The sequence below is a fragment of the Acidovorax sp. FG60 genome, from assembly GCF_057808995.1.
In genome coordinates, this window is the sequence record NZ_JBMDJC010000005.1 from 164581 (window position 1) to 219019 (window position 54439).

Here is a 54439-nt window from a genome sequence, read left to right on the forward strand (position 1 = left end):
GCTGATTGGTGACACGGTGCACGCCACCACGCCGCATCTGGCGTCCGGGGCCTGCATCGGGATCGAGGACGCCTTGGTGCTGGCCGATGAACTGGCGCAGGCGGGCGATGTACCGACCGCGTTGTCGGCCTTTGAAGCCCGGCGCTGGGAGCGCTGCCGCATGGTGGTCGAAAACTCCGCCCGGCTGGGTGAGATCGAGATCGAAGGCGGCGACAAGGAGGAGCACTCGCGCATCATGCGCGAGTCCCTCATGGCGTTGTCCCAACCCATCTGAGGCGAGGTGAGCATGATCACAACCCAATCGCTGCGGGGCCGGGTGGCCCTGATGGTGGGCCATTGCGCAGGCATGGTGGATCTGGTGGCCTTGCCCGTCTGGGTGGGCACGCTGATATCGGTGTACCGGTTCGACCCGCAGCAGGCCGGCTTGCTGGCGACGCTGTTTTTGGCTGGAGCGGTGGCCGCCAGCCTGGTGTTGGCGCCGTTCTTTCAGTTGTTGCGCGGGCGCGCCGTGGCGACCTGCGGCTTTGCCGGCGCGGCCGTGGCGTTTGCCGTAGCGTCCACCACCACCCAGTTTGCGCTGTTGGCGCTGTTGCATGCCGGGGCTGGCATCGCGGCCGGCACCGCCCTCAGCGTTACCCATGGCACCATTGCCCGCAGCCCCAACCCCCACCGCATGTTCGCCTTGGTGGGCATGGCACTGGGGGTATTTGCCATCGCGTTCCTGGGGGGCACGCCTGTGCTGGTGGCCAAGCTGGGTGGACCCGCGTTGTTCCAGGTCTTCGCCGGCGTCATGGCAGTGGGCGCGGTGGTGGCGGCTCTGGCGTTTCCCGAGGCCGACAGCGTAGGCGGCGCGGCCACTTCGCGTGCTCCGGCTGCGCCTCTGCCCGCTGCGGTCTGGTGGGGCGTGCTGGGCATCGCGGCGCTGGGCCTGGTGCAGTCCATGACCTTCAGCTTTCTGGAGCGCGTGGGCAGTGACCGGGGCTACGGACTTCAGGCCGTCACCGGCGTGCTGATTGCCCTGGGCGTCGTCAACCTCTTTCCCGCAGCGTTGGCCGCTGTGCTGGAAAAGCGCTGGGCGGCCCGCAGCGTTCTGCTGTCGGGACCTGCGCTCCAGGCCTTGCTGGTGGTGGTGATCATGAACTCGCCCGTGTTTGCGCCCTATGCCGCAGCCGCCGCCGTGTTTGCGGCCGTGATGATCTTCACGCACACCTTTGCCTTTGGCGTGCTGGCGCGGCTGGACCCCAGCGGCCGTGCCTTGGCCGCCACCCCCGCCATGCTCATGTTCGGCGCGGCCATTGGGCCCATCCTCGGCGGCACCTTGGTCAAGGCATGGGGCTATGGCAGCCTGGGGGCGGCGGCCCTCGTGATTGACGCAGTGGCCGTCTATGCATTTGCGCGCATCCACCGAGCCCCTCACAAAGCGAAGCCTTTGCCCGGGGTGGCGTGACAACGTTTGCCTTCTCTATTCCATGCCCCGCTGAACGCTCCCGTTTCGGTCGCGTTCAGCGCCAACTCCTGTGCCCGTATGACCAAACCCCAACGCCGCTTCGTGGACCTGTCCATTTACCTCGAAAACGACGTGCTCTCCGACCCGCCGCCCCTGGCGCCCAAGATCACCTACCAGAAACACGCCGATACGTTGCCCGAGTTCATGACCATGATCCCCGGCACCCAGCCTGAGGACTACCCCGATGGCGAAGCAGCAGCGGCCGAGTGGGTGACGCTGACCACGCACAACGGTACCCACCTGGATGCGCCGTGGCACTTCCACTCCACGCAGGACGCGAAGAACGGCGGAGCCCGCCCCTCCATCACGATTGACGAAGTGCCGCTGGAATGGTGCTTTCAGCCGGGTGTGAAGCTGGACTTTCGCCACCTGCCCGATGGCTACGTCGCCACCGCCGCCGATGTGCAGGCCGAGCTGGCCCGCATCGGCCACACGCTGCAGCCGCTCGACATCGTGGTGGTCAACACCCGCGCTGGGTCGCGCTACGGGCACAAGGACTACCTGGGCGCGGGGTGTGGCATGGGCTACGAAGCGACGATGTACCTGCTGGAGCGTGGTGTGCGCCTCACGGGCACCGACGCCTGGAGCTGGGATGCGCCGTTTTCGTACACCGCCCAGCGCGTGGCAGAGACGGGCAACAAGGCACTGATCTGGGAGGGCCATAAGGCGGGCCGCGATATCGGTTACTGCCACCTGGAAAAGCTGCACAACCTGGAGGCGCTGCCGCCCACGGGTTTCACGATCAGCTGTTTTCCTCACAAGATCCGCGGTGCCTCGGCAGGCTGGACGCGTGCGGTCGCCATTTTTGAAGACTGACTGAGGAGTTTGCCCATGGGTTTTCCTTCCATCCACCGTGTTGTCACCGGCCACAACGCACAAGGCCAGGCCGTGGTCGCTAGCCAGGGTCCGCTGCCCACCGTGGTCGAGATCGCTGCCATTCCCGGTACGGTGTTCCATGAGGTCTGGAGCACGTTGCAATCGCCCGCCGTCGTGGACAACGGCCCGGACCCTACGCTCGGTCCGCTGGTTCTGCCGCCCCCGCAGGGTGGCACGCGCATCCGGTTCGTGGACATTCCGCCCGATACGCCCGAGTTCCTCGCACGGGGTGCCGAGCGCATGCATGACGCCTTCAGCCAGATTGGCGATGCGGCCGCCTCCACGGTGAAAACCGACTCTCCCCACCCGCTGATGCACCGTACCGAATCGGTGGACTACGGCGTGGTGATTGAAGGCGAACTGATGCTGGTGCTGGACGAAGGCGAAGTGCCACTGCGCCCCGGCAGCGTGGTGGTGCAGCGGGGTACCAACCACGCATGGGCCAACCGTTCGGGCGCGCCGTGCCGCATGCTGTTTGTGCTGGTGGACGGGCGCTTTGATGCGTCAGTGGCCGCACCTGCCAAGGAGCAGCCATGAGCACGCGCCGTCAATGGCTGGGCGCTGCAGCGTCCGCAGCGGTGGTCCCCCGGGCGTGGGCGCAGGCCCCGTATCCCGCGCGCCCTTTGAGCTGGGTGGTACCTTACCCGGCCGGGGGCTTTGGCGACGCGATGTCGCGCCTGCTGGTGCAGAAGCTGGGAGAGCGCATGCAGCAAGCCGTGGTCGTGGAAAACAAGCCCGGCGGTGCCGCGCAACTGGCGGCGCAGTACGTCAAGCAGCAACCCGCCGATGGCCACACCTTGCTGTACGCAGACATCGGCCCGCTGGCCATGTACCCGGCGCTGTATGCCAAACTGAGCTTCAGCCCCCTCAAGGACTTTGCGCCCCTGACGCGGTTGTTCAAGTCGCCACTGGTCGTGGTCGTGCCAGCGGGCAGCCCGTTCCAGTCCCTGGCCGACTTGCTGCGCGCGGCGGCTGCAGGCGATGGCCTCAACTACGGCTCATATGGGCAGGGCAGTCAGCCGCATGTGTGGACCGAACAACTGCGCATCAAGACACGCTCGCGCATGACCCATGTGCCCTATCAGGGCGCAGCGCCCGCGCTGCAGGACCTGATGGCCGGGCGCCTGGACTTCATGTGCGATGTTGTGGCTTCGAGCCTGCCACTGGTGCGCGAAGGCAAGCTGCGCGCGCTGGTCAGCGTGGGCAGCGAGCAGCACCTGCAGGTGCTCCCCCAGGTGCCCACCCTGACCGAGGCCGGGCATGCGGACCTCGATATTCCGGGCTGGAATGGTGTCATGGTGCGGGCTGGTACCCCGGCGTCCGTGGTCGATGTGCTTCACAAGGCGGTGGTGACCGCGCTGGAGTCTCCCGAAGTGCTGGGCCGCTACCGGCCGCTTGGCCTGGAGCCTGCACCACTCACGCCAGCTGCATTCGGCGAGTTCATCCAGGGCGAATCGCAGCGGTGGGGTTTGGCCATTCGCCAAGCTGGGATCAAGGTCGAATGAGCCTCTTTGACCTGCAGGGCCGCACCGCCCTGGTCACGGGGGCCACCCAGGGCTTGGGTCTGGCGATTGCGCGCACCCTGGCCGAGCAGGGCGCCCGGGTGGTGGTCTCCGACCGGGATGCGCTCGCTTGTGAGCAGGTTTCTGCATCGCTGCCGATGGCTGTCGGTATCGCTGCCGACATGGCGGTGCCTGCCACCCTCATTGCGCTGGTGGAGCGCACCGGACCGCTGGACATCCTCGTGTGCAACGCCGGCATTCAGGGGCCGGCCGGCCCGTTGGCCGATGCCAGCGATGCCGACTGGCATCAGATGTTTGACATCAACCTGCGGGCCGCAGCGCGGCTGTGTGCGCTGGTGCTGCCCGGCATGGCGGCACGGGGCGGTGGCAGTGCCGTGCTCATTTCCAGCATTGCAGGCCTGCGCGGCAACCGTTCGATTGGCCTGTACGGTTTGACCAAGGCTGCGCTGGCCCAGCTTGCGCGCAACCTGGCTGTGGAGTGGGGGCCTTCCGGTGTGCGGGTCAATGCTGTGTCGCCCGGCCTCATCCGTACGCCGCTGGCCGAGCGGCTCTTGGCCGAAGACGCGTTCATGGCACGGCGCATCCAGGCCACGCCACTGCGGCGCGCCGGAGAACCCGAGGAAGTGGCTGGCGTGGTCGCCATGCTGGCCAGCCCCGCCGGGGCCTTTGTGACCGGACACAACCTGGTGGTCGATGGCGGCACCACCATCAGCGATGGGGGTTGAAACCATGCACCGCATGTTGAACCGAAGAACCCTGGTGGTGAGTGCCTTGGCGTTCCCGCTGAGCACGTGGGCTGCCACCTGGCCCACACGGCCGTTGCGCATCGTCCTGCCGTTCGCAGCCGGAGGCAGCTCTGACCTGGTGGCACGCCTGCTGGCCGACAAGCTGGGCCAGGCCCTGGGCAGCCCAGTGGTGGTGGAGTCGCGTGCAGGGGCCAACGGCATCATTGCCTCGGAGGCTGTAGCGCGAAGCACAGACGGGCACTCCCTGTTGTGGATCAGCGCAGCCCATGCGATCAACGCCAGCCTTTACCCCCGGCTGCCTTACGACAGCCAGCGCGACTTTGCCCCTGTGGCCCTGGTGGCCAGCCCCGGGCCGATGGTGATTGCCGTGCCTGCGGCCCTGCCGGTGCGCAGCTTGTCGGACCTGATCGCACTGGCCCGGCGGCAGCCCGGGCAGGTCAGCTACGCATCGGCCGGTATCGGCAACGTGCTGCATCTGGCGGGCGAGATGCTGGCGCAGCAGGCCGGAGTGCAGCTGCTGCATGTGCCTTACAAAGGCGCTGCGCCCGCCCTCAACGACCTGGCGGCTGGGCAAGTCAATCTGATGTTCAACAGCGCCCTGGCCGCGGCCCCGATGGTCAAGGACGGGCGCGTCCGCCTGCTGGCGCAGACGGGCGCACAGCGCTCGCCTGCCTTGCCCGCCGATCTGCCCACGGTGGCCGAGACGCTGGGCCTGACGGGCTTTCAGGTGACAGGCTGGTTTGGCTTGTTGGCGCCTGCTGCCATGCCGGCCGACCTTGTGGGCCGGCTCAACGCGGAATGCGTTCGCATCCTGGCCCTGCCAGAGCTGCGCGAAAAACTGGCCTTGCTGGGCAGTGCTGATACACCCACCCAAAGCGCGCGCGAATTTGGCGCATTTCTGGCAGCAGAGACAGACCGCTATGCCCGCGTGATCCGGGCGGCGGGGCTGCGACTGGAAACCCCTTCTTCCTGATTCTTCCTGATGGGACTGGCGATGCGATTTGCAACTTTGAAAGACGACAGCCTGGACGGCCGCCTGGTACTGGTTTCTTCCAACGGCCTGCGGGCCGTCGATGCCGCTCCGATAGCGGCCAGCTTGCTGGCCGCTGTGCAGAACTGGGATGCTGTGGAGCCCGCCCTGCGCGAGCGCGCTGCTGCGCTGGAGGCTGGCACTGCCACCGGCATCTTTGCGTTCGATCCCGCCGCATGCCGCGCTCCCTTGCCGCGCAGCCCGCAGTGGCTCGATGCATCGGCGTTCCTCAACCATGGCCGCTTGATGGAGCGGGCGTTCAACACGCCGCCCATCCCGCACTTTGACACCATCCCCGTGATGTACCAGGGCGCCAGCGACGATTTTCTGGGCCCTTGCGACGATGTGCCCTTGCCCAGTGAGGCCGACGGCATCGATTTCGAAGGCGAGTTCGGCGTCGTCTGTGGCCCCGTGCCCATCGGCGTGACGGCCGAAGCGGCATTGAACTGCGTGCGCTTGGTCGTCCAGATCAACGACTGGAGCCTGCGCGCGCTGGGCCCGCACGAAATGAAGACGGGCTTTGGCTTCCTGCAAGCCAAGCCGTCTACCAGCTTTGCCCCTTTGGCCGTGACGCCGGATGAATTGGGCGACGCTTGGCAGGGTGGGCGGGTGCATCTGCGATTGCATGTGGACTCCAACGGCAAGTGGTTTGGCCACCCCCATGGCGGAGAAATGAATTTCAGTTTCGGCCAGCTCATTGCCCATGCGGCCCGCACACGGCGGCTCACGGCCGGCACCATCATCGGTTCGGGCACGGTGTCCAACCAGGCGCGCGATGCAGGCTCTGCCTGCCTGGCCGAGCGGCGCGTGATCGAGATACTGGACGAAGGTGCGGCCAAAACGCCGTTCATGCGCTACGGTGACCGCGTGCGCATGCAGGCACGCTGGCCCGATGGCCGTGATGGGCCTTTTGGCGTGGTGCATCAGCGCGTGGTGGCTGTGGGCTCGGAGGTGCGCTGATGCATGTGCTTGTCACCGGTGCCGGCGGGTTCATTGGCGCCGCCCTGGCCGAGCGGTTGCAGTCCGTGCCGTTGGTGCCTAGTCTGCCCCTGCGTTTGACGCTGGTGGACCGAGCCGGGCCCGCTGCCCCTTGCGCACCGGCCGTGCACTGGCATATCGGCGGCTTTGCAGACCGCGCACTGTTCGAAGCCTTGGAGGACCATCCGCCCGACTGCGTATTCCACCTGGCCAGTGTCCCGGGATCGCTGGCCGAACGTGAACCTGGGCTGGGCGTGCAGGCCAATCTGCTGGACACCGTGGCCTTGTGCGAGGGGCTTGCGCGCCCGGTGCGCGAAGGCCGGGCGCGTGCCCCACGGCTGGTGTTTGCCAGTTCGGTGGCGGTGTACGGTGCGCTGGGCACCCAAGCGGTGGATGAGCGCCAGGGACCGCAGCCCACCCTCAGCTATGGGGTGCACAAGTGGATGACGGAACTGCTGGTGGCCGACTATGGCCGGCGCGGCGACATTGATGGCTGCAGCCTCCGGCTGCCTGGCATCGTGGCGCGGCCACCCACAGAAACGGGCCATGGCTCCGCGTTCATGAGCCAGATCTTCCATGCCCTGCGGGCGCGGCAGATGTACACCTGCCCCGTGTCGGCGCAGGCCACCGCCTGGTGGATGTCGCTGCAGTGCTGTCTGGACAACCTGGTGCATGCCGCACGCTTGCCCACGCAGGGCATGCCGACCGCGCGGTGCTGGCAGCCGCCGGTATTGCAGTCATCGGTGGGTGATGTGGTGCAAGCCATCGCGCACGCCCAGAGGCTCGATCCCAAGGACTGGATCCGGTACGCACCCGACGCGCGCACCGAAGCACTGTTCGGGCGTTTACCAGCCTTGCGGACGCCTCAGTCAGAGGCTGCCGGTTTCCGGCATGACGGCTCGCTGGAGTCTCTGGTTACGCGGGTGCTGGGGGGGCTGCACAGCCCTGGGATGGTGGAGTAGGGGAGACAGAAAAAGGCGCGTCATGGGGTGTGCTGTGGAGCGGGCGCCGGACTGGTGGGCGGTGTCAGCTCCTCCCTGCACGCCGTGTGACGCGCCCATAGCCTCGGCGCATCTGGCGTGCAGGTGTGTGCAGGGCCCTTCCCGTGGCCTTTCCTGCGGCTTTGTACGTGCCTACCCGCGAAGGCGCTGCACCGCCCGCCCGGGAGCTATATGTTCACACCGTTTCCACCGCAAAGCTCAGGCCCGCATTCGCCTGCAACCGCGCTATCAGCTTGTCACCCAGCGCGGGCGCCGTGGTCCAGATGCCGCCGGCGGTGGTGGTGGCATCCTGCAGCAGGCACACAGCCGCCTCGGAGATCATCTTGGATGTGGAGCCATAGCCTGGGTCGCGGTCGCCCTTCACGCCCACGCGCAAGGTGTTGCCTGCATCGTCAGTACCCAGGAACAGCACGTCGTAGAACCCGTTCTCACGTTCTTCGCGCGAAGGGCCTTCGCCGGGCTTGGGGCCTTTGTCCGAGCCCAGCGACTTGTCGCCCGCCACCGCGTTGGCGATGGCCTCGCCCTTTTCGCCAGGGCCGGTGATGAGCATTTCGTCGTAGACAAAGTCGGTACCGTAGGCGTGCTGCAGCAGGAAGTTGGAGCGGTGCACGTTGCGCGTGTTGATGGCGGCCATTACAAACGGGGCCACCCAGATTCCATCGCCCAGCGCCTCGTCCACCATGGGTTTGTGGTCGGTTGGCTGGCGCGGCCCTTCAAACCCGGGCGTGAGAGAGAACGGGTTCTTCAGCAAATCCAGCACCGCAGGGTTGGTGGCAGCCGCGGCCATGGTGGCCTTGAGGCTCGCGGCCGTGCCCCCAGAGAAGGTGCCCTTCATCTTGCGCACCCGGCCGCGCACGCGCGGGGCGGGGTGGCCGAAGCGCTGGGCAAATTCCTTTTGCAGCAGGAACACGCCCAGGTCAAACGGGATCGAGTCGAACCCACACGAGAACACGATGCGCGCGCCGCCGGCCTTGGCCGCAGCTTCGTGCGCGTCGATCATCTGGCGCATCCAGGCGGGCTCGCCGCACAGGTCCACATAGTCCACACCAGCCTTCGCGCAGGCGGCCACCAGTTCGTTGCCATAGAGTTGGTAGGGGCCCACGGTGGTCAGCACCAGGCGCGTGGAATCCATCAGCGCTTGCAGGCTGGCGGGGTTGCTGGTGTCGGTCACGACCAGCGGAGTGTCGGCCGGTGCGCCCACTTCGTCGCGCACGGCGGCGAGTTTGTCGGCATTGCGGCCCCCCATGGCCCAGCGCAGGCCGCTGCCAGCGGGGTAGCGCTGGAGCAGGTATTCGACCACCAGGCGGCCGGTGAAGCCGGTGGCGCCGTGGACGACGAGGTCAAAGGGTTTGGTCATGGTGTGGGTCTCCGTCCATCAAAAAAGCAAGCATGCGCAGCGATCAGGGGCTGCCACGCCGGGGTGTCTGCCATTGTCTTTGGCGGGGCCTGCAGGCTCTGTCGCGCAGGTGCGTTGCAGGGGCTGCGTAGGGCGAGAACAACGGACTTCGGCTATTTTTTCGAGAAAAAGTACCGCTAAACGATACCGAGTAGCCTGCGGGTAGCCACTGTTACGGTTCAATGCAGACACGCAAGTTACGTCTGGGCACCATTCGCTCCGTGTTCAACCAACGCCCCCCGGGGCAGCACTGCAATGTCTTCTTCTCCCATCGTTGTTCAGCGTGACACCAAGGCCTGGCAGTTGCAGGTGTGGGTCTCGTTCGGCATCGCGGTTTTTCTGTGTGCCGTGGGCCTGGCATGGCTGCCTGGCGAGCAACTGGAGCAGGCCTTCATGGTGATGGGCTACGTGTTCTGCCTCTCGGCCGCGTTTGTGTTGGCCAAGTTTGTGCGGGACAACGAAAGCGCTTCGCGCCGTGGCGGTGGCGACACCCCTATGTGGAAGCTGGTGGTGTGGGGCGGATTTGCGGTGGCCATGGGCCTCACGGGTTGGGGCCTGATGAGCATGGACATCAATGTGACCTACAAGGCGTTTCTGGGCGTGAGCTGGCTGTACCTCATCACCACCGCCTTCACGCTGGCCAAGATGCTGCGCGATCGCCACGAGGCTGATCTGATGGACGCCCGCCTGCAAGGCCGCCGCGAAGCTGCCCAGGCGGCAGCCAACGGCAGCAGCGCGAACTGATCGCATCGAACGTGCGCAGGCGGCAATCCGCCGCCTGTTCGGGTGATTTTTCTTTCTGGTCTATCGACCCGGTTTCTCCGGAACCCCGGGTGCGCGGTGGGGCCGCATTTTGAGGAGTGAATGATGATGAATGCTGTGTTTTCTTCGTGGGGCTCTGCCCGCCTGTCTCGCGCTCTGCTCGCGGCCGGTGTGGTGTGTGCCGTGATGGCCATGGCTCCCGCGCGCGCCCAGAGCGAGGCCTCTGCCGCGCTGTCGCTGTTGCCGGTGGCCTCGGTGGTGGGCACGGCGTCTGTGGCTTCCGCTGCTGCGGGCGCAGTGGTGGCAGTGCCCGCAGCGTTGTCGGTGGGCGGCGCGGTGCTGTCCGTGAAGGCGGTGGAGGCCTCGGCCGTGGGCACGGTGTACCTGCTGGAGCGTGCCTCGGACGGCGCCCAGGTGAGTGTGGAGGTGGTGGGGCGCGGCGTTGTGGGCTCAGCCTACGCGGTGGGCACGGTGGTCACCTGCAGCGTGATCGGCACGGGCGTGATCCTGTCGGCAGCGGGCGAGGCGATTGCCTTTGTGCCCAACGCCATCGGTCGTGCGCTTTTGCACAACGAGCGTCTGTGAATATGAAGTACAACCCCCTGAGCCGCGACGCGGCTTCCCCCTTCTCTCTTCACGCTGCGCGCTCCGGGAAGGGGGACGATGCCCTCGCTGCGGGGCGGCCCTTGCTTGGCATCCCTCGCTTAGGTCACGCCAGTTTCATAGGCCATGGAATCGCGGTACTGACAGCTGTTGTCGCGATTGCGGCAACCACCCCGGCCCAGGCGGGCCGCTCGTGCGAATCGCGCAAGCCCGTGCCGCCGCTGGTGATCGAGCGGGGCATGAAGCTGTCCGAGCAGACCTCGGCCGCGCTCGATGCCGAGCACGCCAGGTCGGGTGCACAGGTGGTGGCGCTGGCCCGTGCAGGGCAGGACCTGAGCAAATACGGCCTGCGCTACTCGCACATGGGCTGGGCCTACAAGACGGCCGAAGGCCCCTGGCGCGTGGCGCACAAGCTCAACGAATGTGGCACGGCCGTGGGGCACCTGTACCGCCAGGGCCTGGGGGAATTCTTCCTGGACGACCTGTGGCGCTACGAAGCCGTCTACGCTGTGCCCACGCCCGAGGTGCAGCAGCGCCTGCTGGCCGTCCTGCAGGACAAAGCCCGCACCAAGACGCTGCAGCACCCACCCTACAGCATGGTCAGCTACGCGTGGGGCCGCAAATACCAGCAGTCCAACCAGTGGGCGCTGGAGACCCTGGCGATGGCCATGGAGCCAGCCACCGTGCACTCGCGCGACCAGGCGCAGGCCTGGCTGCAGTTCAAGGGCTACGAGCCCACCGCGCTCAAGCTCGGGCCGCTCACGCGCATGGGCGGGCGGGTCGGCTCGGCCAATATCGCGTTTGACGACCACCCTAACGAGAAGCGGTTTTCGGACCGCATCGAAACCGTCACCGTCGATTCGGTGCTGGCCTGGCTGCAGCGCGCGCAACTGGCGGCACCGCCGGCGGTGCTGGCGGTAAAAAATTGAATAAAAATGGCCTCTGGCGCATGCTTGGTAGGCGCTAGATGCTATCAAATGGATAGCCCTTCCAAAGGGGAACGATCATGAGCAAATCACTGCGGCTGTCCGAAAAATGGTTTCGCCGTGGCCTGTGGCTGGTGGCGCTGGTGTTTGCCAGCTTCCTCATCGGCCTGGGTGGCACCATCGTGGGTGATCTGCCCAAGGTTGAGACCCCGCTGCGGGTGGACGACTTTCTGGACAAAGCCGCAGCCGACAAGCTGCGCGCCGAGGTCAAAGCCGCGCGCCAGACCGAGCAGGACGCGCAGACCGCGCTGGAGCAGGCCCAGCTGCAGCGCAGCAAGGTGCGCAGCGAGGTGCAGGCCGAGAGGGACAGCTTCAACAACTGGCTGTCCACCCGCAGCGCCACGCAGCGCGCCGATCAGGACCCCGAGGTGCTGGCGCGCACCCAGGCGCTGGACGTGCTCAAGCTCGCTGAACGCAAGACCCAGCAGGCGGTGGAGGCGCAGCAGCAGGCTGCGCTGGATGCCCGTCAGACCGCAGCCGCCCGGCAGGAGCAGTTGAACCGCATGGAGTCCGACGGCTACGTGAAGCTCAATGCCGAGCGCCGCAAGGTCGAGCTGCGGGTGTTCCTCTATCGCCTGGCCCTCACGCTGCCGCTGCTGGCGGTTGCGGGCTGGCTGTTCGTCAAGAAGCGCAAAAGCACCTACTGGCCGTTTGTGTGGGGCTTCATCTTCTTTGCGCTGTTTGCCTTCTTTGTGGAGCTGGTGCCTTACCTGCCCAGCTACGGCGGTTATGTGCGCTACGTGGTGGGCATTGCCTTGACGGCCGTGGTGGGGCGCTACGCCATCCTGGCGCTCAACCGCTACCTGGAGCGCCAGAAGCTGGCCGAAACCCTGCCCGACCAGGAGCGCCGCAAGGAGCTGAGCTACGACGTGGCCCTGGCCCGCCTGGCCAAAAGCGTGTGCCCTGGCTGCGAGCGGCCGGTGGATCTGAAAAACGAGAAGATCGACTTTTGCCCGCATTGCGGCATTGGGCTGTTCGACCATTGCGGCCACTGCAGCACCCGCAAGAGCGCTTTTGCACGCTTTTGCCATGCCTGCGGCACGGGGGCGGGGGTGAAGTTGGCGCAGGAGTGACGGTCTGCCTGCGCGTTGATGGGGCCGTGTGCCCATTGGTTGGGCTCGGCGGATGAAATCGGCGCATGGAAAGCCCGAGCTTTCATGGAGCCAGCCCCTGTCGTACCACCGGCGCCCTCCCCGCAGGGGGGCGCTTTGCGGAGGCGCGGGGGCGCGCTTGGACCTACCCTGTCATCACCCGGTTGCGCCCCTCCGCCTTGGCCCGGTAGAGCGCTGCATCGGCGGCGAGCAGCAGCGTGTCCAGGTCGGCGTCGCCGCCCAGCGAGGCGCTGTGCACCAGGCCGATGCTGACCGTGGCGTGCTGCTCGGGTGCTTGCGCAGTACCAAAGGGCCGCTGTTCGACCACCGTGCGCAGCCGTTCTGCGATCGCGTGGGCCTCGGCGGGCGAGGCATCGGGCAGCACCACCGCAAACTCCTCGCCACCCAGGCGGCCTAGAACATCCTGGGGGCGCAGCGCACTGGTCATGGCCTGGGCGATGCCAATCAGAAGCTGGTCGCCCGCACCGTGTCCCAGCTGGTCGTTGACCTGCTTGAAGTGGTCCACGTCCACCATCAACACGGCCAACCCGGCAGATTCGCGCTGGTAGCGCGCTAGCAAGCGCTCACCTTGCTGCAGGAACGCGCGCCGCGCAAGCACACCGGTCAGGTCGTCGTGGCGCACGGCGTGGTCCAGGCGGCGCAGGGCTTCGGCGCGCGCCGCGCTGGCGCAGGCCACGGCGAGCGGCCCCAGTGCCAGCAGCGTGACGCCCACACGCAGCGAGAACACGTCGCTGGCATGGGCTGGCGTGAAGTTGAGCACGCCGGTGGCCACGCCGGCCATGGTCCACAGGCACACCACCAGCGACAGCAGGCTGGAGACAAACGGGCTGTAGCTGAGCGCGCACCACAGCAGCCCTGGCACCACAAAGGCCAGCATGCCGGGCCCCCCGATCACAGTGCGCACGCCTTCGGCCAGCAGCAGCGAGCTGACGGGTGCCACACGCCAGATCAGGGGCACCTCCTGCGTTGCGGGCGGCGGGTCGTCGGCGCGCGGCGCGGCCAGCACCACCGGCACGATGAGCATGTAGTTCATGAGTTCGGTGCTGAACCACAGGGACAGCAGGTCGGTCCACGGGCTGTTGAAGTAGACCGGCGCGGCGCCGCAGCCTGCCAGTGCCCCCACGGCACTGGCTGCCAGCGCAGCCAGCAGCAGGTAGAGGGCCGAGATGGTGCGCTGCAGGCGCCGGATGCGTTCGTCCAGCCGACGCAGCACCAGCCAGCCCGCCGTGGCGCCCAGCAGGTTGGCGCCGTTGAGCCACAGGGCCATGGACCAGGAGCTGCCCGTCACCAGGTCTGCCGCCACATAGCCCACGGCCGCAGCTACCCAGGCTGGCGGGCGCGCCAGCCTGGGATAACGCACCAGCAGCCCCAGCAGCAGCGCATTGGCGGGCCAGAAGACCGACAGAAAACCGATGGGCCGCGCAAAGATGCCCACCAGGCAGGCGGCGAAGATCAGCACGGACAAACCCAGCCAGGCCAGGGGCGGCGAAAGCGGGCGGTGGAGCAAAAAAGGGCGGTACATAGGGGCAGCAGTTGATGGGCGGGGAGCAGCGCGCGCGTCAGTGCCGATTGTCCCCGGGCCGGGTGCGCGGGAGACTCCGCAGCGTTGGCTGGGGAAACAATTGTTGATGATTCCCTGTGAGATCGTTGCCAGCTCTCAGGTGTTGCCCAGCAGCAGCGCCACCAGCTCCCCCGTGCTGCTGGCCCCCAGCTTGCGCATGAGCCGCGCGCGGTGGGCGTCCACCGTGCGGTGGCTGATGTCCAGGTAGCGCCCGATCTGCTTGCTGGTGGCGCCGGTGACGATGTGCTGGGCGATTTCGCGCTCGCGCAGGGTCAGCGGCGTGCTCACGGGGCGGCGGTGCGAGATGTCCTCGAACATCCACACCGCCCGTGCAAACGGGTCCGACCGGTCCAGTGCCCGGCCCACCACGTGGCACCAGAACAGCGAGCCATCGCGCCGTCGCATGATGCGCTCATCGGCATAACTTCCCGACGCCTTCATCGCCTGCAGGCCCAGGTGGCCCGTGTGGGTGAACTCTTCGAACGAGGGGTACAGCGGCGCCAGCGGCTGGCCCAGCAGCTCGGCCTGCTCGTGGCCGAACATGTGGGCAAAGGCGTCGTTGCAGATCTCGATGCTGCGCTCGCGCGTCACGCACATGCCCACCGGGGCCAGGTTAAAGGCCAGCTCCAGTGCTTCGTTCAGGGTGGCATAGGGCGGTGCGGGCATGGGGTGCGATTCTGCCGCAGGTCGGCGGCGCGGCTCGGGTGAGAAGGACCGGTTTCAGGCAGTGCGCTCGTGCGTTGTCACCACGCGGTTGCGGCCCTCGCGCTTGGCGTCGTACAGCGCCCGGTCGGCCGCAGCCAGCCAGTCGGCCCAGGTTCCGCCGGCGGAGGTCACGCAGGCCAGTCCAATGCTCACGGTGACGGGGATGTCCTCGCCCAGCGCGGACAGCCGGATCTGCTGCACGGCCCCACACAGGCGCTGGGCGATGGCGCTTGCAGCACTGGCGCTGGCGTCCGGCAGGTAGACCAGGAACTCTTCACCGCCCATGCGGGCCAGCAGGTCCGAATCGCGCAGCTGGTGGCGAAGTGCGTCGGCCGTGGCGACCAGCACGCGGTCGCCCGCCGCATGGCCGAAGCGGTCATTGATGTGCTTGAAGTGGTCCAGGTCGAGCTGCGCGATGGCGCTGCCCACGGGCAGCCGCGCAGGCAGCATGGACATGGCCCAGCGCCGGTTGCCTACACCGGTGAGCGTGTCGGTCTGCGCCACTTTTTCCAGGCGCACTTCGGCGCGCTCGTTGGAGAGGGACGAGACCATGAGCGCAACGCCAAAGTGGCAGAACATCTGCACGGAGAATGCCAGCGCAAAACCCTGTGGGCTGGCGGTGTGCGTGGCGATGTACAACAGCTGCAGGGCAAAGGTGCCCGCGCTGGCCAGGAGCAGCCCGGCCAGCAGGGGACGCGATGGCAGGGGTTCGGTGCGGCGGTCGTGCCACACCTCCCAGGCTGCCGCGGTCAGTGACACTGCGGCGGTCAGGTGGAAGGCGCCTGCGCGCAGCAGGTTGTCCAGCGGAAACTGCGTGACCAGGCCCAGCACCAGCCAGCCTCCGGGAACCAGTATCAGCACCGCAGGCAGGACGCGCCTGCGGCCGCTCAGTGCCCGTGCACCTGCCCAGAAGAGGGTGTACCCCAGTGCCCCGAGCAGCAGGCTGGTGTGGGTCCAGAACCAGAGCGGCAGCATGGAATATTCACCCTGGCCTGCCAGTTCGGCACCAACGGCCAGCAGCAGGTAGGCGGCTGCCAGGGGCTTGAGCCCTTGCGGGCGGCACGAATGGCGGCTGACATGAAAGATGCTCAGCGCCCCCGCCACCAGCGCGGTCTTGTAGAGCAGGAGGATGGTCGGGAGGTCAAGCTGCATACCCATGTCGCAATGCGGTGGCGGTGGGGGATGACGTTGGGGAAGGCTTTTGCGGGAGCGCATATCTTGGCAGCAAAACAGCGGCGGGCGCTACCCTGGCGCTACCCAACATTACCTGGCGCGAAGCCTGTGCCAGCGCAGCCGCCATTGCCGCCGCACCACCCGCGCCACGCGCCATGCCCACGAGGCGCGGGCGCGCTCCAGCACCGCGTGCTTGAGGCGCATCCAGTGGGCATAGGTCCAGGCAAACCAGTGCAGCTGCATCAGGGCGGGCTGGGTCAGGCTGAACAGCCGCGCCACCACGGCGGTGCCCACTACCTTGGCCAGCACGATCACCAGCATGCCCAGTACCACGTGCCCCCGGCCCACCGCCCACAGGGCGAGCAGCTTGACGGGCAGCAGCAGTGCCGTGGGCAGCAGAAACACCGCCACCGCCGCCCAGGGGGGCAGGGTGCGCACGCAGCCTTCAATCCAGCGCAGGCCGGGCCAGCGGCCGATGCGCGCCAGCAGGCGCTGCAGCGGCTCCCAACCCCATTCCTCGAACAGGATCAGCAGCGCCAGCAGCCCGCTGCCCAGGCCGGTCAGCATGCGGGCGGGCCAGCGCAGCAGGTGGTGCAGGAGGTTTTGGATGATTTTGGCCTCTGGCGCTTATCTATCAAGCGCTAATAGCTATTATTTTCATAGCTATTGGCTGTGCTTACACGCCCCGTGCGCGCTCGGTCTTGAAGCGTGCACGGAATTCGGCGAACGTGCCTGCGTCCAGCGACTCGCGCACCTCGCGCATCAGGTTCAGGTAGTAGTGCAGGTTGTGCACGGTGGTCAGCATGGGGCCCAGCATCTCGCCGCAGCGGTCCAGGTGGTGCAGGTAGGCGCGGCTGAAGCCCTCGCGCCCGCCATCGTCCCACGACACGCCCGAACTGCCCGCGCAGGCGTAGCAGGTGCAGCTGGTGTCCATCGGCCGGTGGTCGGCCTTGTGGCGTGCGTTGCGGATTTTAAGGTCGCCAAAGCGCGTGAACATCGTGCCGTTGCGCGCGTTGCGCGTGGGCATCACGCAGTCGAACATGTCCACGCCGTCGGCCACGCCCTGCACCAGGTCTTCGGGCGTGCCCACGCCCATCAGGTAACGGGGCTTGTGTGCGGGCAGGCGGTGGGGCGTGTGGGCCATGATGTCCAGCATCTCGTCCTTGGGCTCGCCCACGCTCACACCACCCACGGCGTAGCCGGGGAAGTCCATCTCGACCAGGTGCTCCAGCGACTCCTGGCGCAGGTTCTTGAACATGCCGCCCTGCACGATGCCAAAGAGGGCGTTGGGGTTCTCCAGCCGCTGGAACTCATCGCGCGAGCGCTTGGCCCAGCGCAGGCTCATTTCCATGCTCTTGCGCGCCTCGGCCTCGGTGGTCTTGTGGCCCTTGGTCTCGTACGGCGTGCATTCGTCGAGCTGCATCACGATGTCGGAGTTGAGCGTGGTCTGGATCTGCATGCTCACCTCGGGCGACATGAAGAGCTTGTCGCCGTTGACGGGGCTGGCAAAGGTCACGCCTTCTTCGGTGATCTTGCGCATGGCGCCCAGGCTCCAGACCTGGAAGCCGCCCGAGTCGGTGAGGATGGGCTTGTCCCATTTTTCAAAGCCGTGCAGGCCGCCAAAGCTCTGCATTACATCCAGGCCCGGGCGCATCCACAGGTGGAAGGTGTTGCCCAGGATGATCTGCGCGCCCATGTCGTGCAGGCTGCGCGGCATCACGCCCTTGACGGTGCCATAGGTGCCCACGGGCATGAAGATGGGGGTTTGCACCACGCCATGGTTGAGCGTGAGCGTGCCACGGCGTGCGTGGCTGGTGGGGTCGGTTTTGAGGAGGTCGAACTGCAGCATGATGGGCGGCATTGTCCCAGACAGGCTACCCTGACCTCGCTCAAGGTTATGGACGGGTTTTCGACGAGGCCGTGGCTACACTGGACCAAGGTACTACAAGGAGAACACCATGCTCAAAATCCTCATCGCCGTGGACGGCTCCGAACTCTCCCTGGATGGCGTGCACCACGCACTGGCGCTGGTGGGCCAGGGGCTCCAGGCCACCATGGTGCTGGCCAATGTGCAGGAGCCCGCCACGCTCTACGAACTGGTGACCACGCGCGACCCCGACCTGATCGCCGCCGCCAGCCTGGAGGCGGGTGACCATCTCATGGCGTCGGCGCGCGCACTGCTCGATGCGGCCGGGGTGGCTTATGAAACCGATGTGGGTGTGGGCGATGTGGCGCACACGCTGGTGGACATGATCGAGCGCTCGGGCTGCGACATGGTCATCATCGGCGCCAAGGGCCAGGGCGCCATCACCAGCGCGCTGCTGGGTTCGGTGTCGCAGGAGGTGGCGCATGCCAGCCCGGTGCCGGTGACCATCGTCAAACACGCCGAGGTGCTGGAGAACACAGACAGCGACGTGGCCGAGGACTCGGAGGCCTGAGCGCTCCCAGAAAAGAAAAGGGCCGCTGTGTGCGGCCCTGATCGGGATCTTTGAGGAAGCTCGCCTGGTTTCAGGCTGCCTTGCGAAACGGCTCCGCAGGGCGCTGCAGCTTGCCGTGGGGCAAGGTGGCCAGGCGCGAGAACATGCGGCGCACATAGCCGCGCACCCACAGGCATTTGTTGAGTTCGTCCACCGGCAGTGGGCCCGACACCACCACGATGTCGTTGGCCATGTCCTGCGCCCCAGCAGCGCGCAGGCGGCGGCGCGTGTTGTTGGCCCAAGACTGGATGCGCGTGGGGCTGCCATGCTGGTGCACTTCGCCCGTGTGCGCATCGAACGCAATGGCCACCGTGTCGGTCTTGAGCTTGAACCTGCGCTCACCCGTGACGGCACTGGGCGCCTCGCGCATGTCGTAGAGGTAGTAGCTGCCTGCCTTGAGCTGGTATTGCATGTCCATGGGTGTGTTCCTCTTTGTCGGCATTGTCGAGGGCGCACGGTGTGGGCAATGGCAGGTAAAACGGTGGGAAAGGGGCTCTTTTTGAACGCCTCTCACAGATGGCCACGCCGGTTTCTGTGCGCGTGCCATTGTGGCGGCCTGTCGGCGCCGTCACGCAAAACTTGAGGACGATGTCGTAACGAGTTGTGAACAATCCAGCGCGGAGTTCGCTGCGCTTTGCCTTGTGCGCAGCCTGTGAGACTGGCGCAGCCCCAGGCGCGGGCAGCCGAGCCAGGGCCGCCCTGCAGCGAGGGCTGCGTCCCCCTTCCCGAATGGCGCAGCCATTCGAGAGAAGGGGGAAGGTGCGCAGCGCCTCAGGGGGATGGACTCTAGAAGTCCACCAGACTCAACCCCACGCTGAATACGGTCCGCTTGCGGTTGTAGTCGATCATGCTGTCGCCGTAGCCACTGAACAGCTGCGTGTGCAGGCGCAGGTTGCTCTTGTTGCCAAACAGGCCCGTGCCCACGGTCTGCAGCCATTCCAGGCGGACCGAGCCCCGGTCGCTGCTCGACAACGAGTGGCGCAGCGTGGCGCCCACCGTGTTCTCCTTGTTGACGTTCCAGAATGCCGACAGCTCACCCCGCCCGATGTAGTCACTGATGCCGGGGTTGTCGTCGCTGCCCGAGCTTTCGGGGATGCGCTTCCAGATGCGCGCGTTCACGCTGACGCTGTTGCCCAGCTCCATGCCCGTCATCAGGTAGGCGCGGTTCCAGCTGCGCGACAGGGGCTTGCTCTGGCCGTTGGACTGGTGCACCAGTCCGATGCCGCTGTAGCGCCACTTCCAGCCAAACGGCAGTTGTGCCGTGGTGGGGTAGACATACATGACCTCGGGCTCGTGGTCGGTGGCGCGGAAGGGGCGCGAGATCTCGGGGGTGAACAGCTGCCAGTATGACTGCTGGGAGTAGCCGAACCACACCGAGTCCTTGAGCGTGGGATGTCCCTGGGTCAGCAGCCCTTGCGCAACCTTGGTACGCACCGACAGCTGGATGCGGTTCTCGGTGCGGCGGTAGGGCGTGGACTCGGTGGCCGAATGGTCGGCTGCATCCGACGTGGGCTGGCGGTTCACATTGCTTGACGCCACCACCGACACGGTGATGGGCCGGTAGCCCCGGAAGCTGAAGGTACCGCAGTCGCTGCCCGACTCCAGTTCCCAGAAGCGCGAGAGGTCGCTGTACTGCGGATCGCGGCAGCCCTCGGTGCGGGCCACGTCAATCACACGGGTGGCGGGTAGCGTGGTGTCCACCGGGGGCGGCACGTCTGTCGAGGCCGACGCCGTGGCGCCAGGCGCGTTCCAGCCTTGCTGGTCGGTGGCCCACTGGTCAAAGCAGGCCAGGCGCGCCTGATTGTCACTGGACAGGGCGGCGCAGCGGCGCCAGGCAGCGTCGCCGCTCGGGGTGGCCGAGCCGCCAGCAGGCGGGGTCTGCGCCAGCGCGGCGCCGGCAGGCGTCAGCGCAGCGGCCACCAGCAGGGCCAGCGTGCCACGCCGGTGGCCGCCGCTGCGGCGAGGTGAGGCTGGCGCGGCCGTCATTGCCAGCCCACCTGCTTGCGCAGCACAAAAGGAGCCGAGGGGGCCGAAGGGGTGGGGTTGGCGTTGTTCCATGTTCCGCGTATTTCCTTGCCGCAACTTCCATCGACCACCTGGCCTGTCCAGGTGGCGCTGATGTTCGTGCCATTGATCGATTCTTCCAGCGTCAGGTCGCCGCCATCGACGTCGCCGCTGACCTGCGCCGTGGCGCCATTTCTTTGCACGGTGCCACGCACGCTCTGTGCCAGCTCGGGATGCGGGCCCAGTTGCAGTGTGGCGGTGGCGCCAGGTGCATCCGGGGCTGCGCCCTGCAGTTGGGCCAGCCAGCGCCCTTGCAGGTGCTGGTGGTCCATGTCTGCCGCCGACGGGCATGCTGCCGTGGATTTTGGGTCATTTTGGCTACTGGCGCTTGTAGGATAAGCGCTGATAGCTATCAAAACAAAAGCAACTGCCAACAGCGGCGTGTGTCGGTGGATGTCGGGCGCCATGGGTGGAGTGCGTTATGGTGGGTGCCGTGGCTGCGGTGGGGCGCTCATTCCGGGGTGGCGGCTGCGGCTGCAGTGGCTGCGGTGGTGGCCTGGGCCTTGGCCGCAAATTCGGCGCGCAATGCCTTGAGCTTCTCGCGCGGATCTTCGCGGGCGGTGGTCTTGTCCAGGCCCATTTCGGCAATGAAGCGGCTGGGCTGCGCGGCCACCATCTCGCGGCCCTTCTTGCGCCGCTTGGTCCAGCTCACGGCCAGGGTGCGCTGGGCGCGGGTGATGCCCACGTACATCAGGCGGCGCTCTTCCTGCAGGCGCTGCAGCGTGTCGTCGCTCACCTTCTGCTGGCGGCCTTCGTCGTCGTCGAGCTTGAAGGGCAGCATGCCCTCGGTCACGCCCACCAGCACCACGTGGGGCCACTCCAGCCCCTTGCTGGCGTGCAGTGTGGAGAGCGTGACCATGTCCTGCTCCTGCTCGCGCTCGCTGATGGTGGACAGCAGTGCAATGGTCTGCGACACCTCCAGCAGGCTCTTGGTCTCCTTGGCCACCATGGCACCGGCCGTATCGTCGATCTGCCCGCCCGCGCGCTGGGCCATCCAGTCGCAGAACTCCATCACGTTGCTCCAGCGGGCGGCCGCCACTTTTTCGCTGTCTTCGTTGTCGTACAGGTGCTGCTCGTAACCAATTTCCTTGAGCCATTCGTTCAGAAAGGCGCGGGCCTCTTCGGCGCCATGGGTGCGGCGCGCGCTGTACTCCAGGTAGTTGATGTAGCGGCCAAATTCGTGCAGGCCGTCCATGGCACGCTTGGGCACCGCCGCTGGCAGCATGCCGTTGAACAGCGCGCCGAACATGCTCTGCTTGTGCTGCGTGGCAAACGCGCCCAGAGCCGCCAGCGTGGTGTGGCCGATGCCGCGCTTGGGCGTGGTGATGGCGCGCAGAAACGCCGGGTCGTCGTCGTTGTTGATCCACAGGCGAAACCAGGCGCACAGGTCCTTGATTTCGGCGCGGTCGAAAAAGCTGGTGCCGCCCGACACCTTGTACGGAATATTGGCCTTGCGCAGCGCCTTCTCGAACGGCTTGGCCTGGTGATTGGCGCGGTACAGGATGGCAAAACTCTTCCAGTCCGGTGGCGGGTTGCTGGCCGCACGCAGGCTCTGGATGCGGGCCACGGCGCGCTCGGCTTCGTGTTCTTCGCTGTCGGCGTCCACCACCCGCACGGGCTCGCCTTCGCCCAGTTCGCTGAACAGGGTTTTGGGGAACAGCTTCGGGTTGGGCCCGATTACGTTGTTGGCCGCACGCAGGATGGCGCTGGTGGAGCGGTAGTTCTGCTCCAGCTTGATGACCTTGAGGTGGGGGTAGTCCACCGGCAACTTCTTGAGGTTGTCCAGCGTCGCGCCGCGCCAGCCGTAGATGGACTGGTCGTCGTCGCCCACGGCGGTGAAGTGCCCCTTTTCGCCCACCAGCAGTTTGAGCAGCTCGTACTGCGTGGCGTTGGTGTCCTGGTACTCGTCCACCAGCACATGGCCCAGGGCCGCCTGCCACTTGGCACGCACCTCCGGGAAGTCGCGCAGCAGCCGCAGCGGCATGCCGATCAGGTCGTCAAAGTCCACGCTCTGGTAGGCCGCCAGGCGCTCTTCATACCGGGCCATCAGCGTGGCGATGATGCGTTCGTTGTCGTCCGCCGCCTGGGCCAGCGCCTGCTCGGAAGTCAGGCCCATGTTCTTCCACTTGCTGATGACCCACTGCCATTGGCGCGCGGTGGCCATGTCGGTGGTGCCGCCCGAGGCTTCTTTCAGAATGCCCGTCACGTCATCGGCGTCGAGGATGCTGAACTGGGGTTTGAGGCCCAGCACATGGCCGTCCTCGCGCACCATGCGCACGCCCAGGGCGTGGAAGGTGCACACCAGCACATCCTTGGCGCGCCGGCCGATCAGGCCCTTGGCGCGCTCGCGCATTTCGGCGGCAGCCTTGTTCGTGAAGGTGATGGCCGCAATGCGCTTGGGGTCCATGCCCTTTTCGATCATGTGGGCGATCTTCATGGTGATCACCCGCGTCTTGCCCGAGCCCGCCCCGGCCAGCACGAGGCAAGCCCCGTCGGTGTAGTGGACAGCCTGGAGCTGGGCGAGATTGAGACCGGCAGACATGGGAGGGAGGGCAGCAGAGCAGCGGGGAGCGGGACAGGGAGGGCGGGTGTGGGCGGCGCATGCCCAGGGGCGGGTGGTGGCGCGGCCGGGTCAGGCCGCGCAAGGGCGCAATGATACCGGCGCGGTCCGGCAGCCTGTCTAGCCCGTGCCCAGTCGGGGTGGCCCGCTTGTGCCGGGCGGGCGGCTGACAGGCCCCTGACGGGTGGGCGCCACCAGCACCTGGCGGGCCGGACGCTCCGGGAAACCCCGCTAGGGGCTTTGTTTTCACAATTTGATACTCGCAGGCCAGTGCATCTCTTGCCGGGATGCTGGTGTAGAGAACCGAGCCCCGCCATGAACCCCACTGACCAGCCCTCCACCGCTCAGACCGCCGCACCGGGCATCCCGGACGCACGCCGCCGCTGTGTGCACCTTCGCGCATGGAGCGCTGTGGTGGCATCCGGTGTACTGGCCTGCACGGCCCTGCTGCCGGCACAGGCCCAGATCGGCAGCACCGTGCCTGTGCGCGTGGGGGTCGTGGGGCCGTTCACCGGGCCATCGGCCGATTTTGGCGTGCCCATGCTCAACGGCATCAAGCTGGCGGTGGACGAAATCAATGCCGTGGGCGGCTATCTGGGCCGCCCGCTGGAACTGGTCATCAAGGACGACACGGCCGACCCCGACCAGGGGCGTAAGGTGTCGCAAGAGCTTCTCAATGAAAAAGTGGTCGCCACCATCGGCTTTTGCAACACCGGCGTGGCGCTCAAGGCCATCGACCTGTTCCAGGGCGCCGCCAGCCCCCTCATCGTGCCCTGCGCCACGGGCACTGCCGTGACGGCCAAATACCCCGCGCCCGACAGCTACATCTTCCGCGTGCAGGCGCGCGACGCGATCCAGGCGCCCTTCCTGGTGGACGACATCGTCAAGCGCGGCTGGGACAAGGTCGCCATCTTTGCCGACAAGACCGGCTATGGCGAAGGCGGCTACAACGACGTGGTGGCCGCGCTGGCGGCCAAGAACCTCAAGCCCGTGCATGTGGCGCGTTTTGACCTGGGGGTGAAGGACCTCACGGCCGAGCTGACCGCCGCGCGCAACGCGGGCGCCAACGTGGTCTACAGCTACACCGTGGGGCCGGAAAACGCCACCATCGCCAACGGCAAGAAGGCCCTGGGCTGGAAGGTGCCGCAGGTGGGGCCGTGGCCACTGTCCTTCCCCTTCTTCCTCGAAGGCGCCAAGGACGCGGCCGAGGGCGCGCTCATGGTGCAGACCTTCATCGCCGAGCCCAGCAACGAGCGCCGTGCATCGTTCCTGTCGAGCTATACCCGCAAGTACCACGGCAAGGTGGCTGTGCCCATGGCAGCGGCCAACGCCTACGACGCCACCTACCTGCTGATGTATTCCTTCCTCGGCATCCGCGACGGCAACCTCACCGGCAAGGCCATCAAGGAGTCGCTGGAGGGCAAGATGAAGACCTACTACGGCGTGGTCACCACCTACGACAAGCCCTTCAGCGTGCAGGACAAGGACGCGATCACGCGCAACATGCTGGTCATGGGCATGGTCAAGAACGGCGCCATCACCTTTGCCTACCCCGAAGACGCCAAGCGCAACCTGATCATCCAGCGCAAGCAGTGAAGTGGATGCGCCTTCAACCGCAACGCTGGCTGGAGATCCTTGCCGTGCATTCGCCATGGGTGATGGCCCCCACCTGACTTTGCGCTGACCACACCGGGCGCCGCAGACCCCGGCCGCAGGCGCAGCAAGGACAATGGGACCGTGCTCTCCGTCCTTCTCATCACCTTCCCCTTCTTTGCGCTGGTGCTCTGCGGCTATCTCGCCGCCCGGCGCGGAGTGCTTCCCCAGCCGGCCATCCCGGGGCTCAACGCCTTCGTGCTGTACTTTGCACTGCCCTGCATGCTGTACCGCTTTGGCGCGAGCACACCCATCGCCCAGCTGCTGGACCCGGCCGTGGCGGGCGTGTATGTGCTCTGTGCGCTGGTGATGGTGGGAGCCACGGTGGCGCTCACGCGCAAGGCGCACATCGGCTGGAACGACGCAGCCTTTGGTGCGCTGGTGGCCGCTTTTCCCAACACCGGCTTCATGGGCGTGCCGCTGCTGGTCGCACTGCTGGGGGCGCAAAGCGCGGGCCCTGCCATCGTCACCATCGTGGTGGACATGGTCATCACCAGCTCGCTGTGTATTGCGCTCTCGCGCCTGGATGGTGCGGGCACCCACGGCGTGGGGGTGGCGCTGAAGAACGCCTTCAAGGGCATGGCGACCAATCCCATGCCCTGGTCGATCGCGCTGGGCGCACTGGCCTCGGCCCTGCAGTTCAAGCTGCCCGGCCCGGTGGACAAGACCATCGCCATGCTGGCCGACGCGGCCTCGCCTGTGGCGCTGTTCACCATCGGTGCCGTGCTGGCGCGTTCGCAGATGAACCAGCACGAGCAGGTGCCCGCGCGCGACTATGTGCCGGTGGCGCTGGCCAAGCTCCTGGTGCACCCGCTGCTGGTGTGGGGCGTGGGCACGGCGGGCATGGCGATGGAGGTGCCGCTCACGCCCTTTGCGCTGACGGTGCTGGTGCTGCTGGCCGCGCTGCCCAGCGCCAGCAACGTCTCGCTGCTGGCCGAAAAGTTCGGCGCCAACAATGGGCGTGTGGCGCGGATCATTCTGGTGTCCACGGCGCTGGCGTTTCTGAGCTTTTCAGCAGCGGTGGCGCTGCTGACCTGATTGCTATATTTATGATAGCTATTGGCGCTTTTCCATAAAGCGCTGGCGGCCCAAAATGCTTGAATTTTTGGCGCTGCCTTCTACCCGCGCCGCGTTCCCGGGCCGCGCCGCATCCAGGCGCCGGTCGCCAGCAGCCCCAGGCAAAGCACCACCAGCGCCCAGGGCGAGTTGACGGGGATGTTGCTGGAGGCCACTTCTTCGAGCACCAGGTCGTCGTGGTAGCCCGCCGCGTCGAAGGTGAAGAAGCTGCCGGTTTTGAGTGCGATGGTCACCTGGCTGGAGGTCGCCGTAAAGGTGCCGTCAAAGGGCTCCCACTGGAACTGGAAGACGCCGTTGAGCGCGAGGTTCGACACGTCGCGCCGGGCAATCAGCGTGTCCAGCGGGCCCGGCGCCGCGTCGATGGTGGCTGCGCCCACAGCGCCGTCGTAGGCCACCACCTCCCACCAGGTGGCGTTGCCGCCGGCATTGCCCGTGACGCCCCCCGACCAGGCGCCGCGCAGCCGGTACACCCGCCCGGGCGTGACCGCCACGGTCTGGAACAGGCCCCCGTGTGCATTGCCCGCGCCACTGCCTTTTTTCTGCGCGTGGGACGTTCCGGCGCCTCCGAACGGGCACTGGGTGGGCACCCAGATATCGCAGTCGTTGCTGTGTATCCAGGTGCCGTCCCAGAAGCCCGGCGGCGCCGTCCAGGTACTCCAGCCAGCCAGGCCGGCCTCGAAGTTGCCGTTGGTGAGCAGGTTCTGGGCACGCACGGCGGTTCCCCCCGCCAGGAGGAGCAGCAAGATCAGGGCACGAACAATGGCTGTCATTGGTAGGGCTTTCTGAAAGTCGAGGGGGAGCAGGGGGACGGTGCGCGGGGCGCCATGCCCGCCAATACCGAGCTGCAAAGAGGCGCAGTATCTGGGCCGATCCCCCCGGATGCAAGTTTTATCGGGCAGGCGGGCAGCGCAAGCTGGGCCGACCGGGCGGCCTTGCCAGGCCGGTGTGCCTCACGCCGACGGGTTGCAGGTCACGCCACGTTTTGTGCATTTCGTCGCAAATGTCTCGCGGGGCCTGGGCGGGCTGGCACAGTGCGGGTCGGTCTGGGCGTGTCCCAGCTTGACCCCCCCACAGAAAGCCCCTTCATGAAAAAACTGATTCTCTTCCTGGCCGCGCTGACCACCCTGGCTGCACACGCTGCCGACCTGCGCATTGAAGTCACCGTGCCTGCGCAAAAGCAGGGCGCCGTGCTGGCCGCACTGTTTGACAACAGCGAGGGCTTCCCGCGCGGCAAGCCGCTGCAGGTGGCCACGGCCCAGCCGGGCGATGGGAAGGCTGTGGTGCAGTTTGTGGGCCTGCCCGAAGGTGACTACGCCGTTTCGGTGTTTCTGGACGAGAACGCCAACATGAAACTCGACGCCAATGTGTTTGGCGTGCCGACCGAGTTATACGGCTTCAGCCGCAATGCGCGCAGCGCGCTGGGCCCACCGCAGTTCGCCGACGCGGCCTTCCGCGTGGGTGCCGATGTCAGCCCCCAGGCCATCGAACTCAAGTAAGCCAGCCAGGAGCCCGCGATGACCCACCCCCATCCACCGCGCCGCGCTGTTCTGGCAGCCCTGGGCTCCAGCCTGCTGCCCACGCTGAGCCACAGCGCCGATGCGCCCCATGCCTGGCGCAGCAGTTACACCCCCTACAACGGGCCTTTGAAGGCGCCGCTCGCCAGTGGCCCGCTGCCCGTGAGGGGGCGCTGGCCCGCTGCCCTGCAGGGCACGCTGTACCGCATTGGCCCGGCCCGGCGCGAGCTCGGCGGCGTGGCCATGAACCACTGGTTTGATGGCGACGGAATGCTGCAGGCGTTTCGTTTTGAGGGCGGCAACCTATCAACGGCCACGTCGCCCCGGATTTCGCACCGAGGCGCCCTGCTGGCCACCCCCAAGCTCACAGCCGAAGAGGCCGCCGGTCGGCTGCTGTACTCGGGTTTTGCCACCACGCTGCCCAACTCGCCCCCGCTCAGCGGGCCGGACGACGTCAACCCTGCCAACATCAATCTGCTGGCCCTGCCCGCGCGCAAGGAGCTTTTTGCGCTGTGGGAAGCGGGTTCGGCCCTGGCGGTGGACCCGGTTACGCTGCAGGCCCAGGGGTTCAAGGCCTGGTCGCCCGAGACGCGGGGCGCTCCCTTCTCGGCCCATCCGCGTGTGGCGCCGGATGGCACGGTGTGGAATTTTGGCTATGTCCCGGGCTCGGGGAAGCTGCTGGTGTACGACATTGCACCGACTGGGCAGTTGCGCCGCCAGCATGTCCTGACCACGGAACAAGCAGACATGGTGCACGACTTCGCCATCACTGAGCGGCACTTGGTGTTCCTGCTCATGCCGCTGAAGTTCAACGGACAGCCCGGTGCCGGCAGCCCGCTGCCGCACTACCGCTGGGAAGACAAGGCGCCGCTGGTGGTGTTGCTCGTGGGCAAGGCGGACTTCAAGGTCCAGCGCTTTGAGTTGCCCGCCACCGGCCTGTTCCACCTGGCCAATGCCTGGGAAGAGGGTGGCACGGTGCAGGTGCGGTTTGTGGCGCAACCCGACATCCTGACCGCGTTGCGCCATCTGAACGTCGATGCCCCCCGCAGCACCTCGGTAGCGGCTGCGACGCAGTGGGCGCACATCACGCTCAACCCGTCCACCGGCCAGGCGCGGCTGGAGACACCGGGGCTTGCCCACGTGGAGTACCCGCGCATCCACCCGGCTCGCAACGGGCTGCCCACGCGCTTCACCACCTTGCTGGCGCGCAGCCCGGGCATGGACGCGCAAGTGCAGGGCTTTGACACGGTGCTCACGCTGCAGGGCGACAAAAAACCGCAGCGCCATCGGTACGGCGCGGGCTGGATTGCAGAGGAGCATGTTTACATCCCCGCCAGCACCACCGCGCCCGAGGGCCGGGGCTGGGTGCTGGGCACCGCCTACCACTGGCCGACGGAGCGCACGACGCTGTCCGTGTTCGACGCCCAGGCGGTGAATGCCGGGCCGGTGGCCAGCGTCACGCTGCCCTATGGCCTGCCGCTGGGGCTGCACGGGCAGTTTGTGGCTGCTGGAGCTTGATCAAGGTGCTGGCTCTTGGCCAGCCCGGTGGCTGGCGCCAGTGATCAGGACTGGGCAGGCGGTCACGGTCTGCGCATGGCAATAACTTGCTTGCCGATTCAGTAATCCCTTGTAACACTTTCTGTTTTACGCAAAAAAGGGATTCAAGAATGAAGCAAGTGATGTTGGGTGCGCGGGCTAGTGTCGTCGCGATGGTGGGATTGCTCGTGGCGCAGGGCGCAGCCGCGCAATCCATGGGTAGCGTGTCCTACGCGCCCCTGGCGGCCTCGAACGTGCCCACGGTGTCTGAATGGGGGCTGATCGGAATGGCGGTTTTGGTGGCCCTGGCGGCCTATCACGCGATGCGCGCCCAGGGCGGCCGTGCGCTGAAGGCCTGGACAACGGGTCTCCTGGTTTGCGGAGTGCTCTCAGCGAGCCTTTGGAATCACCCCGCCATTGCGACCCCCGCGCCGGTGGAGATCGCCTTTGACCAGGCCACAGGCGGCGTGGCCAACATTCCCCACAGCACCGAACTCTTCTTCGGGGATTTCTTTCATATCTATACCGCCCAGAACCTGACGGACCGCGCGCAGCGGGTGACCGGCGTCAGCGTCATGTCCGGACTGGTTGTGCTTCCTCCCACGGGCTTCACGCCGGAATGCACCGTGGGCTTGGTGCTGCAGCCCAACGAAGTCTGTTACATCAAGGTCTACAACGACAATCTGCCCGGTTGACCGGCGTCATATCGCGAGCGGGTCCACATCCACCAGCCACCGTATCAGCCCCTTGTGCTCGGGCTGACTGCGGGTGGTTTGCAGCACTGGCTGCCACGCGGCCAGAAAGCGCTGCAGGGTGGCGCGGCTGCTGCTTTCCATGAGCATCTGGGCGCGTTCCACATTGGCCACACGCTGGATGGTCAGCGGCACGGGCGGGAACAGGATGACCGTCCCATCGGGCAGCCCTGGCAGCTGCGCGGCGTGGGCGGCGGCGGTGGCTGCTGACAGAAAACCCTGCGCCACCTCCTGCGTGCGGGCATCGGCCCGCACCAGCGCCTGGTACGAGAACGGCGGCATGGCGGCCTCCTCGCGCTCCTTGAGCTGCTGGGCGGCAAAAGCCTCGTAGTCGTGCGTGCGCAGCGCTTCGAACACGGCATGTTTGGGGTGAAAACTCTGCACCCACATCTCGGGCTGCGTGCCATGCACCGCTTGCGCGGCCATGTAGGCTGCATCGCGCCCAGCCCGGCCTGCGGCCTGCATGAGCAGCGCAAACAGCCGCTCGGCCGCGCGGAAGTCGCTGCTGAACAGCGCGCCATCGGGCTGCACCGCGGCCACCAGCGTGATGCGCCGGAAGTCGTGCCCCTTGGCGATCATCTGCGTGCCCACCAGCACATCCACCTCACCAGAATGCACCTGCGCCAGCTGCGCCTCCAGCGCACCCTTGGCCTTGGTGGTGTCGGCGTCGATGCGGGCGATGCGGGCCGGCGTGCGGTCGGGCCGCAGCACTTCGGACAGCAGGGCGCCCAGTTGCTCTTCGAGCTGCTCGGTGCCCCGGCCCATGGGGTGGATGTCGGGGCTGCCACAGGTGGGGCAGTGGTAGGGCACGCGCACGGTGTAGCCGCAGTGGTGGCAGCGCAGGGTGCGGTCGGTCTTGTGGAAGACCTGGTGCGCGCTGCAGTGCGGGCAGTCGCTTTTCCAGCCGCAGTCCACGCAGTGCAGCACGGGAGCGTAGCCCCGGCGGTTCAGCAGCACCATGCTTTGTTCGCCGCGCGCCACGCGTTCGGTGATGGCCTGCAGCAGCGGCGCGCTGAACACCGTGCGCCGAGGCTGCTGGTTCATGTCCACCCGGCGCACACGCGCCAGGGCGCCGGCACCAATGCGGCTGGGCATGTGCAGCCGCACATAGCGGCCGCCTTCGGGGTCGTCGGCCGTAGGGGGGCGGCTGGCGTACCAGCTCTCCAGCGACGGTGTGGCCGAGCCCAGAATGACCTTGGCGCCCTGCTCGCGCCCACGCCAGATGGCCAGATCACGGGCCGAGTAGCGCGCGCCCTCTTGTTGCTTGTAGCTGGGGTCGTGTTCTTCATCGACCACGATGAGTTTCAGCCCCGGCAGGCTGGCAAACACCGCCATGCGCGTGCCCAGCACGATGCGTGCGCTGCCGCTGTGGGCGGCCAGCCAGCTCTTGAGGCGCTGTGGGTTCGTCATCCCGCTGTGCAGCGACACCACGGCACCGGGGCCGAAGCGCGGGGCAAAGCGGCCCACAAAGCGCTCTTCGAGCTGGGGGGTCAGGTTGATCTCGGGCACCATCACCAGGGCTTGCGCGGTGGGGTCGGCCTCCAGCATCTCCTGTACACAGCGCAAATACACCTCGGTCTTGCCGCTGCCCGTGCTGCCAAACAGCAGGAAAGGGCCTTTTTCAGCAGAAATTCGGGCCTTAGAGCTCTCCTGTTCTGGGGTAAGTGCTATGTTTTCAATAGCATTTGAAGCGTCGCCCCCTGCCTTGGCCGGGCGGCGCAGGCGGCGGGCGAGTTGTTCGGGGCGCAGGTCGCGCAGCTGGGGCGGCAAGGCGGCCGTAGCGACTTCGCCCAGGGCGCGCTGGTAGTAGCGCGCGGCGAATGCCACAAGGCGGCGCCAAGGCAGGTCCAGCGGCGCCACACCGTCGAGCACACCGGCAATCGGCCGCAGCGTGGCGCCGTCAGGCAACTCGCCGGTGGCCTCGTCGGTATCCCACACCACACCCAGTACCTCGCGGGTGCCCAGTGGCACGCGCACCAGCGTGCCGGGCGCGAGCGGGTGCTCACTGGCGTAACTCAGCAGATCGCCCACGCCGCTGTGTGACGGGGTGTGCAGGGCAACCTGGACGATGGTGGAGGGAGTAGGCACAGCAGAGGGCGGGTTACAGCAGCTTGTGGAGGTCGCGTGGAGGTTTAGGTGCTAAGTGCTTGATTTGATGAGGGGGCCCAAGTAATCCCGACTTTCTGTGGATAACTTTGTTGACATCCTGTCCGGACACCCTGCCAGCCCGCATGAATGCTGGCTGCGAACAGATTGCCCGGAAATGCGGCACACCAAAAAAATCGTTATGAATCAAGCATCTGAAGAAATTTCCCACGAATTTTTGTGCTAAGCCGTTGTGACGGAGGTATGTTGCGCCGCATCACGGTTGGTGTGCATAAGTCGGACACGAGGGCTTCGTCAAGAGGACAGATGGCCCCCTTTTCGTGCTAGCGGTGGGGTGTCATGTTCACGCATTTCTTCGATATGGCCTGCAAGTGCTTGATTTCACAGGGTATTTGTAAGAAATCCAAAATTTCTGTGGATAACTTTGTTGATATCCCTTGGGTTTGGCCTGCAAGCCCTTGAAAATCCGTGCTTTGGCTGGATTGCCTGTCAAAAAAGCAGGGGATTTAAATCCATATAAATCAATGACTTAGCGGTTGTGCAAAGTTTTTTTACAAGTTGCCACCTGCAGTGGCTCGGGGCCGGTGGATGCTCCAATTTTGTGCATAAGTTCGCCTTGGAAGCGGGCTCGCCGGCACCTGAAGATCTTGAACAGGTTCTAAGGATTGTCGCAGGGCCTGCCGGGGCACTGTGCGGTGGGGCTGGTGTCGTCACAGGTACCCGGTGATGGCGGCCGATGTCGCTTTGCTTCAAGACGGCGTGGGCCCGCGTGGCGACGATGCGGCCATGGCTAACAACTCTTCTCCTTCCCTTGCAATAGCTCCCTCCATGGAGCGCGATGGTTTTGTGCTTGCCCGGCTGGACGATGTGGTGCAGGCCGCACGCGCCGACAGCCTGTGGTTCATGACCTTTGGCCTGGCCTGCTGTGCCGTCGAGATGATGCACGCCGCCATGGCGCGCTACGACCTGGACCAGTTCGGCATCATTCCGCGCTCCAGCCCACGCCATAGCGACCTGATGATCGTGGCCGGCACGCTGACGAACAAGATGGCGCCCGCCATCCGCAAGGTGTATGACCAGATGCCCGAGCCGCGCTATGTGGTCTCGATGGGGTCGTGCGCCAACGGCGGCGGGTACTACCACTACAGCTATTCGGTGGTGCGCGGCTGCGACCGCATCGTGCCGGTGGATGTCTATGTGCCCGGTTGCCCGCCCACGGCCGAGGCGCTGCTCTACGGCATCCTGCAGTTGCAGGCCAAGGTCAAGCGCCCCCGTGTGATCCAGCGGTAAAGCGGTCGCAAAGCGCGGCGGCCCCTTCAACTGCGCCGCAGCAGCCAGTCGGCATCGTCACCCGGCTGCTGGGTGTGGGCCTTGAGTGCAGCAGGAGGGCGTTCGAAAAGGCTGCGTGCCTCGCGGCTGAAGTGTGCCTGGTCGGCGTAGCCATGGCGCAGCGCTGCATCCAGCGCACCCGCATCGCCGTCGCGCATGGTCAGCAGGGCGTGTTCGGCCCGCAGCATGCGCTCGATCTCGCCAGGCCGCAGGCCTACCAGTTGCCGTGTGCGGCGCTGCAGATGCCGGGGCGTCCAGCCGAGCGTGGTGGCCAGGGCCTGGCGTGCGCCGCGCTGCCAGTCCTGCTGCAACACCTGCAGCCAGGCGGCGTGCCGGTCTGCCACGGCGCCCCAGCGCGGGGTGAGGAAGGCCACACACAGCGCCTTGCGCGCACCATGGTCGGGCGCCGCGTGGACGGCTGCCAGGAATGGGTGCCACTCCTCGGGCAACCAGGTCACCGCGTCCGTGATGCGGTCGGTCAGCGGCGCCAGGTCCTGCCCGGTCAGCAGCCCCAGCGCGCCGGGCTGGAACGCCAGGCAGAACGAATCGCCATCGCGGGAAGAGACCGAGTGGTAAGGATGGCGGTGGGCGCCCGAGAGCGTGATGGCCGGCAGGGCCGCTGCCGTGGCCGTACCCGCACACTCCACAAGCTGGGCCGTGCCCCGCGTGAGCCAGATGATGCCGGGGTAGGGGCTGGGCGGCACGCGCGTGTCCGCCAGGGTGTGGGGCGGCTGGCGGCCCAGGTCGCGCCAGAAAAAGGCGCGCACGCAGTCCGCGAGCGCGCCGGGTGGGGCTTGCAGGGCCGAGGCGGGCAGCGCCTGCGGGCCGGTGGGTGGCTCCGCTGGCGGCGGTACGGGCTGTTCCATTGCCATCACCTGGTCCCTGCCGGGTGCGCCGCGCGGTCTGGAGCCCTCGCCCGGGGGATCAGCCCTGGCGCTGCGCGCGCGAGTGGCTGTGCACCGCCTCTACCAGCGCCGCCACATGCTCGGGTGGGGTGAACTGGCTGATGCCGTGGCCCAGGTTGAAGATGTGGGTGGGGCCGGTGGTGTTGCGGTCGGTGTGGGGTTTGCCGAAGCTGTCGAGCACTTTGTGCACCTGTTGCACGATCTGCGCGGGCGGCGCAAACAGCACGTTGGGGTCGATGTTGCCCTGCAGCGCCTTGCCCGGGCCTCCTGGCTGGCCGCCCACGATGGCGCGGGCCTTGCCCAGGTTGGCCGTCCAGTCCAGGCCCAGCACCTCGCAGTCGATGTCCTTCATGTCTTCCAGCCAGATGCCGCCGCCCTTGGTGAAGACGATGCGCGGCACGTCGGTGCCGTCCACGCCGGTGCGCTTCAATTGCGCCAGCACGCGCGTGGTGTAGGCCAGGCTGAACTCCTGGAACGCGCCGTCGGCCAGCACGCCGCCCCAGCTGTCAAAAATCATCACGGCCTGGGCTCCGGCGTCGATCTGGGCGTTCAGGTACGCGGCCACGCTGTCGGCGTTGATGGCCAGGATGCGGTGCATCAGGTCGGAGCGGCTGTACATCAGGCTCTTGACGAGGCGGTAGTCATCGCTGCCCTTGCCTTCGACCATGTAACAGGCTAGTGTCCAGGGGCTGCCCGAAAAACCGATCAACGGCACGCGGCCGTTCAGGGCCTTGCGGATGCTGGTGACCGCGTCGAACACGTAGCGCAGCTTGTCCATGTCGGGCACGGCCAGCTCGGCCACGGCGGCTTCGTCGCGCACCACTTTGGCAAAGCGCGGGCCTTCGCCCTCGGCAAACGACAGGCCCAGGCCCATGGCGTCAGGCACGGTGAGGATGTCGCTGAACAGGATGGCCGCATCGAGCGGAAAACGCTCCAGCGGCTGCAGGGTCACTTCAGTGGCGTAGTCCACATTGGTGGCCAGGCCCATGAAGCTGCCGGCCTGGGCGCGCGTGGCCTTGTACTCCGGCAGATAGCGCCCCGCCTGGCGCATGAGCCACAGGGGCGTGTAGTCGGTGGCCTGGCGGCGGCAGGCACGCAGGAAGGTGTCGTTGGCAAGGGGGGCGAAGGTCATCCTGCGATTGTCGCAGGCCGACCGCCGGCCTCGGCACCCGGCCTGGCGGCAGAAATTGATGCGCATCAAGCCAGGGCGCACGCGGAACCGGCTTCGCCGGTCCAGGCGTGGCGTCCCCCTCCCGTGGGAACCGGCGCAGCCACTCAGGGGGGGGCTTCACCGTTCTGCGATGTAGTGCGACATGCGGACGGTTTCGCCGGGCGCCAAAAACGCCCGCACTTCGGTTTCCAGCGCCTGGTCGGCCATGGTGGCGCGTGCGCGCTGGTGCAGGTAGTCCGCCCAGGATTCAACGATGAAGCGTTCCACGTACCGCGAGGGTTCACCCAGGTCCTTGTACACCCGCCAGAATGTGGCGCCGTCGCGCCTGCGCGGGGCCTTCATGCGGCTGATGGTGTCCAGGAAGGCGGCGTCGGTGCCGGGGGCGATGCGGTAGCCCACCTCCACGGCCACGGGGCCGGCCTCGGGCAGGGGCTCGGCCTCGATGAAGAGTTCATCCCACGGTGTGGCCTGCGTCACTTCGTGCAGCCCACCCATGCGCAGCGGCATGGGGCGTGCCAGCAGCAGCCCCACACCCATGAGCGCAGCGGCCACGTACAGCGTGGGAGCCAGGCCCACGATGTCGGATGCGGCGCCCCAGAATGCCGAGCCCATGGCAAACGCGCCCAGCGCGGCCACCATGTGCATGGCCACGGCGCGGGATCGCACCCACTGTGGGGCACTGGCCTGCGTGGCGGTGTTGAAGGTGGACATCGCCGACATCCACGCCGCGCCCGCAAACAGCATGGCGATGTAAACCACCCACGCCACCTTGGTCAGCGCTGCCACCAGCATGGCGGCAGCAAAAACCACGCCGCCCACGCCCACGATGACCTCCATGCCAAAGCGCGCGCGCAGCCGCCCCAGCACCAGGCCCACGGCCACGGCACCCGTACCCAGGCAACCCATCAGCAGCCCGAAGCCCTGCGCACCGGTGCCCAGCTGGCGCTGCGCAATCACCGGCAGCAGCGCCCAAAGGGCCGAGCCTGCCGCGCTGAACGCCATCACGCGCACCAGCTGCGCCAGGATGATGCGTGAGTGCCAGGCAAAACGCAGGCCACTGAGCGTGCCGCCCCACAGGCGCTCGGCGGGCAGCTTGGACGGCGGGTGTGCCTTGGGCGGCCAGCGGCGGATGGACTCCCACATCACCAGCGTTGTGGTCACCGTGACGGCAAACACCCAGCCCGCACCCAGCTGCGCAAACACCAGCCCGGCCAGCGTGGGCCCCACGGCGCGTGCGGCGTTGTAGGCGATGCTCACGGCGGTGATGGCCTGGGGCCACTCGTCGCGCGGAACCGGGTCGATGACGGATGAGTTCCACGCAGGCGTCAGCACCGCCGTGCAGCAGCCACACACAAACACCAGAAACAGCACCGACGCAGGCCCGCCCCAGCCGCCCAGCACCAGCAGCGTGAGCAGTGCACAGGCGCCCACCTGTGCCATCAGCGCGCCCGATATCAGCCTGCGCCGGTCGGTGGTGTCGGCAAGTACACCGGCAGGCAGGGCCAGCAAAAACATGGGCAAAAACACGGCCGTCTGTACCAGCGCCGCCAGGAACGACGAGCCCGTCAGCTCCACCATGAGCCACGCAGCGGCCATGGTCTGCATGCCGCTGCCCACAAAAAAGATGCCACCGCAGATCCACAGGCCTCGGAAAGCGGGTTGGCGCAGGGGGCTCCACAAAGAGGTCGGGGGTGATGACATGGCGTGTGGGCAAAGAAAAAGGCGGACCAGAAGGAATGCACTGGAGCAGCCACGCCCACCGCTGCGACCTTTGCCAACGCGTCCCGCCGTTGGGTGCGGCCCTGTGCAGTCAATCCCCAAAACGGGGGATGACGCTGAGGCGGGGCGTTTGTTAGTATTTGTGCGTGTTGTAGCTATTTGTATAGAGCCGTGGCAAGCCTAGGTCAATTCACCGACGGAGGAGAGGGTATGTTGAAAAAAAGCATTATTTCTTTGGGGTTTATTTGTGCGGCTGGATTTGCACATGCAGATCTCAAAAATATCAGCGCGGGCGGAGTTCATTCCGCAACCAATCTGGAGGCCATCGCTTGCACTATAGCCGGGTACGATGGGGCGTCGTACCGTGGTACCAAGGTGCTGTATATCTTTGCCGAATCGATGGGTACTGGGCGTGATCCCATGCTCAAAGTCAGCTCGCTGAAATACAACTATGTGATGCAGAACGACGACTGGGAGGAGGAATACTATGTCAATGGTTCAGCACGAACCCCTGTACCGGCGTCTTTGTATTCCAGCTTTTTGCGAATTCCTAAGCGGGCTACCGACGCGGCAGTCATCTACTTTGCAGACCCAGGGGAGGCTGTTTGTGCTTTCACCAAAGAGTATGCAAATGATGGAAACCTTTATCAGGTTCAAATTTCTATTACCGATGTCACGGCGGCCATTACGGCGGCAGGAATCCGATCTTCAGCAAACGATGCCGCTGTGGATCCAAATGGAATGCTGCGAGCTGATTTGAACCAGCTCATGGAAATTCAGGCAAATACTGAAAAATAGGAAACTGCGATTCCAGGGGTTTGGAAAGGACCGTTGGTGGCGATGCCGTCACCAGTCTTGGTCTGTTCGCGAGGTGTTCCGGCCCCCGCGCAACCGGTAAGTGCGCGGCACATCGGTGCGGCTTGCCACCAGGGCTTCCGCCCGTTTTTGCATATCGGCCAGCGCGTGGTCCAGGGCCTGAACCGTGCCCGTGTTCAGGCCCGCCAGCAGTTCCTGGTTAAGCGCCTTCACCTGGGGGAACAGCTGATCGTGCAGCGCCTGCCCGGCCGGGGTGAGCGATAGCACCGCCTGGCGCCGGTCGCCCGGCATCGCATCGCGGGTGAGCAGCTTTTTGGCCAGTAGCGACGTGATGGCGCGTGACGTGCGCGACCGGTCCAGCCCCAGCCGCTGGGCCAGCTCGGCCGGGGGCATGCCCGGGTGCTGCGCCAGCATCATCAGCAGCCCCCACTCGCGCCGCGTGATGCCGTAGCCCCCTTCGCACAGCCGCACCACCAGGCTGCCCGCGACGGCCAGCAGTCGGTTCAGGCGGTACATCAACAGGTCGTTGGCCGCTTCCGGATGGGTCAGGCGGTGGCCCGGCTCGGCGGGGCCTGGGGGTGCCGGGGTGGGCGCGGACATCAGGGTATTTCCGTGCAATAGTTGATTAGATCAATCGATTGTGTGGCCAATACAGTGCGCCCATCAACCTGCGCGATGGTGCAGGGCCCTGCAATTGTCCATGGAGACTTTTCGACGATGCGCAAACCCCTTTCTTCTGTACTGGCCATAGCGCTGGCCCTGGCCGCCTCCATCACGCAAGCGCAGGAAGCCCCGTTGCGCATCGTGGTGGGCTACGCCCCCGGCGGTTCCACCGACCGCGTGGCCCGCATCGTGGCGGACAAGCTGGGCAGCAAACTGGGCACGCCCGTGATCGTGGAGAACAAGACCGGCGCGGGCGGCCGGCTCTCAGCCCAGGCCGTCAAAGCCGCGCCCGCCAACCAGCCCACGCTGCTGCTGGCCAACCCCGCCGTCATGCTGGTGGCGCCTCTGGTGTTCCCCGATGCGGGCTACGACCCCGAGCGCGACTTCCGCCCCGTGAGCCATGTCAACAGCTACGAATTCGGCGTGGCCGTGGGCAGCGCCGTGCCCGTCAAGGAACTGCCACACCTCATGGCCTGGCTGCGCGCCAACCCCGACAAGGCCAACTTCGGCGTGCCCGCCACGGGCAGCCTGCCGCACTTTTTCGGCCTGATGGTGGGCGATGCCGCCAAGGTGCGCGCTGAGGTGGTGGGCTACCGGGGCTCCGCGCCGCTGCTCAACGACCTGCTGGGCGGCCAGGTGCCCGTGGCGTTCGACACGTTTGACACCCTGCTGCCCCAGCACGAGGCGGGCAAGATCCGCATCCTGGCGGTGTCGGGTGCCAAGCGCAGCGCGCTGGATGGAAAGATCCCCACCTTCAAGGAAAGCGGCCTGGACCTGGCTGCGACCGGATGGAACACCTTCTTCGCGCCCATGGGCATGCCCAAAGCGCAAGCCGAACGCCTGGCCGCGCTGATCCACGAAGTGATGAAGGACCCCGACACCCAGCGCAAGTTTGAGGCGGCCAAGATGGAGCCCGTGGTGGCGACCATGGCGCAGACCGAAGCCATGCTCAAGGCCTACCGCGCGCAATGGGCGCCGGTGGTGCAGCGCTCGGGCTTCAAACCATGACCACCCGCCCGAACATCATCTTCATCGTTGCCGACGACCTCGGCTATGCCGATCTGGGCTGCTACGGCGGGCGCGACGCGGCGTTTGGCCCGGTGTCGCCGGTGCTCGATCAGCTGGCGGCCAACGGCCTCAAGCTCACGCAGGGCTACTCCAATTCCCCCGTCTGCTCGCCCACGCGTTTTGCGCTGATGACGGCGCGCTACCAGTACCGCCTGCGCGGCGCGGCCGAGGAGCCCATCAACAGCAAGAGCCGGGGCAGCACCACGCTGGGCCTGCCGTCCGAGCACCCCACGCTGCCGTCGCTGCTGCGCGCAGCGGGCTACCGCACGGCGCTGATGGGCAAGTGGCACCTGGGCTACCCTCCCGCGTTCGGGCCGCTGCGCTCGGGCTACGAAGAGTTCTTCGGGCCCATGTCGGGCGGGGTGGACTACTTCACGCACTGCAGCTCCAACGGCACGCACGACCTGTACCTGGGCGAGGAGGAAAAGCAGCAGGACGGCTACCTCACCGACCTCATCACCGACCACGCGCTCGACTATGTGCAGCGCATGGCGCCGGGCGCGCAGGCTGGAACACCATTCTTCTTGAGCCTGCACTACACCGCGCCCCACTGGCCGTGGGAGACGCGCGAAGACGAGGCGCTGGCGCAGGAGGTCAAGGGCAACCTGTTCCATCTGCACGGCGGCAACATCGAGACCTACCGCCGCATGATCCACCACATGGACGAGGGCATCGGCCGCATCATGGCGTTGCTGGAAAAGCAGGGCCTGGCGCACAACACGCTGGTCGTGTTCACCAGCGACAACGGCGGCGAGCGCTTCTCGGACAGCTGGCCCCTGGTGGGCGGCAAGATGGACCTGACCGAAGGCGGCATCCGCGTGCCCTGGATTGCCCACTGGCCTGCTGTGATTGCGCCGGGCGGCGTGAGCGCGCAGACCTGCATGACCATGGACTGGTCGGCCACCATGCTCGACGCCGCAGGGGCCGGCGCACATGTGGACTACCCACTGGACGGCCGCTCGCTGATGCCGCTGCTGCGCGATGCGGCGGCGCTGGACGCGCCCCCGTTGTTCTGGCGCATGAACCACCGGGGCCAGCGCGCCATGCGCCAGGGCGTGTGGAAGTACCTGCGCGTGGACGGCAACGACTACCTGTTCAACCTGGCCAACGATGAACGCGAGCGCGCCAACCGTGCGCCCGTGGAGCCCGAACGCCTGCAGGCCATGCGCGCCGCGTGGGAGGCGTGGAATGCGTCCATGCCCGCCATTCCTGACGATGCGACGGTGAGCCTGGGGTATTCGGTGAAGGACATGCCGCAGCGCTGAGCCTGGCGGGACGGCAGGGCTTGCCCTGTTGCCCGCCCGGCCCCCTTGCCGGTAGATTGGGCGGCATGCCCGCCGCCACCCTTGTGCCCTCGTCCCCCGCTGCTCTGCGCCAGTGGACCACCGACGTGGTGGCGCCGCCCGCGCGCCTGGACTACTGGGTGGGCGCGATCTGCGAGGCGTTTCTGGAAATGGATTGCAGCTCCCGCGAGGCGCCGCTGTTTGGCGGGGAGCTGCAAAGCCTGCCGGTGGAGACGCTGTCCATCAACCGCGTGCGGGCCTCCACCCAGGATGTCTTTCGCACGCCCGCCGGTATTGCGCGCAGCCGCCAGCTGCCTTTCTACCTGATCGGCCAGGCCGAGACCGCGTGGCATGTGCGCCAGGACGGCCATGCGGCCCACCTGCGCCCGGGCGATGTGGTGCTGCTGGATTCGGCCCGGCCCTATGAACTGCACTTTCCTGAAGGCGTGCACTGTGTGTCGCTGCAGCTGCCGCGCGCCTGGGTGGGGCAGTGGCTGGAGCAGGCCGAGGCGCCCGGCCCGCGCGTGGCCTGGCGGGACCAGGGCTGGGGCCAGAGCCTGGGGGCGCTGGCCGTGCAGCTGGCGCGTGACCCGTCCTCGGCGCAGGCCTTGCCGCCAGCATTGCTGTCCGACCACCTGGGGGCGCTGTTGTGCGCTGCGCTGGAGCCGCCCCAGCCACCGGCACCCACTGCGGCGCGCAGCCTGCATGCCCATCTGTGTGCGCTGATCCGGGCGCGCATCGACCAGCCGGGCCTCTCGGCCCCGGCGCTGGCGCAGGAGGCGGGCGTGTCGCTGCGCACCCTGCACCGGGCGTTTGCGGCGCAAGGCCACACCTTTGCGGGCGCGTTGCGCGAACTGCGCCTGGCGCGTGCAGGCGAGCTGCTGCGCCGCCCCCAGCTGGCCCATGTGGCCGTGGGCGAGATTGGGCGGCGCTGCGGCTTTGCGGACCCTTCGCATTTCGCACGCGCCTTCCAGCGCGCCATGGGCGTGTCGCCCGCGCAGTGGCGGCGCGGCGGCTGATTCCGTTTCCAAATCATCCGTGTCGTTGTTGCTTCGCCTTGCCGTGCTACAGCACTGTCTGCGGCTTCGCGCCTAGACACGAATGATTTGGAAACGGAATGAGGCCAAGCGTTGAAACGGCCGCGCTGGCCTGTGGGTGAGCGCTCTGGCACATCCAGCACAGCAGGCTGGCACGCGCGGGCCATTCCGTGCCACCGGGTGTTTCTAAGGTAGCGGCAGGGCGGATTGCCCAGTCCTGCAACACAACCCCAAGGAGACACACATGCCGGATACCTATGTCCTGGTCCATGGCGCCTGGCACACCGGTGCCGAAATGGAAGCCACCGCCACCCACCTGCGCGCGCGCGGCCACACCGTGCATTGCCCCACGCTGGCAGGCAACCGCCCCGGCGACGACCGCGCGGCCACGGGTCTCGCCGACGCGGTGGATTCGCTGGCTGCCTTCATCGAAGGCCAGGGCCTGATCGACGTGCGCCTGGTGGGCCACAGCTACGGCGGCATGGTCATCAGCCACATGCCTGCGCGTCTGCCTGGGCGCATCCGCCGTCTGGTGTACTGGAACGCCTTCGTGCCGCAGCCAGGCGAATGCCTGAACGACCTGGTGCCGCCGCATTACCGCGCGCTGTTCGACCAGGTGGCGGCCAGCAGTGGCAATGCCGTGATGCTGCCGTACCCCATCTGGCGCGAGGCCTTCATCAACGATGCCGACGAGGCCCTGGCGCAAAGCACCTACGCGCTGCTCAACCCTCATCCCTACCGCACCTTCACCGAACCCGCGCAGCTGCCCGTGCCGCTGGCCGCGCTGGAGGTGGGCAAGAGTTACCTCAACGCGCAGCAGGACACTGCGCTGCCGCACAGCCTGCCCTGGCACCCGCGCCTGTCGGAGCGGCTGGGCCTGTTCCGCCTGGTGGAGTGCCCGGGCAGCCACGAGCTGTGTTTTTCCGACCCGGCATCGGCTGCCTTGCACATCGAGCGGGCAGGGCGCGACTGAAGGGAACCTTCTAGGTTGGATTGATTTTTGGTGTTATTGGCTCCTAGCGTTTGATGGGTAAGCGCTGGTAGCTATAAATTCAGAAGCGTTTCGCTTTTCCCTGCCTCCAGCAGCCGCACGAGCAGCGGGTGCATCACCTTGCGGGCGCTGTAGATCAGGTGGAACTGCTCCTGCACATCGGGTGCGGTGCCCACCTGCACCAGCCCGTGGGTCTGTGCCAGGTGCTCGCCCAGCGACACCGGCGCGGGCATCACACCCATGCCGGTGGCGGCAAAGGTGCTCAGCAGCGCGCTGTCTTCAAACTCCCCAGCGATGCGCGGACGGATGCGTTCGCGTTCCAGCCAGTGGTCGATGCGGGCGCGCATCGCGGCGTGGTCGGTGGGCAGCAGCACGGGCACCACGGCCAGGCTGTGGGGGAAGTTGTTGGCCGCCGCCTCGGCCCACAGCGGCGGCGCGTACCAGGCGATGGCGCTCGTGCCCAGCAGCTGGCTGGTGGTGCGCAGGGCCGGGTTGGGCGGCGCGGCGCGGTCGGCCAGCACCGCGTCGAGCTTGTGCAGCGCCAGCTCGCCCAAGAGGGGCTGGAACTCGCCCTCGTGGCACAGCAGGCGCAGGTGGGGTTCGTCCAGCACGGGGGTCAGCAGCCGGTGCACGGCCAGCTTGGCGATTCCGTCGGAGATGCCCAGGTTCAGCCGCAGCGTCTGGCCGCTGGCGGCCTCGCGCACGCGCACGGGCAGCAGCTCGCCCAGCGCAAAGATGTGGTCGGCCTCGTGCAGCGCGGCCACGCCCGCGTCGGTGAGCACCAGGTTGCGGCCCTCGGTGCGCAGCAGGCTCACGCCCAGCGACTTTTCAAGCTCCCGCACCTGGGCGCTGATGGTCTGCATGGCCATGTCCAGCCGCTCGGCGGCGCGGGCGATACCGCCCTCCTTGGCCACCACCCAGAAGTAGAAAAGATGGCGGTAGTTGAAGCTCTGGCTCATGGGTTCTTCCGAGGGAAAAGGGTTTGGTTCGTAAAAAACGAACCAATACTACTGTGATAACAGGTTTTAAAGAAGTACATCAGCCCCTACAGTCCGGGGCTTGGGCGTCCGGCGTGCCTGGGCGTGTGAGGGCATCTTTGGAGAAACTCGATGGAAACAATCGGAACGTGGTGGATGTGGGCGGGATTTGCCGTCTTCGTGGTCATCGCCATTGGCGTTGACCTGCTGGTCATGGAGCGCCAGGGCGCGCACAAGGTCACCATGGGCGAGGCCGCGCGCTGGAGCCTTTTGTGGTTCTCGCTGGCGTTTGTGTTTGTGGCCATTCTGTGGTGGTACCTGGACGGAAGCCAGGGCCGTGAGATTGCCAACACCGTCTCTATGCAGTTCATCACCGGCTATCTGGTCGAAAAGAGCCTATCGGTGGACAACATCTTTGTCTTCCTGATGCTGTTCAGCTACTTTGCCGTGCCGCCGCAGTACCAAAAGCGCGCGCTCATCATCGGCATCATCGGTGCCATCGTGCTGCGCACGCTGCTCATCCTGGCAGGTGCCTGGCTGCTGGCCACCTTCCACTGGCTGCTGTATGTGTTCGGTGCGTTCCTGGTCGTCACCGGCGTGAAGATGTGGTTTGCCGCTGGGCAGGAGCCTGACATCGCCACCAACCCGGTGCTCAAGTTCCTGAAGAAGCGCATTCGCATCACCGACCAGTTCGATGGCGAGAAGCTCTCCACCATGATCAACGGCGTCAAGCACTTCACGCCCCTGTTTGTGGTGCTGGTGCTCATCGGCACCACCGACATCATCTTTGCGGTGGACAGCATCCCGGCCATCTTCGCGATCACCAGCGACCCGTTCATCGTGCTCACGGCCAACATCTTTGCCATCCTGGGCCTGCGTGCGCTGTACTTCCTGCTGGCTGACCTGGCCAACCGCTTCCACCTGCTGGCCTATGGCCTGGCGCTGGTGCTGGTGTTCATCGGCGGCAAGATGCTGCTCATCGACTTTGTGAAGATCCCGATCGGCTATGCGCTGCTGGTGACGGCGTCGCTGATTGCTGGCTCGATCTTCCTGTCGCTGCGCAGCTCGGGTGAAAGCGCCCATGGCGCTCCGGCCCTGCCGCGCAAGGACTGAGTGCAGTGGTAAGCCAGATGCTTTGTTCATTGCGCCGCTGGCTGCGCGCCCTGGAGCCACGCGCCCGCGCACACCTGGATCGGGACTGGCTCATCCGTCTGCGCCCCTGGCTGGAGCGGCGCGAGCTGTTTCGCTTTCAGCGCCAGCCCCTGGCGCGCGGGGTGGCGGCGGGCCTGTTCTGTGGGCTGATCCCCGGGCCGCTGCAGATTCCGGGCACGCTGCTGGTCTGCGCCTGGCTGCGCGGCAACATCGTGGCGGGCGGGGTGGCCACGTTCTATACCAATCCGCTCACCACCGTGCCGCTGTATGCGCTGGCCTTCTATCTGGGCGCGTTGGTGATGCCGGGCACCCAGACTTTGCCCGCGTGGAGCAGCGTGGTGCCGGGCGGAGACTTCTCGGTGCAGGCGCTGGGCGCCTGGATGCAGGCCCTGGGCACACCGCTGCTGGTGGGCCTGCCCACGCTGGGCCTGGTGATGGCGGCGCTGGGTTATGCCACCGTGCAATTGCTGTGGCTGGCGCCCGCCCTGCAGCGCAAGCGGCGGCTGGCACGCAGCCGCTGAGTGCCCTGCGACAGGAGCGTGGCATTTGCCTGCGCCACCGTGGAACTGGCGCTGCCAGGCCACGGGTGGCGTCCCCTCCGGGGGAAACCGGCGCAGCCGTTCAGGGAGTTAATCGAGTTTCACGTCCACCTTCGTAATGACTCGGCCCCACTTTTCCCGCTCGGCACGCGCAAAGCTGCCCATCTGGGCGGCCGTACCGGGCATAGGCTCCACGCCCAGGGCCTGCAGGCGGGCCTTGGTGCGCGTGTCGGCCAGGGCTGTCTGCAATGCCTTGCTGAAGTTGGCCACCACATCGGCCGATGAGCCCGTGGGTACCACCAGGCCCTGCCATGCAAAACCTTCAAACCCTTGCAGGCCCTGTTCGGACATCGTGGGCACATCGGGCATGGTCGTCACGCGCTGCGGGCTGGCCACACCAATGGCCTTGACCTTGCCGCCGTTGAGAAACGGGTACACCGTGGCGCTGTCGATCCACATCGCGGGTACCTGACCACCAATCACATCCTGGATGGCCGGCGCTGCGCCGCGATAAGGCACATGCGTGAGCTTGAGACCGCTTTGCTCGCGGAACAGTTCGCCCACCAGATGGTGCGGGCTGCCCGGCCCGGCGGATGCCCAGTTCACGCCATCGGCCTGCCCCTTGGCCCAGGCCATGAATTCCTTGAGGTTCTTGGCGGGCACGTTGTTGGACACCACCAGGAACATCGGAAAGCGCACCAGCAGGCCCACGGGTTGGAAGTCCTTCTCGGCGTTGTAGGCGAGCTTGCTGAACAAGAACGGGTTGGCCGCCAGCGTGGCGAAGTCGGCCGAGAACATGAGGTTGCCGTAGTCCTTGTTGCGGGCGCTGTACTCGGCGGCAATGTTGGTGCCCGCGCCGGGCTTGTTGTTGATGACGATGGGGCGGCCCAGCGTGGCCGACATGGATTCGGCAATCGTGCGCGCCACGATGTCCGAGCCTCCGCCCGCCGCGTAGCCCACCACCCATTCGAGTGGCTTGGTGTCCTGGGCATGGGCCAGGGGGAGGGTGGTGGTCAGGGCCAACCCGGCAAGGGTGGCGAGGAAGTGTTTGCGCTGCATGTGTTGTCTCCGTGGTGTTGTCAAAAAATCAAGGCAAAGCCCGGGCCTTGCACCATCTGCGCGGTGCTGAAGCCGTGGGGTGGCTGGGAATCGGGGGTGCCGGACCGCAGGTAAGCGGCTAGGCAGCCACCGCGTGGGTGGGCACCACGGGCGTGATGGCCGGGGTGCTGCGCCGGTCGGCCATGGGCACGGCGCTGCCGCGCGCCAGTTGCAGTGCGTGCTGCAGCGTGGCCTGGTCACCGATATGGTTGGCCAGCAGCAGCACCAGGCGTGCGTTCATGGCGTGGCTCTCGGGCGTGGACAGGCCCTGGTGCGCCGCAATCAGCGCTTCATAAAAGTCGTCGCAGGCCTGCAGGTTCGGTTGGGTGTTCAGCATGGGCATGTTCCTTGTCGTCTTCCTGGTCAGACGGCTGCGGCCGTGGCACGGGCCAGTGCGCTGCGCACAGCCGCTTCGGTGGGCGTGCGCCAGCGTGCGCACACATGCTGGTCGGGCCGCACCAGGTACACGGTGCGCGGCAACGCATCCAGCCGCTGGGCGGCCAGCGCCTGGTGGTCGATCACATCAATGCCGATCTGCAGCACCTTCACACCGGGCAGGTCACGCGCCCACGCGGGGGCTGGGCCGAACACCAGCAGCGTGAAGTCCGGCCCCAGCTCGCGCAGCAGCCAGGTAGGCTGGTTTTGCCGGGTCAACGGTGCGTCCAGCAGCACGGCACCGGGCACCTGGGTGCCTGCGAAGTGATCGGTATCCGGCGTGTTCAGTGGCGACTGGTGCAGCGTGGCCGGCACCGACAGGCGCCCGCTGTTGACGATGCGCCGTGCAAACGCATGCTCTCGCGCCAGATGCAGCGCCGCGTCGCGGAACAGGCGGCTCACCTCGCTCTTGGGCGTGATGAAGTCGGTGGCGCGCGTGGAGTTGCACAGGTTCTCGTCGGCCGCGTATTCGCGCTCGGGGCCATAGGTGGCCAGCAGGGCAGCGTCTGCGCGGCCCTTGAGCACCCAGTCGAGCTTCCAGGCCAGGTTCTCGGCATCCTGCACGCCGCTGTTGGCGCCACGTGCGCCAAAGGGCGAGACGCCGTGTGCGCTGTCCCCCGCAAAGATGACGCGGCCGTGCACGAACTGGTCCATGCGCAGGCAGGCAAAGGTGTAGACACTCGCCCAGTCCAGCTCAAACTGTGCATCCGCGCCCAGCAGCGCCTTCACGCGCGGGATGATGTTCTCGGGCTTTTTTTCCTCTTCGGGGTCGGCATCCCAGCCCAGCTGGAAGTCGATGCGCCACACGTTGTCGGGCTGGCGGTGCAGCAGCACGCTCTGGTTGGGGTGAAAGGGCGGGTCAAACCAGAACCAGCGCTCGGTCGGAAAGTTCGCCTCCTCGGCCAGCTTCACGTCGGCGATCAGAAAGCGGTCCTGAAAAATGCGCCCCTTGCTCTCCAGCCCCAGCATCTGCCGCGTGGGCGAGCGTGCGCCGTCGCAAGCCACCAGCCATTGCGCATCCATCTGGTAGGCGCCCTCGGGTGTGTCGATGGTGAGCAGCGCGCCGTCTGCGCGGCTCTCCACAGCAGTGACCTTGTTGTGCCAGCGGATGTCGATGCCCGGCAACTGCAGCGCGCGCTCCACCAGGTAAGCCTCGGCGTAGTACTGCTGCAGGTTGATGAAGGCGGGGCGCTCGTGGCCTTCTTCGGGCAGCAGATTGAATTCATACAGCTGCTCGTCCTTCAAAAACACCTTGCCCAGGTTCCACGAAATGCCCTTGTCCACCATGCGCTGGCCCACGCCCAGGCGGTCCCAGATCTCCAGCGTGCGCTTGGCAAAGCAGATGGCGCGCGAGCCGATGGAGAGCTTGTGGTCGTTGTCCAGCACCACCACGCGCTGCCCGCGCTGGGCCAGGTCGATGGCGAGCGACAGGCCCACAGGGCCCGCGCCGATGACCACGATGGGGTGCTGTGCGGGCGTGGCGCGGTCCTGGTCGGGCGAGCGCACGTAGCCGAAGTCGATGGCCTGCACCTCGGCGCCACTGGCGTGAAAAGCCTCGCGGGGAATGTCTCTGGGGTTCATGTTCTACGACCTTCGTGTTTTGATCGATTGCCTGATGTAGAGCGCTGACCTTTGCAACTGGCGCGCCCCAAGCGAGGGACGCCGAGCAAGGGCCGCCCCGCAGCGAGGGCGTCGTCCCCCTTCCCGAATCGCGCAGCGGTTCGAGAGAAGGGGGAAGGCGCGCAGCGCCTGAGGGGGTTGTTCTCTGCCTAGCCTTCCAGCGATTTCCACATCTGAATGTCGCGTTCAGCGGTCCAGATGCGTGGGTCGGGGTATTGCGTGGCCTCGTCGTACGCCCGGGTCACGTCAAACGGCATGCAGTGGTTGAAGATGACCCAGTGGCCGTACTTGGGCTGCAGCTTGGCGAACGTGGCTTCGTAGACCTTGCGCAGGTCTTCGCCCTGGGCGGCGCTGGCCTTCACGCTCTCGTACAGATCGCTGATGAAGGCGCGCGTGCCCGCCAGGCCCGCCTGCACCTGCTCGGGCGTCTGCAGCGCGGCGCCCCGGCCGGGCACCAGCTTCTCGGGCTTCAGCGCCGCGATGTTGTCCAGGGTCTGCGGCCAGTCCTGGAAATACGCATCGCCCGCATACGGCGTGGCGTCGAACTCCACCAGGTCGCCGCTGAACAGGATCTTTTCCTGCGGCAGCCAGGCCACCGTGTCGCCCTTGGTGTGGCCCCGGCCCAGTTGCAGGATCTGCACCTCCAGCTTGCCCAGCCACAGGGTCATCTTCCTGTTGAAGGTCATGGTCGGCCAGGTCAGGCCGTCCGGCACGCTCTCCACATTCTGGAACAGGCGCGGAAAGCGGCCGATCTCGCTGTCCTTGTCGAACTGGCCACGCTCCACGATCAGGTCGCGCGTGTCCTCGCTGGCAATGATGTGCTCGGCACCGTAAGCGCTGGCCCCCAGCACGCGCACCGCGTGGTAGTGGGAGAGCAGCACGTACTTGATGGGCTTGTCCGTCACCTCGCGGATGCGGCGGATCACGTCCTGCGCCATCACGGGCGTGGCCTGGGTGTCGATGACCATCACCGCGTCGTCGCCAATGATGATGCCGGTGTTGGGGTCGCCCTCGGCCGTGTAGGCATAGGCGTGGTCGGAGAGCTTGTCGAAGCTCACCTTCTTCACTTCGAGGTCGGCGGCGGAGGCAAAGGTTTTGACGGTGCTCATGGTGATGATTTGTTAATGGTGAATGCGTTTATCTAAACGGAATGTGTTGATGTTAGGCAAGAAATTCGTTCATGTCTAACGCATTTGTTTAGGTGTAAACCCGAGGGGCAGATGGATGCTGCGCTGCGTGGACAATCGCCCCATGCCCACCACGATCCCCGACCTGCCCTCCGCCGACGACGAAGACACGCCCCGCAGCCCGCGCGGCATTCAGAGCGTGGAGGTGGGCGGCCAGCTGCTAAAGGTGCTGGCACGCACCGGCCGGCGCATGGCACTCAAGGACCTGGCCCGTGCGGCCGACATGACGGCCGCCAAGGCCCACCCCTACCTGGTGAGCTTTGGCAAGCTGGGCCTCATCGAGCAGGACGCCGTGAGCGGCCACTACGGCCTGGGCCCCTTGGCCATGCAGCTCGGCCTCATCAGCCTGCAGCAGGTGGACCCGGTGCGCCTGGCCATTGCCGAGCTGCCCGCGCTGGCCCAGCGCATTGGCTACACCGTGTCGGCCTCAGTCTGGGGCGACAACGGCCCCACCATCATTCGTGTGGAAGAAGGCCCCACGGCCGTGTACGTGGCCATGCGCCATGGCACCACCGCGTCGGTGCGGCACACGGCCACGGGCAAGGTGTTTGCAGCCTTCGGCCCGCGAGAGCGGGCAGCGGCTGCGCTGGCGGCCGAAGGGTTTGCGGGGGCCCTGGATGAACCCGCGTTTGCGGCCGAACTGGAGGCGGTGCGCCAGCACCAGATCAGCGAGGTGACCGACCAGCTCCTGCCCGGCATCAGCGCGCTGGCAACGCCGGTGTTTGACGGGTTTGGGCAGCTGGTGTTGTGCCTGGCGGTGATAGGGCCCAGCGCCACGCTGCAGACGGGGCCGGGCAGTGCTGTCGCAGGCCATCTGCGCGACACCGCGCGCAGCCTGTCGCAGCGCCTGGGCGCCGCGCAGGGCACCAAACCCTGAGCCGCCGTCAGCCGCCGCGCAATATGCGCGCCTTGATGCGGCTGAGCGCCACCGGCGTCACGCGCACATAGCTGGCAATGTCGCGCTGGCGCACCTGGGCGGCGATCTGCGGGTGCTGCTGCAGAAAGCGCCGGTAGCGCTCTTCGGGCGACAGGGTGAGCAACTCCATCTCGCGCTGCTCCTTGCGCTGGCCGTACATGCGGTAGGCATTGCTCAGCGCGCGTTGCCACCCCATGTGGCGCGCGGCCAGCGCTTCCAGCGCGGCATGGTCGATCTGCTCCACCGTGCAGGGCCCGCCTTCCGCCAGGGCGGTGTAGCTGGTAACGCCGCCCGGCTGCAGTGCCGTGAGGCTGGCAAAACACATGCCGGCCGGCACAAACCCCTTGACCCAGGCGTCACCTACGGCCGTCTCGTACACCATCTTGATGAGTCCTTGGTTCACCACAAACACCCGGGGCTGCGCCTCGCCCGCGTGGAACAGCACCTCGCCCGGCCGCAGCTGCCGCACCGTGGTGGCGCGGTCCAGAGCCTCCCACTCGGGCAGCGGGGCCTGTGCCAGTTGCTCCAGCACCGTGTGGGTGGAATGAGAAAAGGTCGGCAAAAGAGGACTCCGTTAACCCAGGTTATCGCCAGCACAGCACGCCATCGGCAGACTGCGGGCCATGTCTTGATTGTGCAAGGAGAAGTTGGAATGCAACGTTTGCTGCTGCCCCCTGTGGTCTGGTTTGCGTCGGTCGGTGCGATGGTGATTTTGCAGCGCACCTGGCCCGTGGCCGTGCTGCCCGCCGATGGGCGCGTGCTGGCCTGGTGGGCGGGGGGTGTGCTGGTGCTGGCGGGCCTGGCCATGGCCCAGTGGCATGCTCGCCTGTTCAAGCGCATCGGCACCAACATCAACACCTTTGGCGAGCCCGGCACGCTCACCACAGCAGGCCTGTTTGCACACACGCGCAACCCCATGTACCTGGGCATGCTGCTGGCCCTGGCGGGTGTGGCGCTGGCGCTGGGCACTTTGTCGCCGTGGTTGCTGGTGTTGCAGTTTTTTGTGCTCGCGCAGTGCTGGTACATCCCGCTCGAAGAGCGCAAGCTGGCGGCCCGTTTTGGACGCCAGTACGCGGACTACTGTCGGGATGTGCGGCGCTGGATCTAGGCTCCTTGAGAGCGCGCCAGTGCCTGGTCAACGTCCCACAGGATGTCGTCCAGGTCTTCAATCCCCACCGACAGCCGAACCATGTCCGCGCTTACGCCAGCGCGGGCCAGCTCTTCTTCGCTCAGTTGGCGGTGGGTGGTCGATGCGGGGTGGATCACCAGCGTCTTGGCGTCGCCGATGTTGGCCAGGTGGCTCAGGAACTCGCAGGCGTCGATGAACTTCTCGCCCGCCGCAGCGCCCCCCTTCACGCCGAACGTGAGGATGCCCGAGGCGCCCGGCGCCCCGTCCACAGCACGAAACTGCTTTTGCGCCAGATCGTAGTACGGCGAATCCGCCAGACCCGGGTAGTTGACCCACGCCACCTGCGGGTGGCTCTGCAGAAACTTCGCCACGGCCAGCGCATTGCGGCAGTGCTCGCGCATGCGCAGGTGCAGCGTCTCGGCGCCCTGCAACAGTTGCCACGCGTTCATGGGCGAAAGCACGCCGCCAAAGGTGCGGTTGACCTCCATGCGCGCCTTCATGGTGTAGCCGAAGTCGCCAAAGGTCTCGTAGAACTTCACGCCGTGGTAGGCCCGGCTGGGCTCCACCATCTCGGGGAAGTTACCGTTGTCCCACGGGAACTTGCCCCCCTCCACCACCACGCCGCCCATGGTGGTGCCGTGGCCGCCGATGTACTTGGTGGCGCTGTGCACCACGATGTCGGCGCCCAGCGCCAGCGGGTTGCACAGGTAGGGGCTGGCCACCGTGTTGTCGATGATGAGCGGCACGCCGTGGGCATGCGCCACCTCGGCCACGGCGGCGATGTCAAGCACGTTGACCAGCGGGTTGCCGATGGTTTCGCCATACAAGGCGCGGGTGTTGGGGCGCATGGCACGGGCAAAGTTCTCGGGGTCGGCCGGGTCCGCAAAGGTGGTCTCTATCCCTAAGCGCGCGAAGCCCACGCCCAGCTGCCCCACCGTGCCGCCATACAGCGTACTGGCCGCCACGATGTGGTCCCCGGTCTTCAGGATGGCCAGCAGCGCCGCCATCTGCGCGGCCATGCCGCTGGCACAGGCCAGTGCGGCACGGCCGTTTTCGAGGCTCGCAATGCGCTCCTCGAACACCGCCACCGTGGGGTTGCTGATGCGGCTGTAGACGTTGCCAAAGGTCTGCAGGTTGAACAGGCTGCTGGCGTGCTCGGCGTTGTCGAACACAAAGCTCGTCGTCTGGTGGATGGGCGTGGCGCGTGCGCCGGTCACGGGGTCGGGCTGGGCGCCGGCGTGGATGGCGCGGGTGCCAAAGCCGAACTCGCGGTCGGCGCCGGAGGGATGGTTGGAGGACATGGTTTTGAATGAAATAGGCTGCTAACGCTTGATGGATAAGCGCTAATAGCTATGAATTTGATAGCTTTGAGCTTGACTGCGAATTGGCTAGTAAGGCAGCTGCCGCAGGCGCTTGGCGCTGATGACCCGTGTGTTCACGCCCATCCAGCCCAGGCCGCCAAACAGCCGCGCGTGCTCGATCTTCACGCAGCGGTTTTCGATCACCTGCAATCCGGCGGCCTCGGCGCGTTGCCTGGCCGCTTCGTTGAACACGCCCAGTTGCAGCCACAGGCACTTTGCGCCGATGGCGATGGCTTCATCGGCCAGCGGCGGGATGTCCTCACTTTTGCGAAAGCAGTCCACCATGTCGATCTTCTGCCTCTGCGCCGCCAGCGCGGCAGCGGCTTCGGTCACGCTGGCGTAGGCGGTTTCGCCCAGGATCTGCCCGCCATCCCGTGCGACGAGCGGATTCACCGGCACGATGCGGTAGCCATGTGCCTGCATGTACTTGGCCGCGAAATAGCTGGGTCTGTGCCATTGGGGCGACAGTCCCACCACCGCAAGGGTGCGGCAGTGCGTCAGAATATCGCGCAGGGTGCTGATGGTGTCGGGCGTGTGTTTCATACATGGCAGTGTATGGGGGCGAACCGCTGCGGCGCCAGACCCCCGCGTTGTCCACCCACACTGCCATCAACACGGTGGCACCGACCCAGAATCCGAGGAGATCCCGTGCAGAACCCACCACGCGCCCGCCGCACCACTGGCCTTGTCGCCACGGCTGTTGTCTTGTCCACCTTTGCCCTGAGCGCCTGCACACCGCCCCGTGCCCCCGATGTGCCCAAGGTCCAGCGCGTCACGACCTACGCCTGTGACCGTGGCCCCATGATGGTGGTGCACTGGCCCGCCCAGCCCGATGGCCCTGCGTTGCTGGAAATGAATGGCCGCACCGTGCCGCTGCAGCCTGAGCGCGTGGCATCGGGTTTTGGATACGGTGATGGCGGCACCTACATCCGTGGCAAGGGCAACACCATGTACTTCCACACTCCGCGCGCTCTGCGGGTGAACTGCGTGGCGCGCTGAAGTTCTTTTTCAGCTGGCCGATTTGTACTTGATGCTGCAGCCGTAAGGCTGCGTCGTGGCCGCCGAAATCGGCTTGCCAGCCAGCGTTTCTGCCAGCCCCACCTTCACATAGTTGGTGGCCTTCTCGATGTCAGCCGGGCGCGCCGAAGGGATGCTGTCGATACCGCCTGCATACACCAGCACGCCCTGCGGGTTGACGATGTACAGGTGTGGCGTGGTGCGGGCGCCGTAGCTCTTGCCCACGGTGCCTTCCTCGTCCATCAGCACGGCGGTGGGGGTGGCCTTGCGCTCCTGCTTCCAGGCCATCAGCTTGGCGGGCTCCAGGTAGTCGCTGCTGGCTCTTTCG

General features: G+C 66.5%; 55 protein-coding genes (2 of these 55 running past the window's edge). 30 read left to right on the forward strand and 25 right to left on the reverse strand.

Annotated elements, in window-relative coordinates; genetic code table 11:
• From ACODS0_RS09790 to ACODS0_RS09830, 9 genes are all read left to right on the forward strand, one after another.
• Positions 1-274: the 3' end of an FAD-dependent oxidoreductase gene (locus ACODS0_RS09790; RefSeq protein ID WP_488834754.1), read on the forward strand. Its footprint begins 920 nt before the window's first position; the window shows 274 of its 1194 coding nt (coding positions 921-1194); its start codon lies off the left edge, out of view; the stop codon is at positions 272-274.
• A 12-nt stretch (positions 275-286) separates the two neighbouring features.
• A complete protein-coding gene (locus ACODS0_RS09795; protein WP_488834590.1) occupies positions 287-1447 on the forward strand; it encodes an MFS transporter in 1161 nt (386 codons plus the stop codon).
• Positions 1448-1525: 78 nt separating this feature from the next.
• The gene (locus tag ACODS0_RS09800; protein ID WP_488834591.1) at positions 1526-2323 is read left to right on the forward strand and encodes a cyclase family protein; all 798 of its coding nucleotides are present in this window, start codon (positions 1526-1528) and stop codon (positions 2321-2323) included.
• A 15-nt stretch (positions 2324-2338) separates the two neighbouring features.
• The gene (locus ACODS0_RS09805; protein WP_488834592.1) at positions 2339-2920 is read left to right on the forward strand and encodes a cupin domain-containing protein; all 582 of its coding nucleotides are present in this window, start codon (positions 2339-2341) and stop codon (positions 2918-2920) included.
• A complete protein-coding gene (locus tag ACODS0_RS09810) occupies positions 2917-3888 on the forward strand; it encodes a Bug family tripartite tricarboxylate transporter substrate binding protein (RefSeq protein WP_488834595.1) in 972 nt (323 codons plus the stop codon). Before ACODS0_RS09805 ends, ACODS0_RS09810 begins: the two co-directional genes overlap by 4 nt.
• Positions 3885-4631, forward strand: a complete 747-nt coding sequence (locus ACODS0_RS09815; RefSeq protein WP_488834597.1) for an SDR family NAD(P)-dependent oxidoreductase — start codon at positions 3885-3887, stop codon at positions 4629-4631. Before ACODS0_RS09810 ends, ACODS0_RS09815 begins: the two co-directional genes overlap by 4 nt.
• Before the next feature lie 13 nt (positions 4632-4644).
• Positions 4645-5625 carry a tripartite tricarboxylate transporter substrate binding protein gene (locus tag ACODS0_RS09820; RefSeq protein WP_488834599.1) on the forward strand — a complete coding sequence of 327 codons (981 nt, stop codon included), beginning with the start codon at positions 4645-4647 and terminating at the stop codon, positions 5623-5625.
• Positions 5626-5646: 21 nt separating this feature from the next.
• The gene (locus tag ACODS0_RS09825; protein ID WP_488834601.1) at positions 5647-6642 is read left to right on the forward strand and encodes a fumarylacetoacetate hydrolase family protein; all 996 of its coding nucleotides are present in this window, start codon (positions 5647-5649) and stop codon (positions 6640-6642) included.
• Entirely contained in the window at positions 6642-7622 is a 981-nt protein-coding gene (locus tag ACODS0_RS09830) for an NAD-dependent epimerase/dehydratase family protein (RefSeq protein ID WP_488834603.1), read from the forward strand. Before ACODS0_RS09825 ends, ACODS0_RS09830 begins: the two co-directional genes overlap by 1 nt.
• Before the next feature lie 214 nt (positions 7623-7836).
• Here ACODS0_RS09830 and ACODS0_RS09835 read toward each other — a convergent pair whose 3' ends face one another.
• Positions 7837-9018, reverse strand: a complete 1182-nt coding sequence (locus ACODS0_RS09835; protein WP_488834605.1) for a saccharopine dehydrogenase family protein — start codon at positions 9016-9018, stop codon at positions 7837-7839.
• A 294-nt stretch (positions 9019-9312) separates the two neighbouring features.
• Between ACODS0_RS09835 and ACODS0_RS09840 the strand changes: the two genes are divergently transcribed.
• The 4 genes from ACODS0_RS09840 to ACODS0_RS09855 all read left to right on the forward strand — a co-directional run bounded on the left by ACODS0_RS09840 (position 9313) and on the right by ACODS0_RS09855 (position 12481).
• Positions 9313-9801, forward strand: coding sequence for a YiaA/YiaB family inner membrane protein (locus ACODS0_RS09840; protein WP_055401956.1), 489 nt, complete (start codon positions 9313-9315; stop codon positions 9799-9801).
• A 120-nt stretch (positions 9802-9921) separates the two neighbouring features.
• Positions 9922-10404 (forward strand): hypothetical protein, encoded by a 483-nt coding sequence (locus ACODS0_RS09845; protein ID WP_218301519.1) that lies wholly within the window; start codon positions 9922-9924, stop codon positions 10402-10404.
• Positions 10405-10406: 2 nt separating this feature from the next.
• Complete coding sequence (locus tag ACODS0_RS09850; RefSeq protein ID WP_488834610.1) at positions 10407-11351, forward strand: DUF2145 domain-containing protein; 945 nt, start codon at positions 10407-10409, stop codon at positions 11349-11351.
• 77 nt (positions 11352-11428) lie between these two features.
• On the forward strand, positions 11429-12481 hold the full coding sequence (locus tag ACODS0_RS09855; protein WP_488834612.1) for a serine endopeptidase: 1053 nt from the start codon (positions 11429-11431) through the stop codon (positions 12479-12481).
• A gap of 163 nt (positions 12482-12644) precedes the next feature.
• Here ACODS0_RS09855 and ACODS0_RS09860 read toward each other — a convergent pair whose 3' ends face one another.
• From ACODS0_RS09860 to tgt, 5 genes are all read right to left on the reverse strand, one after another.
• A complete protein-coding gene (locus ACODS0_RS09860) occupies positions 12645-14042 on the reverse strand; it encodes a sensor domain-containing diguanylate cyclase (RefSeq protein ID WP_121421356.1) in 1398 nt (465 codons plus the stop codon).
• A gap of 135 nt (positions 14043-14177) precedes the next feature.
• Complete coding sequence (locus ACODS0_RS09865; protein WP_488834615.1) at positions 14178-14747, reverse strand: LuxR C-terminal-related transcriptional regulator; 570 nt, start codon at positions 14745-14747, stop codon at positions 14178-14180.
• A gap of 54 nt (positions 14748-14801) precedes the next feature.
• Positions 14802-15938 carry a GGDEF domain-containing protein gene (locus tag ACODS0_RS09870; RefSeq protein WP_488834616.1) on the reverse strand — a complete coding sequence of 379 codons (1137 nt, stop codon included), beginning with the start codon at positions 15936-15938 and terminating at the stop codon, positions 14802-14804.
• Between the two features lie 111 nt (positions 15939-16049).
• Entirely contained in the window at positions 16050-16526 is a 477-nt protein-coding gene (locus tag ACODS0_RS09875; protein WP_233573486.1) for a hypothetical protein, read from the reverse strand.
• Between the two features lie 109 nt (positions 16527-16635).
• Positions 16636-17808 (reverse strand): tRNA guanosine(34) transglycosylase Tgt, encoded by a 1173-nt coding sequence (tgt, locus tag ACODS0_RS09880; protein ID WP_121508943.1) that lies wholly within the window; start codon positions 17806-17808, stop codon positions 16636-16638.
• Positions 17809-17917: 109 nt separating this feature from the next.
• Between tgt and ACODS0_RS09885 the strand changes: the two genes are divergently transcribed.
• Complete coding sequence (locus ACODS0_RS09885) at positions 17918-18397, forward strand: universal stress protein (protein ID WP_488834621.1); 480 nt, start codon at positions 17918-17920, stop codon at positions 18395-18397.
• 70 nt (positions 18398-18467) lie between these two features.
• On the opposite strand, the gene ACODS0_RS09890 is transcribed toward ACODS0_RS09885, so the two are convergent.
• The 4 genes from ACODS0_RS09890 to ACODS0_RS09905 all read right to left on the reverse strand — a co-directional run bounded on the left by ACODS0_RS09890 (position 18468) and on the right by ACODS0_RS09905 (position 23042).
• The gene (locus tag ACODS0_RS09890) at positions 18468-18854 is read right to left on the reverse strand and encodes a hypothetical protein (RefSeq protein WP_055392926.1); all 387 of its coding nucleotides are present in this window, start codon (positions 18852-18854) and stop codon (positions 18468-18470) included.
• A 368-nt stretch (positions 18855-19222) separates the two neighbouring features.
• Positions 19223-20422 carry a phospholipase A gene (locus ACODS0_RS09895; protein WP_202907095.1) on the reverse strand — a complete coding sequence of 400 codons (1200 nt, stop codon included), beginning with the start codon at positions 20420-20422 and terminating at the stop codon, positions 19223-19225.
• Entirely contained in the window at positions 20419-20772 is a 354-nt protein-coding gene (locus ACODS0_RS09900; protein WP_228899049.1) for a hypothetical protein, read from the reverse strand. Before ACODS0_RS09900 ends, ACODS0_RS09895 begins: the two co-directional genes overlap by 4 nt.
• A 179-nt stretch (positions 20773-20951) precedes the next feature.
• The gene (locus ACODS0_RS09905) at positions 20952-23042 is read right to left on the reverse strand and encodes an ATP-dependent helicase (protein WP_488834624.1); all 2091 of its coding nucleotides are present in this window, start codon (positions 23040-23042) and stop codon (positions 20952-20954) included.
• 333 nt (positions 23043-23375) lie between these two features.
• Here ACODS0_RS09905 and ACODS0_RS09910 point away from each other — a divergent pair, with 333 nt between their 5' ends.
• Both ACODS0_RS09910 and ACODS0_RS09915 read left to right on the forward strand, forming a co-directional pair.
• Entirely contained in the window at positions 23376-24656 is a 1281-nt protein-coding gene (locus ACODS0_RS09910; RefSeq protein ID WP_156358549.1) for an ABC transporter substrate-binding protein, read from the forward strand.
• A gap of 141 nt (positions 24657-24797) precedes the next feature.
• A complete protein-coding gene (locus tag ACODS0_RS09915; protein ID WP_488834626.1) occupies positions 24798-25751 on the forward strand; it encodes an AEC family transporter in 954 nt (317 codons plus the stop codon).
• Positions 25752-25831: 80 nt separating this feature from the next.
• Here ACODS0_RS09915 and ACODS0_RS09920 read toward each other — a convergent pair whose 3' ends face one another.
• Positions 25832-26560, reverse strand: coding sequence for a hypothetical protein (locus ACODS0_RS09920; protein ID WP_218301530.1), 729 nt, complete (start codon positions 26558-26560; stop codon positions 25832-25834).
• A 315-nt stretch (positions 26561-26875) separates the two neighbouring features.
• Between ACODS0_RS09920 and ACODS0_RS09925 the strand changes: the two genes are divergently transcribed.
• The 3 genes from ACODS0_RS09925 to ACODS0_RS09935 all read left to right on the forward strand — a co-directional run bounded on the left by ACODS0_RS09925 (position 26876) and on the right by ACODS0_RS09935 (position 29535).
• Positions 26876-27286 carry a DUF2141 domain-containing protein gene (locus ACODS0_RS09925; RefSeq protein ID WP_055398954.1) on the forward strand — a complete coding sequence of 137 codons (411 nt, stop codon included), beginning with the start codon at positions 26876-26878 and terminating at the stop codon, positions 27284-27286.
• Between the two features lie 18 nt (positions 27287-27304).
• The gene (locus ACODS0_RS09930; RefSeq protein ID WP_488834629.1) at positions 27305-28822 is read left to right on the forward strand and encodes a carotenoid oxygenase family protein; all 1518 of its coding nucleotides are present in this window, start codon (positions 27305-27307) and stop codon (positions 28820-28822) included.
• Positions 28823-28971: 149 nt separating this feature from the next.
• Entirely contained in the window at positions 28972-29535 is a 564-nt protein-coding gene (locus ACODS0_RS09935) for a midcut-by-XrtH protein (RefSeq protein WP_488834630.1), read from the forward strand.
• Between the two features lie 6 nt (positions 29536-29541).
• Here ACODS0_RS09935 and priA read toward each other — a convergent pair whose 3' ends face one another.
• Positions 29542-31680: a replication restart helicase PriA gene (priA, locus tag ACODS0_RS09940; protein WP_488834632.1), complete on the reverse strand. Its 2139-nt coding sequence runs from the start codon at positions 31678-31680 to the stop codon at positions 29542-29544.
• A gap of 846 nt (positions 31681-32526) precedes the next feature.
• On the opposite strand from priA, the gene ACODS0_RS09945 reads away from it, so the two are divergent.
• On the forward strand, positions 32527-32988 hold the full coding sequence (locus ACODS0_RS09945) for a NuoB/complex I 20 kDa subunit family protein (RefSeq protein WP_488834756.1): 462 nt from the start codon (positions 32527-32529) through the stop codon (positions 32986-32988).
• Between the two features lie 26 nt (positions 32989-33014).
• Here the strand turns inward: ACODS0_RS09945 and ACODS0_RS09950 are convergent, their stop codons facing one another.
• The 3 genes from ACODS0_RS09950 to ACODS0_RS09960 all read right to left on the reverse strand — a co-directional run bounded on the left by ACODS0_RS09950 (position 33015) and on the right by ACODS0_RS09960 (position 36804).
• The gene (locus ACODS0_RS09950; protein ID WP_488834634.1) at positions 33015-33893 is read right to left on the reverse strand and encodes a helix-turn-helix domain-containing protein; all 879 of its coding nucleotides are present in this window, start codon (positions 33891-33893) and stop codon (positions 33015-33017) included.
• A 58-nt stretch (positions 33894-33951) separates the two neighbouring features.
• A complete protein-coding gene (gene hemE, locus ACODS0_RS09955; protein ID WP_488834636.1) occupies positions 33952-35064 on the reverse strand; it encodes a uroporphyrinogen decarboxylase in 1113 nt (370 codons plus the stop codon).
• A gap of 156 nt (positions 35065-35220) precedes the next feature.
• Entirely contained in the window at positions 35221-36804 is a 1584-nt protein-coding gene (locus ACODS0_RS09960) for an MFS transporter (RefSeq protein ID WP_055398942.1), read from the reverse strand.
• A gap of 228 nt (positions 36805-37032) precedes the next feature.
• Between ACODS0_RS09960 and ACODS0_RS09965 the strand changes: the two genes are divergently transcribed.
• Positions 37033-37620 (forward strand): hypothetical protein, encoded by a 588-nt coding sequence (locus tag ACODS0_RS09965; protein WP_147433267.1) that lies wholly within the window; start codon positions 37033-37035, stop codon positions 37618-37620.
• A 48-nt stretch (positions 37621-37668) separates the two neighbouring features.
• On the opposite strand, the gene ACODS0_RS09970 is transcribed toward ACODS0_RS09965, so the two are convergent.
• Positions 37669-38238: a MarR family winged helix-turn-helix transcriptional regulator gene (locus tag ACODS0_RS09970; protein ID WP_218301538.1), complete on the reverse strand. Its 570-nt coding sequence runs from the start codon at positions 38236-38238 to the stop codon at positions 37669-37671.
• A gap of 117 nt (positions 38239-38355) precedes the next feature.
• On the opposite strand from ACODS0_RS09970, the gene ACODS0_RS09975 reads away from it, so the two are divergent.
• The 4 genes from ACODS0_RS09975 to ACODS0_RS09990 all read left to right on the forward strand — a co-directional run bounded on the left by ACODS0_RS09975 (position 38356) and on the right by ACODS0_RS09990 (position 42662).
• Positions 38356-39309 carry a Bug family tripartite tricarboxylate transporter substrate binding protein gene (locus ACODS0_RS09975; protein WP_488834640.1) on the forward strand — a complete coding sequence of 318 codons (954 nt, stop codon included), beginning with the start codon at positions 38356-38358 and terminating at the stop codon, positions 39307-39309.
• Positions 39306-40634, forward strand: a complete 1329-nt coding sequence (locus ACODS0_RS09980; RefSeq protein ID WP_488834642.1) for a sulfatase family protein — start codon at positions 39306-39308, stop codon at positions 40632-40634. Before ACODS0_RS09975 ends, ACODS0_RS09980 begins: the two co-directional genes overlap by 4 nt.
• Before the next feature lie 65 nt (positions 40635-40699).
• Positions 40700-41671 carry a helix-turn-helix domain-containing protein gene (locus tag ACODS0_RS09985; RefSeq protein ID WP_488834644.1) on the forward strand — a complete coding sequence of 324 codons (972 nt, stop codon included), beginning with the start codon at positions 40700-40702 and terminating at the stop codon, positions 41669-41671.
• 262 nt (positions 41672-41933) lie between these two features.
• Positions 41934-42662 (forward strand): alpha/beta hydrolase, encoded by a 729-nt coding sequence (locus tag ACODS0_RS09990; protein WP_488834647.1) that lies wholly within the window; start codon positions 41934-41936, stop codon positions 42660-42662.
• A gap of 71 nt (positions 42663-42733) precedes the next feature.
• Here ACODS0_RS09990 and ACODS0_RS09995 read toward each other — a convergent pair whose 3' ends face one another.
• Entirely contained in the window at positions 42734-43639 is a 906-nt protein-coding gene (locus ACODS0_RS09995; protein WP_431150889.1) for a LysR family transcriptional regulator, read from the reverse strand.
• A 150-nt stretch (positions 43640-43789) separates the two neighbouring features.
• Here ACODS0_RS09995 and ACODS0_RS10000 point away from each other — a divergent pair, with 150 nt between their 5' ends.
• Positions 43790-44770 carry a TerC family protein gene (locus ACODS0_RS10000; protein ID WP_121421335.1) on the forward strand — a complete coding sequence of 327 codons (981 nt, stop codon included), beginning with the start codon at positions 43790-43792 and terminating at the stop codon, positions 44768-44770.
• Positions 44771-44787: 17 nt separating this feature from the next.
• Positions 44788-45330, forward strand: a complete 543-nt coding sequence (locus ACODS0_RS10005) for a DUF2062 domain-containing protein (protein ID WP_121421334.1) — start codon at positions 44788-44790, stop codon at positions 45328-45330.
• A gap of 108 nt (positions 45331-45438) precedes the next feature.
• Here ACODS0_RS10005 and ACODS0_RS10010 read toward each other — a convergent pair whose 3' ends face one another.
• The 4 genes from ACODS0_RS10010 to ACODS0_RS10025 all read right to left on the reverse strand — a co-directional run bounded on the left by ACODS0_RS10010 (position 45439) and on the right by ACODS0_RS10025 (position 49610).
• Positions 45439-46407 (reverse strand): Bug family tripartite tricarboxylate transporter substrate binding protein, encoded by a 969-nt coding sequence (locus tag ACODS0_RS10010; RefSeq protein ID WP_488834650.1) that lies wholly within the window; start codon positions 46405-46407, stop codon positions 45439-45441.
• Between the two features lie 118 nt (positions 46408-46525).
• Positions 46526-46783 carry a DUF2783 domain-containing protein gene (locus tag ACODS0_RS10015; RefSeq protein ID WP_488834652.1) on the reverse strand — a complete coding sequence of 86 codons (258 nt, stop codon included), beginning with the start codon at positions 46781-46783 and terminating at the stop codon, positions 46526-46528.
• 26 nt (positions 46784-46809) lie between these two features.
• The gene (locus tag ACODS0_RS10020) at positions 46810-48462 is read right to left on the reverse strand and encodes an FAD-dependent oxidoreductase (RefSeq protein ID WP_488834654.1); all 1653 of its coding nucleotides are present in this window, start codon (positions 48460-48462) and stop codon (positions 46810-46812) included.
• 188 nt (positions 48463-48650) lie between these two features.
• A complete protein-coding gene (locus ACODS0_RS10025) occupies positions 48651-49610 on the reverse strand; it encodes an MBL fold metallo-hydrolase (protein ID WP_488834657.1) in 960 nt (319 codons plus the stop codon).
• Positions 49611-49752: 142 nt separating this feature from the next.
• Between ACODS0_RS10025 and ACODS0_RS10030 the strand changes: the two genes are divergently transcribed.
• Positions 49753-50565, forward strand: a complete 813-nt coding sequence (locus ACODS0_RS10030) for an IclR family transcriptional regulator (RefSeq protein ID WP_488834659.1) — start codon at positions 49753-49755, stop codon at positions 50563-50565.
• 7 nt (positions 50566-50572) lie between these two features.
• Here the strand turns inward: ACODS0_RS10030 and ACODS0_RS10035 are convergent, their stop codons facing one another.
• The gene (locus ACODS0_RS10035; protein ID WP_218301551.1) at positions 50573-51166 is read right to left on the reverse strand and encodes a Crp/Fnr family transcriptional regulator; all 594 of its coding nucleotides are present in this window, start codon (positions 51164-51166) and stop codon (positions 50573-50575) included.
• 90 nt (positions 51167-51256) lie between these two features.
• On the opposite strand from ACODS0_RS10035, the gene ACODS0_RS10040 reads away from it, so the two are divergent.
• Positions 51257-51712, forward strand: coding sequence for a methyltransferase family protein (locus ACODS0_RS10040; protein ID WP_487257196.1), 456 nt, complete (start codon positions 51257-51259; stop codon positions 51710-51712).
• Here ACODS0_RS10040 and ACODS0_RS10045 read toward each other — a convergent pair.
• Entirely contained in the window at positions 51709-53034 is a 1326-nt protein-coding gene (locus tag ACODS0_RS10045; protein WP_488834663.1) for an O-acetylhomoserine aminocarboxypropyltransferase/cysteine synthase family protein, read from the reverse strand. The genes ACODS0_RS10040 and ACODS0_RS10045 overlap by 4 nt on opposite strands.
• 87 nt (positions 53035-53121) lie before the next feature.
• The gene (locus ACODS0_RS10050) at positions 53122-53637 is read right to left on the reverse strand and encodes a CoA-binding protein (protein ID WP_488834665.1); all 516 of its coding nucleotides are present in this window, start codon (positions 53635-53637) and stop codon (positions 53122-53124) included.
• A 105-nt stretch (positions 53638-53742) separates the two neighbouring features.
• On the opposite strand from ACODS0_RS10050, the gene ACODS0_RS10055 reads away from it, so the two are divergent.
• Complete coding sequence (locus ACODS0_RS10055; RefSeq protein ID WP_487261146.1) at positions 53743-54093, forward strand: MliC family protein; 351 nt, start codon at positions 53743-53745, stop codon at positions 54091-54093.
• A gap of 9 nt (positions 54094-54102) precedes the next feature.
• On the opposite strand, the gene ACODS0_RS10060 is transcribed toward ACODS0_RS10055, so the two are convergent.
• Positions 54103-54439 carry the 3' portion of a thioredoxin family protein gene (locus ACODS0_RS10060; RefSeq protein WP_488834666.1) on the reverse strand. The gene runs 278 nt beyond the window's last position, so only the last 337 of its 615 coding nucleotides appear in the window; its start codon lies beyond the right edge, outside the window — the gene reads right to left on this strand; it ends in the stop codon at positions 54103-54105.

Bases quoted from the DNA above. Each gene is read 5' to 3' on its own strand.
- ACODS0_RS09890 (WP_055392926.1), bottom strand. From the start codon at position 18,854: ATGGACATGCAATACCAGCTCAAGGCAGGCAGCTACTACCTCTACGAC.
- ACODS0_RS10050 (WP_488834665.1), bottom strand. From the start codon at position 53,637: ATGAAACACACGCCCGACACCATCAGCACCCTGCGCGATATTCTGACG.
- hemE (WP_488834636.1), bottom strand. From the start codon at position 35,064: ATGACCTTCGCCCCCCTTGCCAACGACACCTTCCTGCGTGCCTGCCGC.
- ACODS0_RS09800 (WP_488834591.1), top strand. From the start codon at position 1,526: ATGACCAAACCCCAACGCCGCTTCGTGGACCTGTCCATTTACCTCGAA.
- ACODS0_RS09925 (WP_055398954.1), top strand. From the start codon at position 26,876: ATGAAAAAACTGATTCTCTTCCTGGCCGCGCTGACCACCCTGGCTGCA.
- ACODS0_RS09950 (WP_488834634.1), bottom strand. From the start codon at position 33,893: ATGGAACAGCCCGTACCGCCGCCAGCGGAGCCACCCACCGGCCCGCAG.
- ACODS0_RS09920 (WP_218301530.1), bottom strand. From the start codon at position 26,560: ATGACAGCCATTGTTCGTGCCCTGATCTTGCTGCTCCTCCTGGCGGGG.
- ACODS0_RS09935 (WP_488834630.1), top strand. From the start codon at position 28,972: ATGAAGCAAGTGATGTTGGGTGCGCGGGCTAGTGTCGTCGCGATGGTG.
- ACODS0_RS10010 (WP_488834650.1), bottom strand. From the start codon at position 46,407: ATGCAGCGCAAACACTTCCTCGCCACCCTTGCCGGGTTGGCCCTGACC.
- ACODS0_RS09960 (WP_055398942.1), bottom strand. From the start codon at position 36,804: ATGTCATCACCCCCGACCTCTTTGTGGAGCCCCCTGCGCCAACCCGCT.
- ACODS0_RS09930 (WP_488834629.1), top strand. From the start codon at position 27,305: ATGACCCACCCCCATCCACCGCGCCGCGCTGTTCTGGCAGCCCTGGGC.
- ACODS0_RS09995 (WP_431150889.1), bottom strand. From the start codon at position 43,639: ATGAGCCAGAGCTTCAACTACCGCCATCTTTTCTACTTCTGGGTGGTG.
- ACODS0_RS09945 (WP_488834756.1), top strand. From the start codon at position 32,527: ATGGAGCGCGATGGTTTTGTGCTTGCCCGGCTGGACGATGTGGTGCAG.
- ACODS0_RS10045 (WP_488834663.1), bottom strand. From the start codon at position 53,034: ATGTCCTCCAACCATCCCTCCGGCGCCGACCGCGAGTTCGGCTTTGGC.
- ACODS0_RS09795 (WP_488834590.1), top strand. From the start codon at position 287: ATGATCACAACCCAATCGCTGCGGGGCCGGGTGGCCCTGATGGTGGGC.
- ACODS0_RS09910 (WP_156358549.1), top strand. From the start codon at position 23,376: ATGAACCCCACTGACCAGCCCTCCACCGCTCAGACCGCCGCACCGGGC.
- ACODS0_RS10015 (WP_488834652.1), bottom strand. From the start codon at position 46,783: ATGCTGAACACCCAACCGAACCTGCAGGCCTGCGACGACTTTTATGAA.
- ACODS0_RS09825 (WP_488834601.1), top strand. From the start codon at position 5,647: ATGCGATTTGCAACTTTGAAAGACGACAGCCTGGACGGCCGCCTGGTA.
- ACODS0_RS09965 (WP_147433267.1), top strand. From the start codon at position 37,033: ATGTTGAAAAAAAGCATTATTTCTTTGGGGTTTATTTGTGCGGCTGGA.
- ACODS0_RS09860 (WP_121421356.1), bottom strand. From the start codon at position 14,042: ATGTACCGCCCTTTTTTGCTCCACCGCCCGCTTTCGCCGCCCCTGGCC.
- ACODS0_RS09835 (WP_488834605.1), bottom strand. From the start codon at position 9,018: ATGACCAAACCCTTTGACCTCGTCGTCCACGGCGCCACCGGCTTCACC.
- ACODS0_RS09895 (WP_202907095.1), bottom strand. From the start codon at position 20,422: ATGACGGCCGCGCCAGCCTCACCTCGCCGCAGCGGCGGCCACCGGCGT.
- ACODS0_RS09820 (WP_488834599.1), top strand. From the start codon at position 4,645: ATGTTGAACCGAAGAACCCTGGTGGTGAGTGCCTTGGCGTTCCCGCTG.
- ACODS0_RS09815 (WP_488834597.1), top strand. From the start codon at position 3,885: ATGAGCCTCTTTGACCTGCAGGGCCGCACCGCCCTGGTCACGGGGGCC.
- ACODS0_RS09865 (WP_488834615.1), bottom strand. From the start codon at position 14,747: ATGCCCGCACCGCCCTATGCCACCCTGAACGAAGCACTGGAGCTGGCC.
- ACODS0_RS10020 (WP_488834654.1), bottom strand. From the start codon at position 48,462: ATGAACCCCAGAGACATTCCCCGCGAGGCTTTTCACGCCAGTGGCGCC.
- ACODS0_RS09805 (WP_488834592.1), top strand. From the start codon at position 2,339: ATGGGTTTTCCTTCCATCCACCGTGTTGTCACCGGCCACAACGCACAA.
- ACODS0_RS09980 (WP_488834642.1), top strand. From the start codon at position 39,306: ATGACCACCCGCCCGAACATCATCTTCATCGTTGCCGACGACCTCGGC.
- ACODS0_RS10000 (WP_121421335.1), top strand. From the start codon at position 43,790: ATGGAAACAATCGGAACGTGGTGGATGTGGGCGGGATTTGCCGTCTTC.
- ACODS0_RS09830 (WP_488834603.1), top strand. From the start codon at position 6,642: ATGCATGTGCTTGTCACCGGTGCCGGCGGGTTCATTGGCGCCGCCCTG.
- ACODS0_RS09975 (WP_488834640.1), top strand. From the start codon at position 38,356: ATGCGCAAACCCCTTTCTTCTGTACTGGCCATAGCGCTGGCCCTGGCC.
- ACODS0_RS09850 (WP_488834610.1), top strand. From the start codon at position 10,407: ATGAAGTACAACCCCCTGAGCCGCGACGCGGCTTCCCCCTTCTCTCTT.
- ACODS0_RS09870 (WP_488834616.1), bottom strand. From the start codon at position 15,938: ATGCAGCTTGACCTCCCGACCATCCTCCTGCTCTACAAGACCGCGCTG.
- ACODS0_RS09840 (WP_055401956.1), top strand. From the start codon at position 9,313: ATGTCTTCTTCTCCCATCGTTGTTCAGCGTGACACCAAGGCCTGGCAG.
- ACODS0_RS10030 (WP_488834659.1), top strand. From the start codon at position 49,753: ATGCCCACCACGATCCCCGACCTGCCCTCCGCCGACGACGAAGACACG.
- ACODS0_RS09970 (WP_218301538.1), bottom strand. From the start codon at position 38,238: ATGTCCGCGCCCACCCCGGCACCCCCAGGCCCCGCCGAGCCGGGCCAC.
- ACODS0_RS09900 (WP_228899049.1), bottom strand. From the start codon at position 20,772: ATGGACCACCAGCACCTGCAAGGGCGCTGGCTGGCCCAACTGCAGGGC.
- ACODS0_RS09990 (WP_488834647.1), top strand. From the start codon at position 41,934: ATGCCGGATACCTATGTCCTGGTCCATGGCGCCTGGCACACCGGTGCC.
- ACODS0_RS09810 (WP_488834595.1), top strand. From the start codon at position 2,917: ATGAGCACGCGCCGTCAATGGCTGGGCGCTGCAGCGTCCGCAGCGGTG.
- ACODS0_RS09905 (WP_488834624.1), bottom strand. From the start codon at position 23,042: ATGTCTGCCGGTCTCAATCTCGCCCAGCTCCAGGCTGTCCACTACACC.
- ACODS0_RS10005 (WP_121421334.1), top strand. From the start codon at position 44,788: ATGCTTTGTTCATTGCGCCGCTGGCTGCGCGCCCTGGAGCCACGCGCC.
- ACODS0_RS10040 (WP_487257196.1), top strand. From the start codon at position 51,257: ATGCAACGTTTGCTGCTGCCCCCTGTGGTCTGGTTTGCGTCGGTCGGT.
- ACODS0_RS09855 (WP_488834612.1), top strand. From the start codon at position 11,429: ATGAGCAAATCACTGCGGCTGTCCGAAAAATGGTTTCGCCGTGGCCTG.
- ACODS0_RS09885 (WP_488834621.1), top strand. From the start codon at position 17,918: ATGCTCAAAATCCTCATCGCCGTGGACGGCTCCGAACTCTCCCTGGAT.
- ACODS0_RS09845 (WP_218301519.1), top strand. From the start codon at position 9,922: ATGATGATGAATGCTGTGTTTTCTTCGTGGGGCTCTGCCCGCCTGTCT.
- tgt (WP_121508943.1), bottom strand. From the start codon at position 17,808: ATGCTGCAGTTCGACCTCCTCAAAACCGACCCCACCAGCCACGCACGC.
- ACODS0_RS09985 (WP_488834644.1), top strand. From the start codon at position 40,700: ATGCCCGCCGCCACCCTTGTGCCCTCGTCCCCCGCTGCTCTGCGCCAG.
- ACODS0_RS09875 (WP_233573486.1), bottom strand. From the start codon at position 16,526: ATGCTGACCGGCCTGGGCAGCGGGCTGCTGGCGCTGCTGATCCTGTTC.
- ACODS0_RS10025 (WP_488834657.1), bottom strand. From the start codon at position 49,610: ATGAGCACCGTCAAAACCTTTGCCTCCGCCGCCGACCTCGAAGTGAAG.